At 61.2% G+C, this 44479-nt stretch carries 50 protein-coding genes, 1 tRNA gene and 1 pseudogene; 12 read left to right on the top strand and 40 right to left on the bottom strand.

What is annotated here, in order from left to right; genetic code table 11:
• The 9 genes and pseudogenes from BRA49_RS06210 to BRA49_RS06170 all read right to left on the bottom strand — a co-directional run.
• Positions 1–827, bottom strand: a pseudogene (locus BRA49_RS06210) (hypothetical protein); the annotation flags it as partial.
• 440 nt (positions 828–1267) lie between these two features.
• Complete coding sequence (locus tag BRA49_RS06205; protein WP_292384434.1) at positions 1268–2056, bottom strand: fasciclin domain-containing protein; 789 nt, start codon at positions 2054–2056, stop codon at positions 1268–1270.
• 86 nt (positions 2057–2142) lie between these two features.
• Positions 2143–3573 carry an aldehyde dehydrogenase family protein gene (locus BRA49_RS06200; protein ID WP_292384432.1) on the bottom strand — a complete coding sequence of 477 codons (1431 nt, stop codon included), beginning with the start codon at positions 3571–3573 and terminating at the stop codon, positions 2143–2145.
• A gap of 38 nt (positions 3574–3611) precedes the next feature.
• Positions 3612–4679 (bottom strand): MFS transporter, encoded by a 1068-nt coding sequence (locus BRA49_RS06195; protein WP_292384430.1) that lies wholly within the window; start codon positions 4677–4679, stop codon positions 3612–3614.
• 1 nt (position 4680) lies between these two features.
• Positions 4681–6573, bottom strand: a complete 1893-nt coding sequence (locus BRA49_RS06190; protein ID WP_292384429.1) for a beta-CASP ribonuclease aCPSF1 — start codon at positions 6571–6573, stop codon at positions 4681–4683.
• 20 nt (positions 6574–6593) lie between these two features.
• Positions 6594–7238 (bottom strand): archaeal proteasome endopeptidase complex subunit beta, encoded by a 645-nt coding sequence (gene psmB / locus BRA49_RS06185; protein ID WP_292384427.1) that lies wholly within the window; start codon positions 7236–7238, stop codon positions 6594–6596.
• Between the two features lie 144 nt (positions 7239–7382).
• A complete protein-coding gene (locus BRA49_RS06180; RefSeq protein WP_292384426.1) occupies positions 7383–8243 on the bottom strand; it encodes a CBS domain-containing protein in 861 nt (286 codons plus the stop codon).
• A gap of 14 nt (positions 8244–8257) precedes the next feature.
• On the bottom strand, positions 8258–8686 hold the full coding sequence (locus BRA49_RS06175; RefSeq protein WP_292384424.1) for a universal stress protein: 429 nt from the start codon (positions 8684–8686) through the stop codon (positions 8258–8260).
• Between the two features lie 36 nt (positions 8687–8722).
• Entirely contained in the window at positions 8723–9766 is a 1044-nt protein-coding gene (locus tag BRA49_RS06170) for an amidohydrolase family protein (RefSeq protein WP_292384423.1), read from the bottom strand.
• Positions 9767–9810: 44 nt separating this feature from the next.
• On the opposite strand from BRA49_RS06170, the gene BRA49_RS06165 reads away from it, so the two are divergent.
• Entirely contained in the window at positions 9811–9969 is a 159-nt protein-coding gene (locus BRA49_RS06165) for a preprotein translocase subunit Sec61beta (RefSeq protein ID WP_292384422.1), read from the top strand.
• On the opposite strand, the gene BRA49_RS06160 is transcribed toward BRA49_RS06165, so the two are convergent.
• Together BRA49_RS06160 and BRA49_RS06155 are read right to left on the bottom strand one after the other, a co-directional pair.
• The gene (locus BRA49_RS06160; RefSeq protein ID WP_292384420.1) at positions 9966–10724 is read right to left on the bottom strand and encodes a coenzyme F420-0:L-glutamate ligase; all 759 of its coding nucleotides are present in this window, start codon (positions 10722–10724) and stop codon (positions 9966–9968) included. The genes BRA49_RS06165 and BRA49_RS06160 overlap by 4 nt on opposite strands.
• A 226-nt stretch (positions 10725–10950) precedes the next feature.
• Complete coding sequence (locus tag BRA49_RS06155; protein ID WP_292384418.1) at positions 10951–12222, bottom strand: glycosyltransferase; 1272 nt, start codon at positions 12220–12222, stop codon at positions 10951–10953.
• Between the two features lie 94 nt (positions 12223–12316).
• Between BRA49_RS06155 and BRA49_RS06150 the strand changes: the two genes are divergently transcribed.
• The 3 genes from BRA49_RS06150 to BRA49_RS06140 all read left to right on the top strand — a co-directional run bounded on the left by BRA49_RS06150 (position 12317) and on the right by BRA49_RS06140 (position 15908).
• Positions 12317–13864, top strand: a complete 1548-nt coding sequence (locus tag BRA49_RS06150; protein ID WP_292384417.1) for an FAD-dependent oxidoreductase — start codon at positions 12317–12319, stop codon at positions 13862–13864.
• A gap of 120 nt (positions 13865–13984) precedes the next feature.
• Positions 13985–15532: an FAD-dependent oxidoreductase gene (locus BRA49_RS06145; RefSeq protein ID WP_292384416.1), complete on the top strand. Its 1548-nt coding sequence runs from the start codon at positions 13985–13987 to the stop codon at positions 15530–15532.
• A gap of 109 nt (positions 15533–15641) precedes the next feature.
• Entirely contained in the window at positions 15642–15908 is a 267-nt protein-coding gene (locus BRA49_RS06140; protein WP_292384415.1) for a DUF1922 domain-containing protein, read from the top strand.
• A 149-nt stretch (positions 15909–16057) separates the two neighbouring features.
• Here the strand turns inward: BRA49_RS06140 and BRA49_RS06135 are convergent, their stop codons facing one another.
• Genes BRA49_RS06135 through BRA49_RS06050 form a run of 18 tightly spaced genes read right to left on the bottom strand, consistent with a single transcriptional unit; the run spans position 16058 to position 26892 of the window.
• Complete coding sequence (locus BRA49_RS06135) at positions 16058–16828, bottom strand: formylmethanofuran dehydrogenase subunit C (protein ID WP_292384414.1); 771 nt, start codon at positions 16826–16828, stop codon at positions 16058–16060.
• Positions 16825–18525 carry a formylmethanofuran dehydrogenase subunit A gene (locus BRA49_RS06130; protein ID WP_292384411.1) on the bottom strand — a complete coding sequence of 567 codons (1701 nt, stop codon included), beginning with the start codon at positions 18523–18525 and terminating at the stop codon, positions 16825–16827. Before BRA49_RS06130 ends, BRA49_RS06135 begins: the two co-directional genes overlap by 4 nt.
• Positions 18522–19811, bottom strand: a complete 1290-nt coding sequence (locus BRA49_RS06125; protein ID WP_292384409.1) for a formylmethanofuran dehydrogenase subunit B — start codon at positions 19809–19811, stop codon at positions 18522–18524. The genes BRA49_RS06130 and BRA49_RS06125 overlap by 4 nt, the downstream gene beginning before the upstream one ends.
• On the bottom strand, positions 19801–20190 hold the full coding sequence (locus BRA49_RS06120; protein ID WP_292384408.1) for a molybdopterin dinucleotide binding domain-containing protein: 390 nt from the start codon (positions 20188–20190) through the stop codon (positions 19801–19803). Before BRA49_RS06120 ends, BRA49_RS06125 begins: the two co-directional genes overlap by 11 nt.
• Positions 20187–20795, bottom strand: a complete 609-nt coding sequence (locus BRA49_RS06115) for a 4Fe-4S binding protein (RefSeq protein WP_292384407.1) — start codon at positions 20793–20795, stop codon at positions 20187–20189. Before BRA49_RS06115 ends, BRA49_RS06120 begins: the two co-directional genes overlap by 4 nt.
• A gap of 3 nt (positions 20796–20798) precedes the next feature.
• Positions 20799–21884 carry a nickel-dependent hydrogenase large subunit gene (locus tag BRA49_RS06110; RefSeq protein WP_292384406.1) on the bottom strand — a complete coding sequence of 362 codons (1086 nt, stop codon included), beginning with the start codon at positions 21882–21884 and terminating at the stop codon, positions 20799–20801.
• A complete protein-coding gene (locus BRA49_RS06105) occupies positions 21881–22339 on the bottom strand; it encodes an NADH-quinone oxidoreductase subunit B family protein (protein WP_292384405.1) in 459 nt (152 codons plus the stop codon). The genes BRA49_RS06110 and BRA49_RS06105 overlap by 4 nt, the downstream gene beginning before the upstream one ends.
• Positions 22336–22725 (bottom strand): DUF1959 family protein, encoded by a 390-nt coding sequence (locus BRA49_RS06100; protein ID WP_292384404.1) that lies wholly within the window; start codon positions 22723–22725, stop codon positions 22336–22338. Before BRA49_RS06100 ends, BRA49_RS06105 begins: the two co-directional genes overlap by 4 nt.
• Positions 22722–22964, bottom strand: coding sequence for a hypothetical protein (locus BRA49_RS06095; protein WP_292384402.1), 243 nt, complete (start codon positions 22962–22964; stop codon positions 22722–22724). The genes BRA49_RS06100 and BRA49_RS06095 overlap by 4 nt, the downstream gene beginning before the upstream one ends.
• Positions 22961–23806 (bottom strand): respiratory chain complex I subunit 1 family protein, encoded by an 846-nt coding sequence (locus BRA49_RS06090; RefSeq protein WP_292384400.1) that lies wholly within the window; start codon positions 23804–23806, stop codon positions 22961–22963. Before BRA49_RS06090 ends, BRA49_RS06095 begins: the two co-directional genes overlap by 4 nt.
• A gap of 1 nt (position 23807) precedes the next feature.
• Complete coding sequence (locus tag BRA49_RS06085; RefSeq protein ID WP_292384399.1) at positions 23808–24011, bottom strand: hypothetical protein; 204 nt, start codon at positions 24009–24011, stop codon at positions 23808–23810.
• Positions 24012–24016: 5 nt separating this feature from the next.
• Complete coding sequence (locus tag BRA49_RS06080) at positions 24017–24670, bottom strand: hypothetical protein (protein WP_292384398.1); 654 nt, start codon at positions 24668–24670, stop codon at positions 24017–24019.
• A complete protein-coding gene (locus BRA49_RS06075) occupies positions 24663–25262 on the bottom strand; it encodes an EhaG family protein (RefSeq protein WP_292384396.1) in 600 nt (199 codons plus the stop codon). Before BRA49_RS06075 ends, BRA49_RS06080 begins: the two co-directional genes overlap by 8 nt.
• Positions 25259–25714, bottom strand: coding sequence for a DUF2106 family protein (locus BRA49_RS06070; protein ID WP_292384395.1), 456 nt, complete (start codon positions 25712–25714; stop codon positions 25259–25261). Before BRA49_RS06070 ends, BRA49_RS06075 begins: the two co-directional genes overlap by 4 nt.
• The gene (locus tag BRA49_RS06065) at positions 25708–25947 is read right to left on the bottom strand and encodes a DUF2107 family protein (protein ID WP_292384393.1); all 240 of its coding nucleotides are present in this window, start codon (positions 25945–25947) and stop codon (positions 25708–25710) included. The genes BRA49_RS06070 and BRA49_RS06065 overlap by 7 nt, the downstream gene beginning before the upstream one ends.
• A complete protein-coding gene (locus BRA49_RS06060) occupies positions 25944–26174 on the bottom strand; it encodes a DUF2108 domain-containing protein (protein WP_292384392.1) in 231 nt (76 codons plus the stop codon). Before BRA49_RS06060 ends, BRA49_RS06065 begins: the two co-directional genes overlap by 4 nt.
• Positions 26171–26410: a DUF2109 family protein gene (locus tag BRA49_RS06055; protein ID WP_292384390.1), complete on the bottom strand. Its 240-nt coding sequence runs from the start codon at positions 26408–26410 to the stop codon at positions 26171–26173. The genes BRA49_RS06060 and BRA49_RS06055 overlap by 4 nt, the downstream gene beginning before the upstream one ends.
• Entirely contained in the window at positions 26407–26892 is a 486-nt protein-coding gene (locus tag BRA49_RS06050) for a hypothetical protein (protein WP_292384388.1), read from the bottom strand. The genes BRA49_RS06055 and BRA49_RS06050 overlap by 4 nt, the downstream gene beginning before the upstream one ends.
• A gap of 435 nt (positions 26893–27327) precedes the next feature.
• Here BRA49_RS06050 and BRA49_RS06045 point away from each other — a divergent pair.
• Positions 27328–27412 (top strand) — tRNA-Leu (locus BRA49_RS06045).
• 182 nt (positions 27413–27594) lie between these two features.
• On the opposite strand, the gene BRA49_RS06040 is transcribed toward BRA49_RS06045, so the two are convergent.
• Both BRA49_RS06040 and BRA49_RS06035 read right to left on the bottom strand, forming a co-directional pair.
• Positions 27595–30387, bottom strand: a complete 2793-nt coding sequence (locus BRA49_RS06040; RefSeq protein WP_292384386.1) for a PAS domain S-box protein — start codon at positions 30385–30387, stop codon at positions 27595–27597.
• A 1250-nt stretch (positions 30388–31637) separates the two neighbouring features.
• A complete protein-coding gene (locus tag BRA49_RS06035; RefSeq protein ID WP_292384384.1) occupies positions 31638–32786 on the bottom strand; it encodes an ORC1-type DNA replication protein in 1149 nt (382 codons plus the stop codon).
• A gap of 240 nt (positions 32787–33026) precedes the next feature.
• On the opposite strand from BRA49_RS06035, the gene BRA49_RS06030 reads away from it, so the two are divergent.
• A complete protein-coding gene (locus tag BRA49_RS06030) occupies positions 33027–33341 on the top strand; it encodes a hypothetical protein (RefSeq protein WP_292384383.1) in 315 nt (104 codons plus the stop codon).
• A 19-nt stretch (positions 33342–33360) separates the two neighbouring features.
• On the opposite strand, the gene BRA49_RS06025 is transcribed toward BRA49_RS06030, so the two are convergent.
• Positions 33361–33606 carry a hypothetical protein gene (locus BRA49_RS06025; protein WP_292384381.1) on the bottom strand — a complete coding sequence of 82 codons (246 nt, stop codon included), beginning with the start codon at positions 33604–33606 and terminating at the stop codon, positions 33361–33363.
• Positions 33607–33789: 183 nt separating this feature from the next.
• Here BRA49_RS06025 and BRA49_RS06020 point away from each other — a divergent pair, with 183 nt between their 5' ends.
• Positions 33790–34296, top strand: coding sequence for a hypothetical protein (locus BRA49_RS06020; protein ID WP_292384379.1), 507 nt, complete (start codon positions 33790–33792; stop codon positions 34294–34296).
• Between the two features lie 217 nt (positions 34297–34513).
• Here BRA49_RS06020 and BRA49_RS06015 read toward each other — a convergent pair whose 3' ends face one another.
• Both BRA49_RS06015 and BRA49_RS06010 read right to left on the bottom strand, forming a co-directional pair.
• Positions 34514–35485 carry a DUF4268 domain-containing protein gene (locus BRA49_RS06015; protein ID WP_014867131.1) on the bottom strand — a complete coding sequence of 324 codons (972 nt, stop codon included), beginning with the start codon at positions 35483–35485 and terminating at the stop codon, positions 34514–34516.
• 179 nt (positions 35486–35664) lie between these two features.
• Entirely contained in the window at positions 35665–36525 is an 861-nt protein-coding gene (locus BRA49_RS06010) for a DUF6293 family protein (RefSeq protein WP_238320542.1), read from the bottom strand.
• 101 nt (positions 36526–36626) lie between these two features.
• Here BRA49_RS06010 and BRA49_RS06005 point away from each other — a divergent pair, with 101 nt between their 5' ends.
• From BRA49_RS06005 to BRA49_RS05990, 4 genes are all read left to right on the top strand, one after another.
• Positions 36627–37355, top strand: a complete 729-nt coding sequence (locus BRA49_RS06005; protein ID WP_292384372.1) for a hypothetical protein — start codon at positions 36627–36629, stop codon at positions 37353–37355.
• 1 nt (position 37356) lies between these two features.
• On the top strand, positions 37357–38667 hold the full coding sequence (locus tag BRA49_RS06000) for a tetratricopeptide repeat protein (RefSeq protein ID WP_292384371.1): 1311 nt from the start codon (positions 37357–37359) through the stop codon (positions 38665–38667).
• A gap of 18 nt (positions 38668–38685) precedes the next feature.
• Positions 38686–39099 (top strand): hypothetical protein, encoded by a 414-nt coding sequence (locus BRA49_RS05995; RefSeq protein ID WP_292384370.1) that lies wholly within the window; start codon positions 38686–38688, stop codon positions 39097–39099.
• A 547-nt stretch (positions 39100–39646) separates the two neighbouring features.
• Entirely contained in the window at positions 39647–40540 is an 894-nt protein-coding gene (locus tag BRA49_RS05990; protein WP_292384369.1) for an integrase, read from the top strand.
• A 93-nt stretch (positions 40541–40633) separates the two neighbouring features.
• Here the strand turns inward: BRA49_RS05990 and BRA49_RS05985 are convergent, their stop codons facing one another.
• The 6 genes from BRA49_RS05985 to BRA49_RS05960 form a co-directional block, all read right to left on the bottom strand.
• Positions 40634–41626: a hypothetical protein gene (locus BRA49_RS05985; RefSeq protein WP_292384368.1), complete on the bottom strand. Its 993-nt coding sequence runs from the start codon at positions 41624–41626 to the stop codon at positions 40634–40636.
• A 713-nt stretch (positions 41627–42339) separates the two neighbouring features.
• Positions 42340–43023, bottom strand: coding sequence for an ArdC family protein (locus BRA49_RS05980; protein ID WP_292384367.1), 684 nt, complete (start codon positions 43021–43023; stop codon positions 42340–42342).
• Between the two features lie 3 nt (positions 43024–43026).
• On the bottom strand, positions 43027–43182 hold the full coding sequence (locus BRA49_RS05975) for a hypothetical protein (protein WP_292384366.1): 156 nt from the start codon (positions 43180–43182) through the stop codon (positions 43027–43029).
• The gene (locus BRA49_RS05970) at positions 43179–43322 is read right to left on the bottom strand and encodes a hypothetical protein (protein WP_292384365.1); all 144 of its coding nucleotides are present in this window, start codon (positions 43320–43322) and stop codon (positions 43179–43181) included. Before BRA49_RS05970 ends, BRA49_RS05975 begins: the two co-directional genes overlap by 4 nt.
• Positions 43322–43648 carry a hypothetical protein gene (locus BRA49_RS05965; protein ID WP_292384364.1) on the bottom strand — a complete coding sequence of 109 codons (327 nt, stop codon included), beginning with the start codon at positions 43646–43648 and terminating at the stop codon, positions 43322–43324. The genes BRA49_RS05970 and BRA49_RS05965 overlap by 1 nt, the downstream gene beginning before the upstream one ends.
• Positions 43649–43912: a hypothetical protein gene (locus BRA49_RS05960; protein WP_292384363.1), complete on the bottom strand. Its 264-nt coding sequence runs from the start codon at positions 43910–43912 to the stop codon at positions 43649–43651.
• Positions 43913–44047: 135 nt separating this feature from the next.
• On the opposite strand from BRA49_RS05960, the gene BRA49_RS05955 reads away from it, so the two are divergent.
• Complete coding sequence (locus tag BRA49_RS05955; protein WP_209727393.1) at positions 44048–44203, top strand: DUF2080 family transposase-associated protein; 156 nt, start codon at positions 44048–44050, stop codon at positions 44201–44203.
• Positions 44204–44479 lie beyond the last annotated feature (276 nt).

Here is a 44479-nt window from a genome sequence, read left to right as displayed (position 1 = left end):
GTGACATTCCCGGTTGGGGTCGGGGTCACGTTCTCATCGGCGGTGACGTTCACCGTCATGAACGTGAGCGGGATGAGCGGCGTGTGGTCGTTGTTGACCAGCTGGACCGAGAGGTTGTGCTCGCCCGGCGTCACGTTCTCCCATGTGTGGGTGAGGTTCGTGGAGATGACGTAGCCGCCGACTTCAGGCACGGCTGGTTCGCTCTCATTCGTCGGCACCACGGCATCCAGGTAGTAGTGCAGGTGGCCCTCGCCCGGCGCGTTCGGCTGCCCGGTCGGCTCCACCAGCGTGAAGTTCGTGACGTTCACGCTTACCGTGACGTTTCCGGCAGCGACGCTGGCGCCCTCCATGGGTTCGACGATGGTGACGTTCGCTTCAGTGGGCGGCGTCACGTTGCCCGTCGGGGTCGGCGTCACGTTCCCCGTCGGGATCGGGGTGACATTCCCGGTCGGGGTCGGCGTCACGTTCCCGGTCGGGGTCGGAGTGACGTTCCCGGTGACGGTCACGTTCACTGTAAGCGTATACAGGGCGTCCTCCAGGGTGTGATCCGGAGGCCCATAGGAGAAGGTTAGATTGTCCCCGTCGGTCACGTTCGTCACCGCGGGTCCTGTCGTGCCCGCCTCATCGTTCATCCAGAACGTCCAGTTGTTCGGAGTCCCATTCACGATCTCGTTCTCAATCCCTGCAATCGATAGAATGCTGAGATTCCCCTCTTCCGGAGGCAGGTCTTCGGCAACCTGGTACTCAAACGCTCCAAGAATCGAGGCCTCATCAAGTGCTCCAAGCACGGTCGTTTGTGGTACCTCATACGATTCGGTACTGTTCACAGGCGTAATGTTCACAGACTCATCAGGGCTCAGTTCGACAGGCCCTCCTCCAATCAGGACTGCCGTAGTTGCGGCAGTGAGTGACAGGAGAAGAACGAGGCAGAAACCGAGCAGTAAATGTTGTTTCATACATATCCCCCCTTGCGGGCAAGAGAATATTCAACGTTATATAAAAATATTGTGATAATAATCCGGGGATCTCAAACAGGGCGAATAACGACCAGATCTCTCCACATCCATCATAGTGCGAGTAGATCCTCCTCAAGGGAAAGACCAGACCGGTCCCCCTCTCCGGCGGAAGAAACCGGTAAAACGCCCATGGCCCCCTCTCCAGGAAAAGACGAAAAGAGTGTTACGGTCCGGATCAGGCCCGATAGCCGTCCGGACGGTTCCGAGGGGCCGGTATCGGTGCTCACCGCCTCCGCCCCGGTTACATCACCTCACTGCACGCTGCCTATCAGCATGGTCTGGTTCGCCACGGCCTCTGTCCCGGCCGGTGTCGTGGTGGCCACCGTCTCGGTCGGCGTCGTAGCCTGCATCCCGGTCTGGTTCTCCGTCGTCAGGTTCACGCTTGCAGGCACCAGCACCTGGTCGATGACGTGGATTACACCGTTCGTCGTGTTGATGTCCGCCATGGTGACGGTCGCGTTCCCGACCATGACCTCACCGTCGACGACGGTGACGTTCAGGTCCTCGCCGGCGAGCGTCGTGAGCGTCGTCGCGTTCTCAGTCTCGTTCCCCATACCAAGAAGACCGCTGAAGATATCGAGGATGCCGCCCTCAGACTCGTTTCCGGCCTGATCCCCGGTCTGGTTCCCGGTCTGGTTCCCTGCCATACTCATCAGGTCCGCCGAGGTGTACTCCCCTTCGACGACATGGTACTGGAGAACCGTGGTCAGGTTGTCGGTCTCGTTGAAGAGTTGCCCCACGGTTTCGTTGCCGAGCGCGTTGAACGCATCATTGCTCGGAGCAAAGAGCGTGTAGGGTCCTCCGGAGTTGAGGGTGTCGAAGAGCTCGGCCGCACTGACCGCTTCAGCCAGTCTTGTCAGGTTCTGGTCCTGGCCGATGTAGGCGGCGATCGTCATATCCGCTGTCTGATTACCCATCTGCCCGGTATCACTCCCGGTTGTCGGCGTTGCATTCTCGTCTCCCACCACCGCCGCCGTCACAGCAAACGGCATCGTCAGAAGAACGAGGATGCATGCGCATAGAACTGTCCATTGTCTCATACTACCATTCCCCCCTGGGGAGAGGGGGGAGATACCCCACAGATTATAAAAGTTTTGTTATAGTTATCGAGTTGGGGTTTTTGGGCCTACAGCCGTACGAGGACCGCCTGCTCCTCCATGTACTCCTCCAGCGCCCGGCTGCCGTTCTCCCTGCCGAAACCGCTCTCCTTCGTCCCCCCAAACGGCACCTCCGGGGGGATCTTCAGGTGCTGGTTGACCCAGACGATCCCCGCCTCGAGTTCCTCCGTCGCCCGGGCGATCACATCCGCACTCCGGGTCCATACCGACGCCCCGAGGCCGTAACGACTGTTGTTTGCGAGATCGAGCGCCTCATCGATGCCCGAGACGGTCGCGACCGGCAGCACCGGGCCGAAGACCTCCTCTGCAAAGAGCGGGGAGTCGTGCGGCACACCGGCGACGAGCGTCGGCAGGAAGAAGAGGCCGCGGTCGTACTGCTCCCCAAAAGGAGCCCGCCCGCCCGCGACGATCTCTCCCTCGGCCCGTTCCCGGACGGCATCCACCAGGCCGACGACCCGGTCAAACCCCGCCCGGTTGTTCAGCGGCCCCATCCCGACGCCGCGGTCCATGCCGTTCCCGACCACGATCGCCTCGACCCGTGCCGTCAGGCGCCGGACGAACTCGTCCGCGATCGACTCGTCGACGTAAAGCCTTTTCACCGCCGTGCAGACCTGTCCGCAGTTGTAGAACCGTCCGCGGACGGCCCCCTCGACCGCCTTCCCGATATCGGCGTCGCCCGCGACGATCATGGGGTCGCTCCCCCCGAGTTCCAGCGTAAGCCGCTTTAAGGCCGGGGCAGCATCCAGGGCGACCTGCTTCCCGGTCTCGACCTCCCCGGTGAACGAGACCTTCCGGATGGACGGGTTCCTCGCGATCTCCCGGCCGACCGTCTCCCCCGGTCCGGTGACGACGTTTAAGACGCCGGGCGGAAGTCCTGCGCCCCCGAGGATCTCCGCGAGTTTCGTGCAGGTCAGCGGGGCGGTCCGGGCGGGCTTCAAGACCACCGTGTTCCCCGCCACGAGGGCCGGGCCGATCTTCCAGCCCATGATGATCGCCGGCATGTTCCAGGGGATGATCGCGCCGCAGATCCCGAGCGGGCGCCGCCGGACGATCATCCGCCCGTAGCCCTTAAGGTTCTGGAACTCTCCCCGCTCCCCCGCCGAGAGGGCATGGTAGTACTCGAGGATGTTGGCAAACCCGTTGATCTCGTCGACCGCTTCACGGATGGGCTTCCCCTGCTCGGTGGTCAGGAGCGCCGCGAGATCGGTGTTCCTGCGGCGCACCTCAACTGCCGCGAAGAAGAGAACTTTCGCCCGGTCCCTCTGGCTCTTCGCGGACCAGTCCGCAAACGCCTCCCCGGCGGCCTCTACAGCCAATCGAACGTCCTCTTCGCCGCCAAGCGGCGCCTCCTCGATCACTTCTCCCGTGGCGGGGTTCTCCACGGCAAAGACCTTCCCGGCGACCGAGTCGCGCCACTCGCCGTTGATCAGCATCTTCATGGATGATCCTATGGGCGAAGGTGGTAATATGCGCTCGGTCACCCGGTGTGCTCGCACCGGCACCTACCGATAGGAATGGCCACCGCCGCCGCCATCCCGGCAAGCAGGAGAAACGCGGCCAGGAATCCGAACATCCCGGCGGCAAACCCCGCAAGGGCGGAGAGGAACGTGAACCCGGCGTAGGATGCGGTGTTGAAGAGCCCGGTCATCACGCCCTGCTGGACCCTCGTCTCCGCTAGGAACGCAAGAATCGCGACGATGATCACCCCGGAAAGAGCCCCGATGGCGGGAAAGGCATAGGGGGTAAAATAGCCCGCCACGACCGCTCCCGCCATCAGGATCGAGGAGACCCGGATGGTCGGGACGGGACGGAAGTTGATCCGGGGGGCGACGAGCACGGCGACGACGCTCGCGATGTTGATCGTCGCGAGCTGCAGGGCGAGCACCGACGGGTCGTTCCCGGTGTACTCCGGGTAGACGGCCGCCACCGCTCCGGTCATCCCCACCAGGACGACTGCTGCGACAAAGAGCCAGAAGTAGTTCCGGACGATCCCGGGGAGGTTCGCTCTCGCAAAACCCACGCGCTCGCTCTCCCGGACTGTGAACCCCATCCCGACCACGGGGACGGCAAGCACCGTAAAGAGGGCGATCCCGGCAAGATGACTGTCGAGGGCGGCATCGAGCCAGCCCGTCGCGAGGAGCCCCACGACCAGACCGAGATTCAGGGACGCCATCACGTACCCGCTGAGCTGCCCGGCCGACGGTTGGGAGTTCGCCCACGCAAGCGCCGCCGAGAGGAAGAGCCCGGCACCGAGCCCTTCGGCCACCCGGAAGACGAGGAGCGGCAGGCCTGAAGGGAAGAGCAGGATGAGGACACCGCTCGCGAGAGTCAGGAGAAGCCCGGCACGGATGAGCGGCACGCTGCCTATCCGGTCGCTTGCCATCCCTGCCGGCAGCACCGCAACAAACGCGCCCAAAAAGTATGCGGCGTAGACCGTGCCCTGCATTGCCGTCCCTTCGGCAAAATCGGGAAGCACCGGGACGACAGCGTTTGATAACGCCATCACCACGAATATCCCGAGAAGGATGGGGAAGTTCCGCACCATTCTAGAGCATGCGATAGGTCTCGAGGTTCATGGGAGAATGCGTCTCGATGCGGTGCCGCTTGTAGATGGAACTTGCAAGGTCGAGGGTCTTGTTCTCGTCGCCGTGGATGGTGAAGATCTTCTCCGGGCGCGGCTGGAGGTGGGCGACGTAGTTCATCAGCTGCTTCCGGTCCGAATGACCGGAGAACCCATCGCTCGTCGCGATCTCGAGGTTGATCACGATCGTCTCGCGCCACCCGAGCGGGATCTCGCGCCACCCTTTCTGGATACGCCGCCCAAGCGTCCCCTCCGCCTGGTAGCCGACGAAGACGAGCGCGTTGCGTTCGTCGGGGCCGAGGGCCTTGAGATACTCCATCACCGGCCCGCCGTTCAACATACCGCTCGTGGTGATGATGACGCAGGGATCGCCCGTTATCACCTTCTCGCGGATGGCCGGCGAGTCCACCTGAACGAAGGCCTCGGAGAGGAAGGGGTTCAACCCCTCGCGGAAGATCTGGTTCCTGAGATCGCTGTTGAGATACTCCGGGTAGGTCGTGTGGATCGCCGTCGCTTCCTTGATCATGCCGTCGAGGTAGATCTTCACCGGCGGTATCTTCTGCTTCCGGATACCCTCCTCGAGGGCGAGCATGACCTCCTGCGACCGTCCTACGGCGAACGCGGGGATGATCACCTTGCCGCCGCGCTTGATCGTCGCCGAGACCGTCTCGTAGAGTTTATCCTCGGCGTCTTTCCGCTGGGGCTGGATATCGTTCGCCCCGCCGTAGGTGCTCTCCATAAAGAGCGCCTCAAGACGGGGGAAGGACGAGACCGCAGGGGAGAAGAGCCTCGTCTTCTGGTAGTTGAAGTCCCCGGTGAACGCAATGTTGTAGAGCCCCTCGCCGATATGGAAGTGCGCGATAGCCGACCCGAGAATATGCCCCGCGTTATGGAAGGTGAGTTTGACGTCGGGAGCGATATCGGTCACGCTGCCGTAGTTGAGGGTGATGGAGTGCTTCATGTAGGTCCGCACTTCGTTTGAGGTGTATGGGATCTTGTCCGTCTCCTTCCGGACGACGTCCAGGTAATCGAGCTGGAGCATCGTCGAGAGGTCCCTCGTCGGCGGAGTCGAGTAGACCGGCCCCTGGTAACCGTACTTGAAGAGGAGGGGGACGAGAGCGCAGTGGTCGAGGTGCGCGTGGGTGAGGACCACCGCGTCGAGCGAGTCGAGCGGATAGATCTCGGGGACGTAGAGGTAGGGCGTCCCGTTCGCAGTGCTGCCCGGCTTTTCCCCGCAATCCACCAGGATCTTGCTCTCCGGTGTCGAGACGAGGAACGCAGCACGACCGACCTCCCGGCAGCAGCCGAGCGTTGTAACCCGCAGCCACTGATCTTTGCTCGTGACCTCCCGGTGGATACGGCGACCGATCGTCCGCAGGAACGCCTTCCGTTCGTCCTTCACCGACCGGAGGTACGTGCGGATCTGCTTGACCGTCGTGCTCTCGATGGGCGGTGTCCGGACTACTTTCGGCGTCCAGCCGATCTGTTTGGTGATCTCCCGCAGCGTTATGCCGTTCTTCCCGATGACCACGCCGGGCTTCTCAGCCTCGATCAGGACCTCGCCCGTCTCCGGGTCGAAGAAGAACTCGGATATCCCCGCGCTCTCAGACACAACGGCCCGGATCTCCTGGGCCGCCCGTTCCGGGTCCTCAAGGATGTTCGGGCGCACGACGATGCGCTTACGCAGGTCACGCGCCAGTACTCGTATCAGGTCCGCCTGGTCGGCGAACTGCTTCGGATCGTCGGTATAGATGACAAGTTCGGGTCCTTCGAACTCGACATTTGAGATCGTAATTCCGCTGGGAACGATCTTCTCGATCTGCTCCTTAAACTCCCGCAGTTTCTCTTCAATAACCATTAAAATCGTCCTAAAAAATGTCAGGGTGTCGGTCGGGCCACAGATGGCCTCTGCAGCCCGCTCGCTATCTGTTCTTCGTATTTGTCCTTCGTTATTACGACCACCATGATATCCTCCCCGGATGCCGAGTCACGACGCATCGCCGACCGGACTGCACGGATGGCGAGATCTTTTGCCTCGTCCTCCTTCAGGTCCGGGCGGTACTGGTCTTCGAGCACACCGTAGGCGAAGGGAGACCCCGAGCCGGTGGCGACGATATCCTCCTCCTTGGTCGCCCCGCCCATGGCGTCGACGGAGTATACGCTCGGCCCCTCGTCGTCGAACCCGCCCATCAGGAGCTGGACGTAGTACGGATAGTAGCGGTTCTGGTTCAGGTAATTCGAGAGCAGGGTCGACGCGGCGCCCACAGACATCGTCTTGCCGCGGCGCATCTCAAAGAGGTTGCACTCGACCTGCAGGATCCGGACCAGCTGCTGCGCGTCACCAACGCCGCCGGCGGTGGTGAGACCGATCCTCGGCGTGATCTGGTAGATCTTCTTGGCACGCTTGCTCGCGATCATGTTCCCCATCGTCGCCCGCATCTCCGTCGCAAGAACCACGCCGCCGTCGAAGACCAGCCCTACCGTGGTTGTACCTGTCATAATCTGTTGGGAAATATCAACCATTGAAGCACCCCTAAAATCTCTAAAACGCTTTACCTCTCTCAAAAGCGGTTAAGCGTATAGTGATACTCTAAAACATAAATTTATCGTCGTACCGGATTCTGGTACGACATGATAGGCATCCATATATTTTGTGGATAGAGAACCTTAATTCTTTCGCAAGCCCTGCTGGTCGGGCAGCAGGACTTTGATCAGTTCCCGGTCAAAGAGCATGGCGACGAGTCGCTTGTTCCCGTTGACCACCGGGAGCTGGTCGACCCGGGCTCGCCGCATCTTCAAGGCGCACTCGCCGACCTCCGCGTTCAAGGGAACGGCGAGAACGTTCTTGACCATCGCGTTCTTTACGGGGATCGGAAGGAGCTGGATCCTGGAGATGCCGTAGCTGATGGTGTGCATGTCCCGAATGCTCTCCCAGGTCCACTCGTCGTCGTCGGTACCGTTCGAGAAGTCGCTGACCTCGACGCCGTCCTCGATGCGGGAATGCCTGATGAGGTCCCGCTCCGATATGATGCCGGTCAGCGTCCCGTCCTCCATCAGGATGGGGATGGCGTCATAGCCCGATATCTCGAGGACCCTCCCCACAAGTGAAAGGGGTGTGTCCTCCCAGAGGGCATAGGTCTTGCTGACGTAGGTATCCTTGATCGGCAGGGTGAGGCGCATCTGTGCGATGGCCCCGATGAGGTCGGCCACGCTGATGAGCCCGATCATCGACCCGCCCTCTACGACCGGGAGCCTCCTGATGTTATGCCGCACCATCAGCTGGGCCGCCTCCGCAATGGGAGCGTCCGGCCTGATGACGACCGGGTCCGGCGTCATCAGGAGCCCGAGCTGGGTCTCGTCCGCTTTCCGGAGGAGGTCCTTACGGGTGATGATGCCGACGAGCTCGCCGTCTTTGAGGACCGGGACGCCGCTGATACCCGTGCGCTTCAGGATCCGCAGGACGTCATCCCGGTTTCCGGGAATCTCGACGCAGACGACGTCGGTCACCATGAAGTCCCGGACGAGCATCCGCCCTGAAGAGGTTATGATCTCACCACCGTGGTCGTGATGGGGCTGTTTTGCACCACGTAGTCGGTCACGCTGCCGAGCAGGAGGCGGTCGACACCGCTCTTTCCGTAGGACCCGAGGACGATGAGATCAACTCCCAGTTCTTTGGCGAGGGCGACGATCTGGGATCCCGCGTGCCCCTGCCGGAGATGCGTCGTGATCGGGACGCCCGCCGCATCTGCTTTCTTACGAGCCCCTTCCAGAATTTCCTCGCCTTCCTTCTGCAAAACACTATATATTATTTCGAGTGTGTTGTCCATAGGAAGGGATGAAAAGAGCCCGGATTCAACGACATAAACGACATGAACTTTGGCCTTCCAGACGCTGGCCTCACCGATAGCCTCTTCCAAAGCCCGGTTGGCAGGTTCGGAGCCATCTATAGCAACAAGTATCGTACGGAACATACACACCACGCAGAACAGATACTTCTTATCTGGTATCTATTGCAGGGTTAAAACTGTTTGGCAGATAGATGAAGAATCCAGCCGTTTTACAATGGTTGCCCGGACATCTTTGCTGAAGGTGAGGTTGGATTTTGCAGGATTTATGACAAGAAAATGCGCTTCCTGCCCCTCCTCAAGGTATCCTGACCTCCCGGCGAGCCGGGCCCCGGCGATCGCGGCACGCAGGACCTCGTCGTGGGGCGCGCGGTAGATCGTTGCAGTAAATGCCATCTCCCGGGCAAGGTCGGGCTGAACGAACATCACGTTGTCCGTCCCGAGGAGGAACCGGCCGCCGAGTTCGAGGATCCGCGCTATCGGCGGATGGGCCGCCGAGGCCGCAACCCCGAGCAGCCAGTTCGACCTCGGGCAGACGACGATGGGAATTCCCCTATCGACGATCCGCCTGAGGTGTGCATCGGTCGCGTGGGTGCAGTGGACGAGCAGGTCGGGCTCGAACGCGAGCGCCTCGTCGATATCGTCAGGGTTCTTCTCCCCGGCGTGGAAGGCGACGAGCCTCCCCGCGGCTCGCGCCTCCCTGACGATCTCTTCGGCGTTCGCGACGTCGTGGACGCTGCTGATGCCCGCCCCGTCGCTGACCTTCTCGCCGCCTTCGCGGCCGAGGATGACGGGCCGGCAGCCGAGACCGGCCGCCGCCTCGCGAAGCGCCGCAACACCGTCGGCCCCCCCTTCCCGGAAGTCGGCAAACCCGGTCGTCCCGGTCGCGATCATCGCCATGATGCTCGACCGCATCCCCCGGACGAGGTCGGCCCGCGGGGTTGCCGCGAGGATCCGGTGCTTCAACCCGTTCGGCGGTTTGACGAGTTCGGCGAGGCTGCCCCGGGCGGGGAGGTCCATCGCGACTGTGTCGCCGAGATGGGTATGGGCGTTGAAGAAGGCGGGCACGATCCACCGGTCCGGCGTCCCAAAAGAGGGCTCTATCGCGGTGATGATACCCCCGGAGACCGTGATGGTGACGTCTTCTTCCCGGAGGTCTTCGCCGAGGAGTGTGCGGCCGGTGACGACGTATGATCTCTCCTGCATCCTGTGACCTTTGTTTTATATATTGCAAGGGAGAATATTTGAGTATGGCGAAAAAATCTGGCGGAAGACTGGTATCCTCTGCCGGCCTGGTCAACTACTACGACAGCGAAGATCACCGGGCCATCCACATCGACCCGAAGATCGTGATCGTTGTAACCATCGTGACCGGAGGGGCAGTCTTTATCCTCAACGCTCTCTTCTAATCCTTTTTGTCCCGCTTCAGGGCCACGAGACCAGCCCTGATGACGTCCTGCTCCGGCGTAAAGTAGACCTGGTCGTGCCCGTTCCAGGTCCGGCAGTTCCGGAAGACCACGGCGGGGACACCCTGGTGGCTCTCGCCCATGACGAAGTTGGCGAAGGCTGCGATCTCGTCGACCGCCGCTTCTTCGGTGATCGCGAGGACATGGCCGAAGAGATCGGTGTCGCCCCGGTAGTCGTCAATCGCCGTCATCCCCGCCCACCCGATGGCGGTGCCGGTCTGGCCGCGCCGAAACGACCTGCCGCAGGTATCGGTGATGAGCACCCGGACGTCCTTTCCGGTGATGCGGCAGATCGCGCTCCGGACCTCGGCGGCGGCCTCCATGGGGTCGGGCGGGAGAATGATGATCCGGCCGTCTTCGATATTGCTGTGGTCGACGCCGGCCCGCACGCCGATGTGGCCGGAAGGCAGTTCCGAGAGGATGAACGGGTATTCGAGCAGAATATCGGTGGACGAGTCCAGGACCGCCTGCACGAAGCGGGGATCTTCCTTTGTCTTTGCCGCGATCCGCACGGCGTCCGCGCCGGGGGTGATGGCAGCGAGATCAAGGGTGAAGCCCTTTGCCTTCGAGTAGACGGACGAGGCGACGGCGAGGATATCCCCGTCTTCGAACGCGACCCGATCGCAGATCAGGGCGGGCAGGTCGTCACCGTTCTGGATCAGGGGGAGGCCCTGAACACCGATTACCTGGATAGCCATGGAACTCACGGATCAGTGGTCGTCTCCGCATGCAGAAAAATGCTCGGATTTTCACGCAGAGGGCTCCGACGGATTGTGGGGATTACTCGTGATTTCGGGCGCGACGGACGGGGAGGCACGGGCATGAGCACCAAAGGTGGGATCTCCCCACGCAGTGGACCGTGCCCCCCTCCCCTGTCTCCTCACACCAGATGGCTCGCCTCAAAAGTCCCCCACCGCCCACCGCTCACCCGCACCACAACCCCACACCTTCCCTCAACCGGAACTCCGGCTCGAACGAGGCGATCAGGTCGAGGTACTGCTCGACGGTGCGGGTGAAGAGGAAGCACTCCCGCACCCGCTCGCGCGCCGCGCGCCCGAGCCGTTCTGCGAGGTCGGGGTCGCGGAGCAGCCGGACGATCCTCTCCGCCGCCTCGTCGACGGAGGAGACCAGGAACCCGTTCACCCCGTCCTGGATCTGGTAGCGGATCCCGCCGACGTCTCCGCCGATCACCACCGCACCCTTCCACATCGCCTCCGAGACCGTCAGTCCGAACCCTTCCCGGAGGGACTTCTGCATGACGACCGCCGCCCGCCGCTGGAGCGCGTTCACCAGCGCCCCGTCCTGGACGCTCAGCACGATGACCCGCTCGTTTCTGTGGGCGAGGAGCGACCGGTAGACCTCGGCGCCTTCGGGGTCGTCGGTCGCCACGTTCCCGACGAGGACCAGGGTGCACTCTTCCTTCCTCCTTGCCTTCTCGAATGCCCGGATGACCCCCACGGGGTCCTTCCAGTGGTCGAACCGGGAGACCTGCACCACCAGGGGGAGGTCGGTCGGGATGCCGTAGTGCGCGAGACGTTCGTCGACGGCGCTCTCGGGGAGGTCCCGGTTCACGATCGAGAAGGGGTCGATGCCGGGCGTGAAGAAGACCTGCGGTCTCGTGAGGTCCTGCCGGTACTCTCCGCAGGAGAGGACGACGGCGTCGTACCTCTCGATGAACGGGAGGAGGTAGTTCCAGACCTCCCGGTTCGGCGTGGTGAGGTCGAGGTGGCAGCGCCATACCCAGGGACATTTCTTCCGGTAATGGGTGATCAGCGGGAGCGGTTGCGGGTCGTGGACGAAGACCATGTCGTGGTCGATGTGGTTCCTCACGGCGTTCTCGTGGATGACGTTCTCGTAGATCTCCTTCTTCCGGTCGGTCAGGTTGATCTCGCCTCCCTGGAGGGCGTTATGAAACTTCTTCGTCACGCTGAAGTAGTCCGGCGGGCCGTGGACGACGCGCCACCCGGTCTCTATGCCGAGGCTGTTTGTCAGGAGGGTCAGGGATGACAGGATCTGGGATACCCCGCCGCCGTAGTAGGTGGAGTTCATGTGCAGGACGTGCATGTCGTGGAGCGGCCGTGCCTTCGCCTCGATGCGGCGTACAACCTCTTTTCCGACATACCGTTCGTAGTCCCCGATTGTGTGAATCACGCTCATCCCGATCGCTCCTGCATCGAAGCGTTTGCTCTTATGCATACCGGTGGGTCCCGGCAGATGACGGTCCCCCTGCCGATCCTGCATAACCGATATATAGGTGCCGCGGCACCCACCAGCGAAGAGAGGAAGAAGCATGGAAGAGGCACCGGAACGGGATGGTACTCTGCCGGGAAAGGCGGAGTCGTACTGGATGGCCACCTCGCCGGAGACGGGGTTTCCGCCGCTCGACGGGGACGGGCGCGTGGACGTCACGGTGATCGGGGGCGGGATCGCAGGCATCACCACGGCCTTCCTCCTGAAGAAGGCGGGGCTGACGGTCGCCCTCATCGACGCCTACCGGATCGCCACGGGCGCCACCGGCAATACGACGGCGAAGATCACGGCGCTCCACCGGCTCGTCTACGCCGACCTGATCGACCGGTTCGGGAGCGTGAAGGCCCGGCAGTATGCCGCTGCGAACCAGGCGGCGATCGAGACGATCGCGGCCCTCGTCCGGGAGTACAACATCCCGTGCAGTTTCGAGCGGAAACCCGCCTATACCTACGCGGAGTCGGCGGATTCCCGCGAACTCGTTATCGCCGAGGCGGATGCGGCAAAGAGCCTCGGTCTTTCGGCGGTCTTCACGGAGGAGGTCCCGCTCCCGGGCAGGATGCACGGGGCGGTGGTCCTCGAGGACCAGGCGCAGTTCCACCCGCGTAACTACCTCCTGCTCCTCGCCGGGCACCTCCCGGGGGAGGGAAGTTACGTCTTTGAGATGACGAGAGCCCTCGATATCGAGGAGCGGGAGAGCGGTGTTGCGGTGAAGACCGACCGGGGCTCGCTCTCCTCCGACCACGCGGTTCTCGCCACGCAGTACCCGATCTATGACCGGCCCGGCGCATATTTCGCCCGGATGCATCCGTCGAGGTCGTATGCGCTCGGGATCCGGATCGATGAGCCGTTCCCGAACGGGATCTTCATCAACGCCGCGGGACCCGTCCACTCCTGGCGGTCGCAGCCCGCCGGCGACGGCGACCTCGTCATCGTCACCGGGGCGGCGCACGACACCGGGGCGGTGACCGATACCCGGGCGCATTACCGCGCCCTCGAGGCCTACGCCCGGTCGGTCTACCCGGTCAGGGCCGTCGACTACCACTGGTCGGCACAGGACTACATCACCCTCGACCGTGTGCCCTATATCGGCCCGCTTGCCGAAGGCCACGACCGCATCTATGTCGCGACGGGATTCGGGAAGTGGGGGATGGCCACCGGCACCGCGGCAGCGATGATCCTCACCGATATGATCCAGGGCCGCACGAACCCCTGGACGGAGGTCTTCGACCCCTCCCGGTTCCGGGAGCAGCCGGAGTTTCCCGACCGGGTCCGGAAGAGACTCGCGGCCGCCGGGGAGACGATCGAGGTCGATGCCGCCCGGTTTGACCGGGAGGTCGCGGCGATACCACCCGGCGAGGGGAAGGTCGTCGAGGCGGGCGGGCAGAAGGTCGCGGTCGTCCGGGACGGGGGCGGCGGGATCCGCACGCTGGACCCGACCTGCATGCATATGGGCTGCACCGTCGCCTGGAACAACGCAGAGGAGACCTGGGACTGCCCCTGCCACGGTTCGCGTTACGCTGCCGGCGGGAGGGTGATCGGGAGCCCGACGGTGAGAGACCTGAAAGGGAAGAAGGTCGTGCGGAAGTGAGATCGGGAGCAGGCGTGGCACACCTATATATGTCCCCGGCATAATGGTGACCGCCCGCCGCCCCTTCCCGGCACCCGCCGGGAGGGAGGGAGGGCAGGCGGGCAAGCGGAGGCGTAACCTATGGAGCATGGACCGGGTCCGGTGTATGGCCTGCCGGGCAGACACGAGTCGTACTGGATGGAGACCACCCCCGAGACGTCGTATCCCCCCCTGCCAGGGAACCTGGAGACCGACGTGGCGGTCGTGGGCGGCGGTATCACCGGGATCACCACCGCCGTCCTGCTCAAGCAGGCAGGCTACACGGTCGCCGTGATCGAGGGGGGGAGGGTCTACCGGGGGGTGACCGGCCACACGACGGCGAAGGTGACGTCGCTCCACCGGCTCATATACCACAAGTTGATCTCCCGGTTCGGAGGCGGGCAGGCGAAGCAGTATGCCGACGCGAACCAGGCGGCGATCGAGACGATCGCATCGTTCGTCCGGGAGTACGACATCCCCTGCAATTTTGTCAGGAGACCGGCCTACACCTACGCGGAGTCGGAGGACTCCCGCGACCTCGTTATGGCCGAGGCGGACGCGGCACGGAGTCTCGGGATCCCGGCGACGTTTGTGGAGGAGATCGGGCTCCCCGGGCGGACCTACGGAGCGGTCCGGTTCGTCGACCAGGCGCAGTTCCACCCGCTGAAATACCTCCAGCGCCTCGCCTCCTTCATACCGGGCGACGGGAGTTACATCTTCGAGAAGACCCGGGCGCTTGAGGTGCAGGACGGCGGAGGCAGGTGCGCTGTCCGGACGGAGCACGGGGTCGTCACGTCCCGGGCGGCGGTCCTTGCAACCCACTACCCCTTCTACGACGGCCCCGGGTTCTACTACGCAAGGATGGAGCCCTCGCGCTCTTACGTCCTCGGCATCCGGACCGGCGAGCCGTTCCCGGACGGCATCTTCATCAACGCCGAAGGCCCCGCCCACTCCTGGCGTTCACAGCCCGCCGAAGGGGGCGAACTGGTGCTCGTCGGCGGCATGGAGCACCGGACCGGCGAGAACGTGGACACCAGGGAGCACTACCGGGCCCTCGAGGCCTACGCCCGGTCGGTCTACCCGGCCATCTCCGTCGACTACCGCTGGTCGGCGCAGGACTACATCACCATCGACGGCGTCCCCTACATCGGCCCGCTCGCCGCCGGCCACGAGAACGTCTACATCGCGACGGGTTTCCGGAAGTGGGGGATGACCAACGGCACCGCGGCCGCGATGATCCTCACCGAGATGATCCAGGATCGCACGAGCCCCTGGGCAGAGGTCTACGCCCCTGATCGGTTCAAGCCCGCGGCATCTGTCCGGCGATTCCTCGTCCACAACATCGGGGTGGCCGAGAAGTACATCGGCGGGGCGATATCCCGGCCGGCCGGGGACCTCCGGGACGTCCGGCCCGGGGAAGGGAAGATCCTGATGATCGAGGGGGAAAAAGCCGGGGTCTTCCGGGACCGGGAGGAGCGGGTCCACGCGGTCAACCCCACCTGCACGCACCTGGGATGCGTCGTCGCATGGAACAGCGCCGAAGAGACCTGGGACTGCCCCTGCCACGGCTCCCGCTACGACGCAGACGGGAGGGTGATCCACGGGCCGGCGGTGAAAGACCTCGCACCGCGGGGGGCTCAAGAGAGGTGAGGGAGATGGAGAGAATGGGGGCACGCCCCTCCCACCGCCCCACCCCGAATCATAAAAGGAGACCGGATGGATAACTATAAATCCACCCGCCGGCACATTCCCTTTAAGAATGTACCTCGTCATCCGCTGTCCGGGCTGCAAGACCTTCACCTACGTGGACCGCTACCAGCGCTGGAGGCTCTGTCCGATGTGCGGCGAAGCGATCAACGTCGGACGTGCGCCGGTCTACCTGGATGTCGATGATTTTCTGGACGCAGAACGGGTGGTCGAGCAGCTGGAGTCGTACCTGGACCGGACCCGGAAAAAAGACCTGACGGAGCAGGACCTCCAGCGGCTGCGGGCCCGGTACACCGAGTGGGTGAAGGACCGGGTCTGATCACCAGAGGCGCCCGCAGCCGGGACAGAGCATGCTCACTCTCCTTCCGCAGTGCGGGCAGAACAGGCCCGTACGCTCTTTGCTGGATAGCGGTCTCCCGCACCTCTTACAATGAATCGGGGCCTCGAACCCGCACTCGTGTCTGACCATCAATCCAGATATACGTAGTCTCTCACAAAAAGATTTCCTTTTCCGCGGTTCGCAACATCCCCGACAAACCGGATTAGCGTGCGCCCCTCGTGCTGGACCGTTCCGATCTTCCGAAACGTGGGAAGCATCCCCTGCGCGGTGCCGAAGACGTAACAGGAGCCCCCTTTCATGTTCGCTGCCGGGCGGCTGCAGTCCCCGTGCACCGTGAGCGTTCCCCCGTGCATCTCCGCCCCGGGCATATCCCCGGCACTGCCGTGGATGATCACCGTGCCGCCGGCGATGTGTTCCGCCACGAAATCCCCGGCGCGGCCGAAGACCTCCACGGTGCCGCCGGTCATCCCCTTCCTGCCGCCCCGGTATCCCGACGCGCAGTAGTCTGCGGCATCGCCCCGGCAGATGATGGTTCCGCCCCCCATCTCCCTCCCGAGCCAGCCGTCGGCGTTGCCGCGGACCTCGATCTCCCCGCCGGTCATGAAGTTGCCGCAGTGCATCCCGATATTGCCGAGGACCGTGATCTTCCCGGCCTCCATGTACTCCCCGACCCGTTTTAAGCGGAACGTGTCATCGCCCGAGAGGACGACCTCGACGTTTTCTGAGCGATCGGCATGGCCCTCCACGGTGACCGTGAAGACCTCGTCGAGCCTGAGTTCCCGGTTCCCCCGCCAGACGACGAGATCGGTGCCGGCAAGGAAATTCTTCGGGACGATCGACTCCGCCTCGATCGGGATGAACGACCTCGCGGTAGGTTTCATCGCAAGCGTGACCTTCATATCTCCGCCTCCGTCTCGATGCACCGGTTCCGGTTCAGGTACTCCTCCTGCACCGGGTAATTTCTCATCCTGACCGTGTAATAGCGGTCGAACTTCTCGATGAAGTCCGGGTCTTTGCCCATATCGTAAGCCTCGGAGACCTTCGGCTTGACCCAGAACGTGGCGTTGCTCCCATCGATCAGGCACTCGCCCCTCCGGGCGACGACCCTGCCCCGCTTGATCGTGTACTCGGTCTGACCGAACGCCTCGATCACCTTCTGATGATCCACCGACGGGTCGACCTCGTCAATCCGGATCGGGTAGACGGCAACATCCGCATACGCGCCCGGCCCGAGATGGCCTTTCCCGATCTCCTGGATCCCGAGCGCCTTCGCCTGGCCGGCCCGGGTCATCACCGCGATCTCGTACCAGTCCAGTTCCCGCTCGATCGCCGGGAGGGGCACCCTTGCCGCGGTATCCGGGTGGACCGTCGCGAACTCGGCGTCGCGGTATTTCTTGCTCATCAGGAGGGCGATGATCTCGGGGTAGCGGACGAACGGCGCACCGTTCGGGTTATCCGTCGTGAGCAGGCACTGCCAGGGGCTCTCCGTGAGGAGGGCGAGTTCGAGCCCGATCGCCCACATGATCGAGTTGACCAGGTTCTTGCGCCGGTAGATGACCGGGATGATCCCGGAACCGGTCTCGAGCTCCACGTCGTGGTTGCTCCACTTCTCGTGGTGGAGGCGGTAGAGGTTGAACTCCATCGGCCCGTCGGCGGTCATCGTCGTCGTCCGGCCGAACATCACCTGCCCCATGTCCATGACGATCTGCGGGCGCATGTTGACGAAATTTGCTATCGGCTCGCTCTTCGAGCAGAAATCCGGCCACCCGGACCCGCCGTAGGCGTGGAACTGGACGTGGGTGGCATAGAGCGTCTGCCTCTTTTTGTTCAGGTCCGGGACGAGGCCCATCGACCCAAGCGTGCAGGTGTAGTTCCCCGGCGTGCCCAGGTTGTTCGCGTGGAGGTGGACGGAGTGCGGGAGATGGAGGAGCTCGTTCGCCTCGATCACCTTCCGGATGATCTCCGCGGGCGTCACCTCGAAGTAGGGCACCGGGTCCCTGATGCAGGAGACGTTCTTGCCCCACTGCCAGGCCTCGGTGCCGCCTGGGTTCGTGAGTTTGACGCCGAACCCCTTCACCGCCCGGAGCGTCCAGGCGATGATGGCTGCAACCCTCTTCGTGTCGCCGTCGCGGATCGCCTCCATGATTCCCCAGTTCCCGTCGAAGAGGGTGTTTGCCATCGTATCCTGGAGCGGCGTGTAGATGAACTCCTCGTGGGTGTGGCGTGCCTCGAGCGGTGCCATCGCGCCCTCGAGCAGGGTGGTGTAGCCCATCACGCTGTAACGGTAACTGTTGCCGTAGGTGGTCGGGACGCTGTAGCCGGACGTGGCGTGCAGCGGCCCCCGCCGGGGCGTCCTCCCCGCCCGCATATCCTCGGGGCTCATGTACCGCCCGAAGTTCACCTTCGTCCCGCAGATATGGGTGTGCGAGTCGACCCCGCCCGGCATCGTGAGCATGCCGTGGACGTCGATCACCTCCGCCGCACCGCTCACCTCCTCAACGATCCTGCCGTCACGGATGGCGATGTCCATCGTCTCGGCGTTGATGGACCGGAGGGGGTCGATGACGCAGGCGTTCTTCACCAGGAGTTCGGTCATTGCCCTTTTCCCTCCTGCATCAGCGTATACATCTTCAAAAGGACCTCCCGGTCGGACGGATAACCGGAAGAGAGGACCTGCCTTGTCCGGATGGGCACCCCGTCCATCCGGTAGGCCGTCCCCACGGCGTCGATGCCGGTCACCGCCACCGGGATCTGGACGTTGCAGAACGCGGTCGTGGCGTTCGGGTAGGGGTCGAGCTGGACCACCGGGATCTCCGCGAGGTGCTCCAGGCACTTTCGCGGGAAGTGGGCGGCCGGGTCGCTCCCGACGATCAGCGCCGCGTCGCACTCTTTCCGGGCCAAGATATCCACGGCCGTCGTCTCACCCGGGTTGTAGAAGGCGATCCCCCGGGAGAAGTCGATCCCGAAGGGGTAGCCGGTCATCCAAGTGTTCACTTCGTTGGACCCGTAGACGTTGTAGTGGCCCCGCATCGCCGAGATGGTGAACTTCGTGTGCCGGCTCAGTTCCGAGACGAGTTCGATGGCGTTCCTGATGTTCTTGTACTTTCCGCGGGTCATCGTGAGCCCGAGCCCGAAGTAGACCGCCCCGAACTTCGCTCCTTTACAGAGGTTCGCCACCCGGACAAGCTGCTCGCGGGTGACGCCCGCGACCGTCCGGGGGATCGTCTCCGTCTTGCCCCGGACGATCGCCCGGAGCGCCGAGAGGACCGCATAGTCCCCGCCGGGCTTGATCTGCACGAACTCGTCAGCGATGTTCGCCGTCTCGGTCTTCCTGACGTCGACGACGATCACCTTCCGGTCGCGGAAGGCGTTGTCGAGGAAGAACCCTTCCGCGTAGCGGGTGTAGCGGGAGAGGTGACGGGGGTGGGCGTCGATCGGGTTCGATCCCCAGTAGATGACAAGGTCCGCCCGGTTCTTCACCACCCCGAGGGTGCAGCCCGGGTGCCCGACCTCCTGGATGGCCAGGATCGACGGTCCGTGGCAGACCGAGGAGGTGTTGTCGATGACGCCCCGGACGAGTTCGGCCATATGCACCCCCACACACTGGGCCTCCCCGTGGGTCCCGCTCCACCCATACAGGAGCGGGCGCTCGGCAGAGAGGAGCATACCGGCGGCGTAGCGGGCCGCCTCATCGTAGGTGATATCCTTCCATGCGTCTCCATCGCGCAGGATCGGGTTCTTCAGCCTCTTCTCGCCCATGAACTTCTTCGTGCCGAGTTCGCAGGCGTTCGTCACAGCGACCACCCGGTCCCCGTCCACCTCCACCTCGATATCGTCGCAGAGGCATCCGCAGAACGGGCAGACCGCGTCCTTAACGATCATAGGCAAGCCCTCCCAGGTCTTCCATCAGTCCGTGAACGGTCTTCGGCTCTTCATCCGTCGGTTCGATCTCCACCTCGTGCGACTTGAAGTCAGGCATCCCGGTGGAGTGGGTGCCGGCAGCGACGATGTGGTTTGCGTAGGGCCCGTAGGGGACAAAGACGGTGCCCGTCTCCACCTCCTCGGATGCGGAGACCCGCATGACGACCTCGCCGCAGGGCCCGGTCACCCGGATACACTCGCCGTCGTCAAGCCCAAGTTCCATCATATCGAACTCGTGCATGAAGCAGGTGGAGGTCTCGGCCGCGTATTCGGCGGAGGTCTTGTTCTCGACCGTCACCCCCTGGTTCACCGTCCGGCCCGTGATCATGAGATACGTCATGCCTCCGCCTCCTCGCCCTGCACCCCTTCCACCATCCGGGCGACCCGGATGGCCCGGTTCGGGCAGTTGATCTCGCAGGTCTTGCACCCCGTGCACTTCTCCTCGTGGAGTATCGTCACCCGGCCGCCCTCGATCCGCATGATCACCTCGTCGCTTGAGGAGGTTCCCGTCGCCCCGAGTTGCGGGTCGATCTCCCGGTTGACCGGGCAGGAGACGCAGCAGTTTCCGCAGCGCATGCAGAGGCTGTCGTCGACCTGGAGGTGGTACCACGACCAGAACGCCGTCCCGTCGCGCCGGGTGACGTCGAGGATCCGCCCGCTCGACAGAACGCCTTCGGGGCATGCCTCGACGCAGAGGCCGCACCGGATGCAGTGGCCGGGGTAGATCTCCGGCCCCCATTGGTCCTTCTTGCGGAGAACCGCGATGGCGCCGGGCGCGGGGCAGATCATCATGCAGGAAAGGCACCGCGTGCACTCCTTCTCCGTCCGGGCCGGGTAGCCCTTGAAGTACGAGGGGGTCTCAAGCGGTGCGGTCCTGGCGAAGAAGAATGTTTTCAGCCATTCCGGCCGGAGAAACTCACGCACGTAGTAGATGATCGATCGCATATCCTACCTCTCGTTGCACGCGACGCAGGGGTCGCTGCTGATGAACGTCGCCGTCACGTCCGCGATCGACGTGGCGTCGGGGATCATCGCGTGGACGCAGGCCTCGATGTTCATGATCGAGGGCGTCCTGATGGCGATATCGACCACCCTGCCGTAGTCGTCGGTCTTGATCGAGTAGGTCAGTTCCCCGCGGGGAGCCTCGCCGGCATACGAGGTCTCGCCCGCTTTGCAGAAGCCGCCGCCCCGGACGGGGCCGTCGGGGAGGGTTTCTATGCATTTCCGGATCAGGTCGATGCTCTGGAAGACCTCCTGGAACCTGACCATCACGCGGGCGAAGTTGTCGCCCTCGGTCCGGGTGACCTGGGTAAACCCGAGCTCCCGGTAGGTCGGGTGGCGAAGGCGCAGGTCGCAGACGACACCGCTCGCCCGGGCCGTTGGGCCGACGGTATGGGACCGGATCGCCTCCTCATGGTTCATGACCCCGATCCCCTTGCTCCGGAGCGCAATCAGGGGGCCGGTCTCGAAGATCCTGGTATGCCGCTGCATCTCCTCCTCCACCTTTGAGAGATCCGCAAGCATCGCCGCGGCGTCCTCGGGAAGGAGGTCGAACCGGACCCCGCCGGGGATCATGTAGGCGGTGTTGATCCTCGAGCCCGTGAGCCGTTCCAGGTTATCGAGGACGGTCTCCCGGGTGTTTAAGAGGTACATCGCGAGCGTCTCGTGCTCGATCGTGTAGCAGTAGGAGAAGTTCGCGAGGATGTGGCTTGCAATCCGGTCGAGTTCGTTTGCGACGACCCGGAGGTACGCCGCCCGCGGCGGCACGGCGATATCGCTGATCTCTTCCATCGCCTCGATGAAGACCATGTTGTGGATGACCGAGCAGATGCCGCAGACGCGTTCCGCAAGGAACATCACCTCCTGCCAGGGCCGGCCCCGCATGATCCGCTCGATCCCTTTCTTCATGTACCCGAGCTCGACCTCGGTCCTGAGCACCCGCTCGCCCGCCGTCTCGCACTTGAGGCGGACAGGCTCCTTCCAGCAGGGGTGCACAGGGCCGAGGGGGATGGATACGTCGACGGTCTTCTTCATTTCTGATTCTCCTCGTAGTCTTTGAATATCAGCGGCGCGACCGAGAGGATCGCAGAGAGGATCTCGGTCGGGCGGGGCGGGCAGCCCGGGACGCTTGCCGCGATGGGGATGTAGTTCTCGACGGGCGGCGTGGTCAGGGTGCCCCTCCTGTTATAGACGCACCCCGATATCGGGCAGTTCCCGATCGCGACGGCCACCTTCGGCTCCGGGATCTTCTCCCAGATATCGCGGAGTTTGTCCACCCACTGCGGGGTGACGGAGCCGATGACCAGGAGGACGTCGGCTTCCCGGGGATTGTTGTGGACGTAGATGCCGTACTGCTCGATGTCGTAGCGCGGCGCAAGGCAGGCGAGCACCTCGATGTCGCAGCCGTTGCACGACCCGACGTCGACGTAACTGACGTGGATCGACCGTGACCGGACGGCGTTCTTGATCTTCTGGAGGATATTCCTCACGAGAGGACCGCCTCCCGGACCCGTTCTTTTCCTCGTTCGAGCGCCTCGCCGGTGGCTGAACCTTCCTGTATCATTGCTTTTGTCTCGTTGTATATGGTCTGCATCACTTCCGTATCCACGAGCGGCACGAACCGGGTGAAGAGTTCGTAGCCGAGTTCTTCCGCGACCGGGTCGCCGTTATCGGCGTGCTCCTGCCCCATCTCCCACCGGGACTCGAGGTTCTCAAGCAGGGACATGTCGAACCGCCGGAGCATCGTCCGCCGGAGTTTCGCCTCGGTTATACCGAGGTGCCGGGCAATCGCCCGGACGGTCTCGTCGTGTCGTGTGCTCGCGAGAATGGTGTACTTCATCTGCCGGAGGTCTTTTTCGTAGAGGTAGCCGGTCATAGGTATCCTCCGGCCTTTGCGAGGGCATAACCGACGAAGAGCAAGATCACGAGCCAGACCACGGTCATCTCCATCTTCTTGAGCCGCTCCTCGTTTTCGGCGTAGTGGACGAGCGAGAGGGCGACAAGGATCCCGGAGAAGATCACTGCCTCGTAAAAGACCGTCCGGTTCGCCACCCACTGCACGGCCGCGATGACGATGTAGATGACCGCCCCTAAGAGCACCATCCTGCGGATCATGGCATCACCCACCAGAGAACCCCGGCATAGCCGACCATCAGCAGGGTGACGATCCCCTGGACGGTGACGCTGTCGAACGGCGAGAGCATGGGGGTCACCGCACAGACGAACGAGAGTGATACGAGGACGACCGTCATGATGACGAGGGCCAGAGAGAACGGCACGGCCCCGATGAAGATCGCGACGAAGGCGAAGAGGAGGACGAACGTCTTAAGCCCGTCGATGACGGAGATCCCGGCCCGCCAGACACCGAAGTGCTCGGTCTTGTAGCCGCTCACGAGTTCTTTGGACTCGACGATCGAGAAGGGGCCGTAGGGCAGTTTCGAGAGGATGACGATGTACATGGCTATCGCGGCGGGCGGTGCGATCAGGAGGAGCGGCCCGTGGATCGCCTGGTAGGCGATGATGTCACGGAGGAGGAGCGAGTCCGTGAAGAAGTAGATCGCCGCAATCGTGACGAAGAGCGGGATCTCGGAGGCCGCGGATATGACCGACCGGACGCCGCCGAACTTCCCGTAGGGCGACCCCGACGAGAGCCCGAACCCGTGCTCGACGATCTTGTGCAGCATGTAGATCGCAAAGAGGATCAGGATGCTCTCGCCCGCAAGGACGACGAAGAGCGCGGCGCTCCATATGCCGATGCCGATGAGCACGACCCCGACGTAGAGCAGGCTGCTCGCCGTCTTCGGGACCCAGGTGCTCTTGAACGAGAACTTCAGGGCGTGGAGGATCTCCTGCCAGACCGGGGGGCCCGGTCGCATCTGTACCCGTGCGATGACTTTCCGGTGGAGCCCCAGCAGGAGGAGGCCGAATGCTGCTGCAAATACCAGGTACTCGATCATATCAGTATCCTATGAAGGGGATGTCCTCTTCTCCGCCCGGCGCCCGCCACCAGAGCGCGAGGAAGAGCACCAGTACGGGAAAGGCGATCACGATGGCCGTCTCGGCCGCCCAGAGCGGTATGAGGGATGCCGCGAGCAGCCCCCATGCGACGACGATGACAAGGGCCGATGCCGCGAGTCCGTAGGTAATTGTCGTTTTCTTCATGGCAATCAGATGGTTATGACAATCTCCACGACGCGGAGGAAGATCAACAGCGACGAGAGGGAGCACATGATGACGTAGGGGGCGCCGGGCGCCCGGAACATCTCGGCCTTCGCCGCGTAGAACGGCGCCATCCCCTCTCCGATGACGCCGAGGGCGAGGAAGGCTTTCGCCACCAGCGGGACCGCAAAGCCGCCGCCCGCAAGGACCGATATCGCGAGCGTGCCGGTGGTCGCAGCGACCAGGGCCGCGCCCCCGAAGAGCGGCAGGGTGGCGACCATGGCGACGATGCCGTACTCGTATGCTGCGTTGAGGACGTGGCGGCTTTTGACCGCCGCGACGATGCCGATGTTTGCTATCCCGACGAGGGAGACGAAGAGCGTGAAGTTGAAGATGTCCCCGCTCCCCATCGCCCCCATCGTTGCAAGGCCGCAGGCGATCGCCATGAACCGCCGGAACCGCATCTCGGAGATAGTCGTCTCCTTCGCGTAGTAGGCGTCGCCCCCGAACGCTATGTCGATCTGCCGTTCAGGCCTGCTTGCGATGGCGAGGCCCGTAAAGATCAGCGCGAGCAGGAAGAGCGTGATCGTGTAGGGGGTGTAGTAATGGAGGATATCCCCGAACTCCAGCACAAAGAGAGGGTCACCGCCGATATCAGGCATTCGGACCACCCCGCATGGTGCCGATGAGCGACATCTTGGCCATGACCTTGACGAGGATCGCGGAGCCCGAGAGCATGACCGCGAAGAACCAGTACTGCGGGAGGATCATGAAGATGAAGAACGCGATGATCCAGAGCGCCCACGAGTAGCCGCTCGCCGTCTCGATCAGCTCGAACCGCTCGTTATGGCCGCGGCAGAGGAAGTAGAAGAGCACGCCGAGGCCGGCGACGACCCCGCCGGAGAACCCGGAGAGGACGATGCCGTAGACGACGAGGAGCGCGGCAAGGATGCCGGGCGCGCTCTCCATCACCTCGATCTGCAGGCCGGCGTCGGGCGGCCGCGTGTAGCCTTCCTTGATCCGGTAGATCTCCGAGAGCGCGATCAACTCGGACGTGCCGACGACAAGGCCCGGGAGGATGAGGGCCTCCGCGAGGTCGGTGCCGATCAGCGCGATGAACGCGAGGCTGACGACCTCGATGAGGTCCGTGAGGAGGAGGCGGTGGAGGCCGTCGGTCTCCCGCATCATGGCGAAGAACGCGACTCCCATCGCTGCGAACGCCACGAGGAGGCCGAGCGAGTAGTCCTGGATCATTCTTCCTCCCTCCGGTAGAGGTACGACGCGATCGCAAACGCGGTAAAGAGGATGCTCGTCTCGACGACGGTGTCGGCCCCCCGGGTGTTGTAGAGGATCTCGTCGATGATCCCGCCCGGGTGGGCGACGATCGTCGTGCCGATGTAGAGCGTGTTCTCCGCGAGGTAGAGCGAGAGCGGCGTTAAGTAGGTGGTGACGTAGCCCGCGTAGGGCGAGTTCTCCGGGTACTGGCAGATGACCTCCGTGGTGCCGAACGGCACGCCTCCCCGGTCGTAGGGGTAGAGCGCGCTTGAGGGGTCGAGCTGCGTCTTCGGGTAGAGCTGGTTCTCTTCAAATGCGAGCGGCAGGGAGAGGATGCCCACGAGGGAGACGATGATGCACGCGCCGGCGAAGAGCGCGGCGAGGTTCTTGAAGTTGGAGAGGACCCGTGAGATCCGCGTGATGATCAGCACGATGCATCCCTCCACTCCATCAGGCGGACGATGACGAACGTGCTGATCGCGGTGACGGCAACGAACGTCATGAGCGCCAGGGCTTCATCGTAGGCGAGCATGATGAGCAGGAGGCCCCACGCCGGTATCTCGAGGTTGATCAGCCGGGCGACGTAGGTCTTCGGTCGCACGAAGGCGACCGAGAGGACGCCGAGGGCGAGGATGACGAAACCGAGGATGAACGCGGTATTCACGTCTCGGCCCTCCGGACAGCCATCAGAACAAATATCGTCGATATCGGGGCGATGAGGGAGGCCACGATCGCGACGTCCAGGTAGCCGCGGTCCACGATGAACGGCAGGGCGCCGGAGACCAGGATCCCGAGCGCGATCAGCTTCGCGTAGGGGTCCTTGAGGAGCGCGGCGGAAAGAGCGCCCGCGAGCGCGATGAGCCCGAAGACGACCTGCAACTCGAAAATCACCGCTTCATTCCCCCGGCGTAGGTGCTTGCGATGGCGTTTGCCTCCAGCGTCGAGCCGACGAAGTAGGCTGCCGCCGCAATGAGGGTGATCGGGTGATCGAGCAGCAGGACGAGGCTGCCTGCGACGGCGAAGTTCAGGACGTTCGCGTACGGGAACCTTCGGCCGGTGTTCCGCTCGAGGATGGCTCGTGCGGCGGCAAAGACCGCGATCGCGGCGACGACGTAGAGCGCGATCACTCCCGGATCCTCCAGAGCCGTCCAAGGAGCCGACTCGCGTGGGTATGGGAGAGCCCCTGGATGGTGAGGATGGCAATCACCATCCCCGCGATGAAGTCCGAGGCGGCAAACCCGACCTGGGTGAAGCCGTAGACGACGAACGTGGCGAGGACCGCGCCGGTGGTCCCGGCGTAACCGGGGTCGTGGCAGATGCGGTTGCCGATGTAGACCATCAGGGCCGCCGCGAGCCCGCCGGGGATGCCGGCGACGTAGACGCCGCAGGCGGCAAGGAGCGTCCCGGCCGAGGCGTCGGGGGAGCAGACGATGTTCCCCATCATGGTGCCGCCGGAGAGATCGCCGCCGCCGGCCTCGATGTCCTGCGCGATGGCCGTGGCTCCGCTGACGCCCCCCGCCTCCGGCAATCCGAAGAAGATGTCGACGGTTACGAAGAGTATCCAGCTGATAATGGCCGCTGCCAGGATATGGAGGATCTCGCCCAGCATTTCAGTTCAACTACAGGAAAATACGGTTGATCAATTCAATAAAGGTTTTGTTGTTACCATTCAGGGCACGATTTTGCCCAAATACACCGGAGGCGCATCTCCGGTATGATGGCCCCGGGGTTACTATTGTATGCAATGTAATGGGCCATTATATACAATATATCTTTCCGGGGATCCTTTCGGGGCTGGATCCGGCCGCCACTGTCGTATTCAAGGTCCGGGGCAGAGTTTTCCAGAGCGGACACGGGGTGGATGATGCCGCGAGGGGCTGCCGGGAACTTCCTCACCGGTCGCGGTACGCACCGGGGAACAAGTATAATGCTCACGGCGCCGACATATATGGCACGCGGGGGTTGCCGAGCCAGGTCAAAGGCGCTGGATTTAGGGTCTTATACTAAAAAAGGTTCCTATATCTGACTTACATTCCACCCACGCGCGAGGGTTGCCGAGCCAGGTCAAAGGCGACGGATTTAGGGTCCGTTCTCGAAGGAGTTCAAGGGTTCGAATCCCTTCCCTCGCATCACCCTTTTAAGCAGACCTTTCGCAGGCAAGTTTTGTCCTAGCGATAGCCCATAGCCGGGGACCCTCTTGCCGACAGAGCTAGGCCGAGATCTATGAGACCTGTCCACAGCCGTGACCTAGCAGCAGGAGCGCGGAGTTATTCGCCCGGCCTGGACTTGGTAAAGAGGGCGATGAAGTATCTCACCCATATTGTGGATCTTTTTTAAGCGTCAACCGGAAGGCCGCCCCTTTCTCCGGCCGCCCTGCCACCCGGTCTTCGACCCAGACCCTGCCGCCGTAGCGCGTAACAAGCGTCCGGACGATGAAGAGGCCCAGCCCCTGGCCGCTCCCCCGGGCCATGCCCCGCTCGAACCGGGTGAAGAGTTTTCCTTTCACTGCATCCGGCACCCCGGGGCCGGTGTCCTCGACCGAGACAAGTACCTCACCGTCCCGCTCCTCGACCCGGACGGTGACTACGACTTCGGGACCGCCGTGTTTGACGGCGTTGCCGATAAGGTTCGCAAAGACGGTCGGCAGAAGGCCATCCGCCAGCACGCTGACCTCGGGGTCGACGTACCGGATGGCCGCGCCGGGGAAGGTCGCGATCTCTTCCCTGATGACCGCGTCGAGATCCACCGGCACGAGCCCCGTCTCCTCCTGAGCCCGCCGGAGAGTGGCGACATTCTGAAGGATCTCGCTGCTCCGGTGGATACTGGCGTGCAGTTTCTCCGTGTAATTCTTCAGATTGCCTTCCGCCATCTCGACCAGGAGGTCGGCGTACATGCTCGAGACATTGTTCGCGTTCCGGACATCATGGGTCATGATGTCGAGGTACATATTCGCCGTGTCGCGGGCCGCCTCCAATTCCTCGCTCTTCCGGATGAGATCGTCGGTGTGGCGTCGGAGAGCGTCCTCAACCCGTTTGCGGTCAATGAGATCCGCGGCCTGGCGCGCCAGCAGATCGACTGACCGCAGTTCGTTTGCTGTGGGGTCGTGCGGCTGGCACCAGTGCGTCGAGAGCATCCTGAGCAGGGTGCCGGAACGCGAGTAGAGCGGTGTGGTCTGCACGGCGCGGATGCCGGTTCGGAGGTACATCTCTCCATCGGCGCTGCCAGCCAGGAACTCGCAGTCCAGGACATCCGGGACGATCATGCGCTGCCCGGTGAAGAGGGCTTTACCGCAAGAACTCTCAGAGTCCGGGCGCACCCACTCCCAGAACTGTGCGGCCTCTTCGGTGAATCCACGGTGGCCGAGGAGCCGGAGTTCCCCCGCGGTTCCGCGTTCCGCGTACAGCATCTGGATGCTCGCGAAGTCGGCGTGCAAGATCGTCACCGCGGTATCGAGAATCTGTTCGTAAAGTGCCTCAACCCTGTCGGCCTGGATCAGTTGCGTGCTGACCTGCTGGAGGCGCCGGGCGGCGTCCAGCTCCGCCGCGAGAGATTGTTCGCTCTGCCGTAACGCTTCTTCCGCCCGCTTACGGTCGGTGATATCGAGGTTCACGCCGACCCAGCAGGTAGTGGCGCCCCCGGCATCGCGGACGGGCAGGCCTTTGGAGAGGATCGTATGGACCTTCCCGTAGCAGTCGATGATCCGGTGCTCGTGCTCCCAGGGGGTTCCGGTGGCGCAGCACCCCAGCCACCTGGCCATCATGGGCTCCACATCTTCGGGCACCAGACGCTTTGTCCAGCCGAATTGCTGCTGCTCCTCCTGGGTCATGTTCAGCAGATCGAGGAACGACTGGCTACAGTAGCGCACGCCGCCGTCGGGAGCGCAGAGCCAGACACCGTAGGGCACGGTCTCCCCCATGAGGCGGAACCGGCGCTCGCTCTCCCGGAGCGCCTCCTCTATTTGTTTCCGTTTGGTGATGTCACGTGCGTTCACCACATAACCCCGAACCGCCGGCTCGTTTAAGAGGTTGACGCCGGTCAGATCGAGATACAGCCAGTCTCCCGATCTATGACGAACCCGGACTTCAAGAGAGATCCGTTCTCCCGGCCTGGCGAGAGCATCGGAGAGGCTATCCAGCACCAACGTCAGATCATCGGGATGGACCAGTTCAGTGACCCTTCGTCCGATGAGTTCTTCGGGCGCATACCCTCCGATCAGTCTCACCGAGGGGCTTGCATACGAGATAAACCCCTCTGCGTCGAGAACAAGGACGATATCCGAGGCGTTCTCGGTGAGCAACCGGAACCGCTCCTCGCTCTCCTGGAGCGCCGCCTCCGCACGTTTGCGGTCGGTGATGTCCCTAGAGATGGAGAGGATAGCCGTTCTCCCCCGGTACGGGATGACCCGGGCCGAGGCCTCGATAGGAATGTGCCTCCCGTCGCGGGTCACGTGGGCGGTCTCGAAGACCATGTGGCCGATCTCCATGACCATCCCGATCCGGTCGGACACGAGAGCGGCAAACTCCGGCGGGACGATCTCCGTGAGATTCATGGCCAGCAGTTCTTCCCGCGAGTAGCCGAGGCGCTCGACTGTCGCCCGGTTCACGTCGAGGAGTCTCCCGTCGAGATCGTGAATGAGGAGAGCGTCGCCCGCGCTCTCAAAGAGAATGTGATATTTCTCCTCGCTCTCCCGGAGGGGTTCTTCTGCCTGCTTCCGCCCAGTAATGTCCTGGAACCGGACAACTCGCATGCCCCGGAACGGCTCTTCCTCTACGGCGGTGCCTGAAACAAGGAAACGGCGCTCCCGGCCGTCAGGCGGCAGGATCGTGCAGGCGAATTCGATACTGGTGTCCTGCGCCGAGAGTGACGCTGCTATGCGGTCCGTGCAGGCCTCGTCCATAATGCACGGCGCGAGGTGTTGGCGCACAAACCGACCCACATTGCTGCCGTGGATGGTATTCCGGTCGATGCCGAGAAGGCGCTCGAGCGAGCGGTTGATCCACGCCACCCGGCATTTCCGATCGACGAGGATCACTCCCTCGATGAGCGCATCGAGAATGACTGATGCTGAGAGTAGTCCTGACGAAGAGAAGTGGGGTGGATTCATTGCGTCGGTACTCCTGCAGATTCAAAATACATTTTTATTAAGAATAGCGCATAAAATTATTCGCTAGATGAAGAGATGAGGATAAGGGTCCGATCCGTCTGAAACCACCGTGGTTTGGTTCCGGGGTCCGGTTGGGCATTAAAGAGTCATTTGTTCATGGGAATAAAAGGGTTTGCTTTGTATCACCGTCACCGCCCGCGAGGGGATTGTTGGCCTGATCGAGCGGGTCAGGATTTTGCGTTCTCCTCTTTTCCTTCGTCGTCAGGAGTGTCCCACTCCCGGCCCCCCCCAAGGAGGGAACCAGTCCATGGCGATAGCCTGCAACCGGGGACCATTTTACCGATAGAGCCCGGTTTCGATCACAAGACCAACCAACAGCCGTCACGAAACGAGAACCCGCCAAGTGAGGGAGGGTGTCCAGGGGCACCAGACACCAAAAAGCAGGGCGATGGCCCGACACGAACGTCGCAAGCAAGAACCGGCTCCACCATTCCTCCAGCCCGTGACCCCTCGTTCATGACGGCTCGCGGGGACCCTCCACCGGCAGACCTCACTCCCTCCGGTCAGCGAGGGTCGCGCCTCCGGCGCTGCACTTCGTGCCCCCTCGCCGCCCTCCGCTCGTGGCGTCTGCCTAGTCTTCTCTTCCGGTATGGGACCTCTGACGACCATGACCGGCTCGGAACTCGCCGGTCATCGTCTGCTAGGAAGTGCTCGTCACGTCGTGCTGCGCACCACGCTCCTCGCACGGAGGGGTGGCGCAAGGCCATCCCTCAAACAGACCCCACCGCCCGGCGCTCCGCGCCTCCTCGCTCACACCTTCGGTGTTCATGCTCCGGCCCTATGGCCCGTCGCAATTCGCACCTGACGGTGCTCGAACTCCGTTCCTGATGGAACGTCGTTTCGCCCCCTCAGGGGCGGGCAGTGCAGGGCGATAGGCCGTGGATGGGGAGAACCAACTGACCGGACCGGATCGAACCATCTGAAAAACTCGTAATAGAGGGGGGGCCCCACAGGGCCACCGCCTCCCGCGCGGAGCACGGTGCGATAACACGGTGCGGAGCGCGCACCCTGCAGGCGGCGGCCGGCGAGTTCCGAGCCGGTCGCGGCCGTCAGAGTGCCCGGACAGGAAGAAGAGATCAGGCAGACGCCACGACCGCGAGGGAGTGTGGTCTGCCGGTCAAGGCCCCCACCGGCAGTCTCCATACCCCAAAAAAGTTGGATCTTTAGCATCGTGAACAGATGCTGCCCACTCACTCCTCAGCGATACCCCGCTTCCCGCAGATCTGCACCACCTTCTCCGGCTCATACCGCAGCGCAACCTCGCTCGTCCTCCCGCCGGCCTGCACCCGGATCAGATCGACCAATCGCAGCGAGTCAAGCTTTCGGAGTTGCCGGGAGAAGACCGTGTAGCCGACCTTCGGCGTCTCCTCTACCCGGCCGTAGATCGCGCCGGAGACCAGCGGGCCAGATTGTTCCTGCGACAACTCCGCGATCCTCTGGAGCAGCAGCCGCTCGTCCGTTGAGAGCGCCCGGATCGTGCAGGCGAGGTGGATGTGCTTCGCCTGCTCATAGGCCTTCGCGATATCCTCCTCGATGACCTCGGTGCGGGCGGCGCACTCTGCATTCAGCACCGCCCGCTTCACCAGGTCAAGCCCCACCCGGACATCGCCCGACTCCATCGTCTGCTCGACGATGCGGTCGAGCATCTGTACTGAGAACACGCCGGGGTAGAGCCCGATCCGGATCCGGTCCTGGAGGATGCCCCGGATCTCGTCGGCGTCGTAGGGCGGGAAGTAGATGTCGGAGGGGCGAAACGGCGAGAGGACCCACTTGCTCAGGTCGGCGGCAAGGTCGAGGTTCATGTCGCTCACCGTCGCAAAGACCGCCGCCCGGGCGCCCGGATAGTCCTGGTGCAGCCGGAGCAGGGAGTTGACGACATCCCCGAGCGTGTTGTTGTAGTGGAGCAGGTTCGCGTCGTCCAGGCAGACGATCAGGCTCTTCTCCTGCCGTTGCAGGGCGCCGCCGATCGCGTCCATCACCGACCTGATCGAGATCCCGGTCCGTGCCGGAGCGTGGCCGACGATCGCTGCGTAGACCCGGGAGAAGACCATGTACTTCGTCCGGTCGTTCTGGCAGTTCACGTAGACCGGCACGATCTTCTTCGTGGTCTGTTCGAGCTCGGTAAAGATCCGGAGCACGCTGGTCGTCTTCCCGGTCCCGGGCAGACCCCTGCAGATGGCGTTCAACGCCCGCCCGCCTTCGAGTGCGGGGCGGATCTGGTAGGCAAGGTCTTTGAGCTGGCTTTCGCGGTAGTTGAAGAACTCTGGAGCGTAGTCGATCTCGAAGACATCAATGCTCCGGAAGAGTGTCTGGTCAGACATGAGGAGTCGCGTTCGCATACAAGGATCGTCGGGAGGCGGTTATTTAAGCGGGAGCCGTGCGCATGGTGAAAGTGAAATTGGGGTTGTGCCGGGAGGACTTCTGCACCCATATCGCCGCTGCTGTGTCCGATAGAGGCACTGTGCGCGAGGATTCAGTGTGACCGATCACCCCGCCGGCCCGGCCACCGCACCTTCATGAGGAGGTCGAGGTCCGAATAGACCAAAAAATTATACCCTTCATCCACCCAGAGAGAAACTATGAAAGTGTCCTGCTGGTCCAACGGTACCCCGAACGGGCATACCGGCGCAGGGTACGGCATCCGGATCTCATACGATGATCGCGACCGCTACTTCCAGAGGAGCTGGGGCTCAGTGGAGGTCGTGCTCGATAATGGCGAGGTTGTCGACGTGTCACTGTCTGAAAAATTCTGGGCAACCTGTCCTGAACTCAAGAGTGCAGTGATTGGGAGATGGATGCTGGATCTGGGGGTCATCCCTTGGGCAAAGGGTAAGCCGCCGGAGTTTGACTTGGAACCCATCGGAGACCGGAGATTCCGGCTGGCCTGGGGTTGAAAGAGGATTTTCTGCCCCCTCACCCCCCACCGAGCACCTTCACCAGCACCGCCACCACCCCGCCGACGACCCCGCCGGCGCCGGCGCTCACCGTCGAGAGCCGCCGCTCCTCGCCCACTTTCTCGGCTCGCCAGCCCTCCAGCGCCCGGAACCGGGCCTCAAACGCCTCGTCCTGCGCCTCCATTTTCTGCAGCGCCCGGCAGATCCACTTTACATCCCGGTTCGTCTCGTAAACGAGCTCCCTGGTAGTCTTTTCCCCGGTCATCCTGGTAACCCTCCCGGAGGACTATGTGCCACCGGACCCCAAAAGATTGACCGTAAAGGATATAGGTAGGAGTCCGGGCCAAATTCACGGTCTAAGATAAAGTCAGGCTAATATTACTGGAAGGCATATCCTATGCTTGTCTGTCATATTCCCGGGAAGCCTGGCAGGCATGGAGAACCAACCATGGCAGACTTCGTGCAGAAGACCGTCAACAAGACGGCGGTCCGGGATCTCGCTGTCCCGATCGCCGATGTAACGTCGTTCGACAACCTCATCGAGACCGTCATCGATGACAATCCCTTCGGGTGCGTCGGGTATACCGGCTCCGACGGCCAGCCCGTCGCTGCGGTCGTCCGGAACCGCGAGCACTACACCGCGAAGGTGGACTTCATCGACGGCGAGGGGAAGAGGGTCGGGAACGTCTCCCTGCAGTCCCCCTCGATCACCGCCTTCAACGCGAACGCCGCGGAGGCTCTTGCGAACGCGACCCTCGCGGCCGCGATGGGCGGGGACGCCGAGCGCAACTTTGCCGGCGAGACCTACTACGCCCAGCTCAAGTGCCACGACCCGTCCGGTGACGACTACTACGTCACCTTCACCCGGAAGACCATCCGGATCTCGTCCTACCAGGACGACGCCATCCGGACTGCCGTCGAGACCTGGGCGGACGCCGTGCCCGCCCTGGCGTGAGAGGGGGAGAATCCCCCTTTCCTGCCAGAGAAAAGTTCATTTTGTCAAACTTACTTCCAACTCTATCACTGTTACTGGCCACAGGATTAACGCCTTATTTTCAGCCAAATTTTGGAAAATATTAGGTTTTATCCGAGATCTTGTGAACCTACGAGATGTCGAAACGCCGTGAGTCTACACTAAACGAGGGAGGGCGCCTTGAACCAAAAATCGGTCGTTAGTCTCCACCTTCATTTACGTTCAGACTTTTAATTATCGGGGAGAAGAACTCACGAAACATCTTAAGATTATTTTCTATCCACTCGAATTGTTCGTGCCATTCAGAAGTGTCTGCAGGATCCGTCATCGGTCGAACCAACCGGATGAGGTGATCAATCCGCTCTGGCCGATAGATCCACTCAATATGGGGATTCAGTTTCTCTGCCGCAACCTGCTCAAAGTTTTCCTTTATTTGCTGGAAATATTCATTTTTGTGCTGACCTCCAACCCAAATCTCGACATCAATCCATTTTTCACGCTGATGAATTTTTGCGGCCAGTGTAAAGCCGCTTTTTCCAATCCCATATGCTATCCAATTCTGCGGATACGGTTTCCGGGGTTTCAGCTTTGAGCAGACGCTTTCGAGATACTCGTTAAAGCCACTCCAATACTCTAACTGGATTCCTTGCGAATCCGTCAATTCCGAAGGTTGTCTTGATGCATGAATCGACTTCGTCCATTCATTGGGTTTGGATACGACATTGAATCGAGGTGCGGGTGAGGAATCTCCAATTCTCCATAATTCAACCTCAATGCCAAAAAAATTGAGCGACTCTTCTGAGATTTGATTGAGCCAATCGAGTGCAGCACGATGCTCATCGGTAAACCTTCTGGCGATCCAGACGATGGTCTTCGCCTCAAGTCCAGCACTATACGTAATTATCTGGCCAAGGTGCGAGTGATCTGTCTTCTCAAGCTGGTTTTCAATGAGCACGTATGTATTGGTGGCCGGATCTCTTGCAAGAATGTCAGCTTTGTAAGGACCCACCCCCTGCTCAGTACTGACGGGTTCCAGTTCCATCCCAAGAGCATCACCCAAGATCTCAAGGTTTTCAGTCTGGGCAAGCCAGGGCGTAAAATCCCGCGCCTCATCTAACCAACCAGCGCGGAGATCAACCTCTTCTAGTCTCCCAAAATGATTTCTAACCATTCATCTCGCTCCGTTTAGAAGGGGTATTTGAATTAACTCGGGAACAACAATAGTAAGTCTAAACCTTTCCTAAAATTTATAATTGCCCGCCTGTGCCTATTGCTCAATCACCGCTTCCAAATCCCCCATCAGTTCACTACACCTGATATAGAGGGAGTTGTAAGCCATCTACTTCCAGTTTATGTGGCGTCACCCTCAAGCAGACCGCTCACACAGGCAATGTACCTCCCGGCATCGGTGATGTGAACAGAAAAGCGCCTGCCGCTCCAGATGCGCGTGATGTAGCCTGCAGCCTCCAGTTTGTACAGGTATTTTCGGTTCGTCCTGTTGAGAAGTTCCCGGTTCTTCGAGCCCGAGCTGTATTCGCCAGACTTGTTTCTCTTTTCGGGCGGCAATTCGTCATATCCTTCAAATCCTTGCTTGTGGAAAAAGCCGAAGAGGTCCTCGCTGGTCATCCCCTCCCCCCGCCGGTAGAGCTCGCACAGCAGCAGCTGGCACTCGGCGTCCGGCATCATGATGGAGAAGTTATACAGCGGTTCGACCTGCCCGGTCTCCACGATACTCAGACCGTGGTCCGCCTCGAGTGCGGCATCGTCACCCGTTGCATAGCGGTCCGCATGCACATAGTACGCCCTAACCCCATGCACCATCGCCGCCATGGTGACGGCCACCGACGTCATCCTGCCGCAGGCCGACATGTTGATGAGGACATCGTTCCCCTGCCGCTTCTCTCTCACAATCAGGGAGGAGACGACCCGGAGCACATCAAGGATGTCAAACATATTGCAGTAGGCGACCTCAGGGCGGACACCTGCCGCCAGCAGCCCCTCACAGACCCTCTTCGTATAGTGGCGCTGCTTCTCCAGCATCTGCTCATCCAGGTCGGCGTTGTCCGGGACCACGATGACGTACGCACGCTCGGCCCGGTATGTATTAAACGGCTTTACGGCCCGGTCGATCTCGTGGCCGAGCGGGATCAGGTGAACCCGCTCGTTCAGGCCATCGGCCCTGGCAGGCCGGATCGGATCAGAAGTTTTCACAATATTCACAATAGTCACGTGAATTTTTTAATTGTTTCCCTGTGCGTATACAACAATGGGACAGGGCGACGGGGGAGCCCTGCTCACACGAGGAACCAGAAATGAACAACCAGAATCTCAAAACATCGGTAAAAGACTGTATCGACGACCTGATCGAGACCTGCGACTTCCCGGATCTCTACCGCACGTATGCGTGGAAGCGGGATCTCTGGCAGAACGGATTCCCTGACATCTGCCGGCTTGAGCGTGAGGTTGGCGACGCTGCAAGAGCCGGGACGCTCTCTGAGGAACACCTGAAAGCGATCGCGCGGTGGGGCGGGTTGCCGAACATCGAGCGGATCCGGGCGCCTGCTCCGATCCGGATCGCCCTCTTTGAGGATGGAAAGGTTGCCCGATGGGCGCGGGAGAGCCCGGAGAACGCTATCCGTGTACTTGGCGGCCAGATCCGGGGGTTTGGCCCCACTTATACCAGCAAGCTCCTGCGGTTCGCAGCGCCGGAACTTTTTGGAGCGATCGACACCCGGATTGTCCGGGTCTTCGGTGCGGGGGACACCGCCCACCTGCACCTCCTCGACCTGACCGCAACACCCGTCGATGGGCGCTGGGCGATCCTCTCCGGCCAACAGGGCTGGCCGGAAGAATACGGCACATGGACCGCCATCCTGACCTACGCAGCAGCAGAGCTCAATGCAGCAGGCCAACCATGCCCGCATCCGGAGGCGCTCACCAATGCGGGTCTTCGCGAGCGCGGGATCTGGCTGAACGCCGATGTGGAGATGGCATTCTTTAATTATGCCTCGGAGAAAATCCAGAACATAAGGAGGGATTGACATGGATACCCCTGAAGAACGCTCACAGGAAGCAAACAAACTGAGAAAGAACGGAAGGTACGAGGATGCCCTGGAGATCTATCGTGAACTCTGGGACAGCCAGCATCACAATGGATATACTGCTGCAGGCCTGCTGCACTGTCTCAGGAAACTGCGCCCCATCAGCGAGGCGATGACCTTCGCCGACGATATCGCCGCGCGTTACCCCGATCACAACTGGGTAAACCTGGAGGTCGCATGGACATATGTCGGCTATGTCGAAGAGATGGCAGATAACGGGGCATCTGTCCCGGTGCTCCACGCCTGCGGAGAGAAGGCCCTCTCCAGAAACCCACCCCCACAGGCGGTGAGCCATATCGCCTTCGCCATCATGAAACCGGCAAAGGGTTCCAAAGACTGGAATCTGCTGGCAACATGGACGTCCCGGGTCGATCCCTCGCTGCTCAGCCCGGCGGGGATGAAACTCCCCGATGGAAAAGAAGGTTGGAGTTACCTTGCCCGCTGGTATCACTACCGGAACTTGGGGCTCATTGGCACCGGGCGCGCGCAAGAAGCCCTTCCCCTCTGCCGTGAAGCGATCGAGAAGTTCCCCAACCAGTACAAATTCTTTGCATCCGACCTCGCCAAAGCGTATGCAGGCATCGGTGAATACGAAAAGGCGGCAGAAACGTTTGACGAGCTCTGCCGGAACGTCCGGCCGGACTACTACGACCTCTTTGAGTATGGAAAAGTTGTCCACCAGCTCGGCCGCCCGGAAGAGGCGCTGGCACTGATGGCCCGGGCCGCGAAGGCAGGGCAGCGCCCGGAGTTCATGGTCGGCTACTTCATGGAGATGGGTGACATCTTCAAGCAGGTCGGTCGCCTGGACGCGGCCCGGGACCACTATACGCTGGTCACAGCCCTGCGGATGCGGATGTCGTGGTCCATCCCTCCTGAATTGCAGCAGCGCCTCGATGAGAACGCCATCTCTTCAATCGAGGATTCTGTCGAGGAACTCACCTATCGGTGCAGCCGCCACTGGAGCAGCTGCGAAACCGAGCAGAGTCCCCTGACGGTGCAGCATGAGCGGGAAAAGCCGCTTGCAGAGGGGGTAGTTGGCAGGATCTTTCTCGGGCATCCGGAGCGCGAGTACTTCTTCATCAACCCGCCGGACGCTGACGGATACATCGGGTTCAAGAACGAGCTCACCTGGGCACCGGAGGACCTGAGCCAGGTTGTATTCGACGTTGTTCCATCGTTTAACCGGAAGAAGAATGAGTGGGCTGCAAAGGCGGTGAACGTCCGGCCGATGGACGATACTGCAGCGAGATAAGGCATAAGAGACAGGAGCGTGCCAGATGTGCAGATAACCATCATCGCCGGGTTCGAGGCGGGCGATATCGATACCTATGAGATCGCACCGGCGGTCCTCGAGATAGTGGTCGATCCGGAGAGAGGGCATGCCGTGAACGACCTCCTCCTTGACCACTTGATCAGGGGGAACTTCCGGTACACTGCAGAGCCGATACTCGACCGGTTCCGGATTGCAATCGGCCAGTATAGCGACCTTGACCGCATTGAGGAGGCGCTCGCGGAGATCGCAGCACTGGAATACGATGAGGCTTCATACAACGCCATCGATGTCTATGCCGTACGGGATCTTGTCAGGGAACTGCGGCAGCAGCGGGAGGAGACGATCGCGAGAAAGGAGACTGACACGATCGAGGATGAGATCGCGACAGGGGTCTACGGCGGCGAGTATTGAGATCCCTTCTTTTCAAAGTGAGCGATTGTTTGTAGGAGGGTCAGTGTTGGCACTCTTTTCGTAAACAGCCGCCACGAAGCGAGGCCTCGCTGAGCGAGTGAGGGCGTCTGCGGTTCCGTACACCGGGAAGAACTAGGGTGATGTTCCGAAGCGAGCACCGCGAGTGAGGAATCTCGCCCGATCGCACAGTTTGTGCATCCAAGAACCTAAGTATTCAAACTCAGTCAGTTTGGGAGCAAAAAGGGTATTTATGGCGGAAACTCGATTTATCACGCATGGCTCGCGAGATAAGCATAAGGGGGCGAGAGGTACTGGGGAAAAGCAGCAACGTAAACGAATCAGAAAACCGTTGCAAATTACCCTATCCGACGAAGCTCTCAGCATCCTGAAAAGTACGGGTTACCCAGCTTCCCGTGTAATTGAAAAACTCATCTTAAACACATATTCGGAAACGCATCCGATTTGCCTGCAATTAGGGATATCAAGATGTGCTTGCTGTAATGCAAACGGGAGAACCCCGCCGTGCGGAGGCAACTCATCCCCACAATTGAAAACAGATCGCAATCTCTCCGCAGTTTCACGGACCCAAACGAAGAAAGAACTCCTGCCGGAAGCGCCGCTCCCGCAAGAGACGCTCAACGCCGTATGGGAGCAGCACAAAGGCCCCTGGATGGCATGGCTGAATAACCGCGTAATGGGCAAGAAGTTGTCGGACAGGAGCGCCAAGGACTATTTCACAGGAGTACGGACGCTTTTCGAAACGAACCGTATCGGCAAACCCTCAGCGTGCGATGCGATCGCATTTGGGGACAAACAATCGAGAGGGCTGCGAAATTTCTTCAATTACCTGGAGGATGAGGAGATCACGTATCTTGCAGGCTACTCGTTAGAGAATTGGAGACGGAAAGTACGGATCACGGCATCGGGAAAGGATAGGGTATTCCCCGAGACCGAAGATATCATCGAGGCGTATATGCATCTTCCCGATGAGGTAGTCACCGAATTCAAGCTTCTGGTCTATACCGGGTGCCGGTTCTCCCACGGTTATGAGGTGCTGAAGAATATCCATCATCTGAAGATAGAGAGAGCCGGGAACATTGCATACATCAACACGGAGCCGCTAACGAAGCATACGAAGCAGACGTTCGCCATTTTTTTCCCTGCCAGTTTCATCGAAGAGTTACAGGACTTCAACCCGGATTCGATGCAGCATCCATCAACCATAGTGAGGAAGATCCAGCACGAGAAAGTGTCCGTCAAAACCATTCGGAAATGGCATTTCAACGTCTTGAGGAAGAAGGCCCGGATAGATTCTGCGATCGCGAACTTCATGCATGGCAGAGGGCAATCGAATGTCGGCGATGATGTCTACCTCGAACAGATTGGGTTTGCAATAGAAGAGTATCCGAAAGTATTGCCGTTCGTCCCAGATTTCAATTAGACGAGAAATAAATGAAGAGAATATTTGCGGCGGCTCGTAGGGTGTATAGTGGTTTAGGTTGAGCTCAATCACTGTGAGACTACACCTCGATAATCAATCCAGTATCTCATTCATTAATTTTTGTGTAATCTTTCCCTCAAGGATTTCCCGACGTTTCCTAAAAGAAAGAAATTCCTCCTCTTTATTGATGCAATCCGCTTCTCCTCCATCGGCACGCTCTTTTAAAAAACAGAGGTTTTCAACAGCATTTCTCAATTTTCGATTAATTAGTTGGGGAAATATCTCCTGCATGATATTGATATTGCCTAGACAAAGGTTTCCGAATTCTTGCATATCGATTTCTGCCTTAATTTTATTAATTATTTCATCAACTCTCTGCTCATCCTCAAAAAATGAATTATAGGCCTTAAACAACTTACTCCGCATCGGACTCCCCAATGCATATATTTCCAGTTCATCGATCTTACTATCAGAATTAGCATATGAAACCGGGAAATTTAAGACCATATTATTGCGTGAATCTCTTATCATACTCCGAAAACTTATTCTTCCATCTTTGTCCCCAGCCAGTAACTTGAGGGTTTCAACGAAATGCATTCTAGGGTCTACCTTTCGATCAATCCATCTCTTTACTTCATATCCATCATCTCTAGCACGAGTTGAATTGTTGTCGGGAAGGCTTGAATAGAACTTTTCAAAGCTCAACTCTTCATCCATCATCGCAGATATCCTTTTAGAAAAAAGGGCGATTTTGGTCGCAATCCTCTCATCATGTCTCTGGAGATAATACTGAAACACCCCTAGAAGAATTCCAAATGATGCAACAATTTCAAAGAAATAAGCACCAGGTGAGTAGTTCAACGATCCAGTAAGGTTTTCTATTAGATAATAAAGCCCGAATACTCCCAACCAGATCAAGAATACCGGAAATGTTTCATAGATCGTATTTATCACAAATTGTTTGAAAACAATTGGAATTGCCTTTAACGGGAAATCCGTCAGGAATTGATACAGCTTTTTAACTTTGGTGACAGCACCCCAATTCATAGGAGCACTGGATACTTCCTTCTCTCTATTCCTATCCACGACAAGGAATAACCACTGAATTTTCAAGACACATATTGAGACTCCTCCTGCAATTAAAAAGGGGATGATAGACGCGTTAAAGAGAAATTTCCAAAAGAATATTCCGACAAAAAGATTGGCGAGGCAGAAACTGATGCCTTCAAACCATCGTAATATTTTCAAAATAAAATTCATGTAACCAATCACTGGTGGGTTTAATATAGGCCTATAAAAACCCACCGTAACACATATCACAAGATATTACCGCTTATCCCAAATTTTGAGGAGACAGCAAGGACAAGACAAGCAAAAAATCCAGAATGATAAATTAAAGCATAAAGACAGCCACGAGCATGCCCGGCGCCAGCCGGTGATGCGAGTGGCGGGCAGAGAGCAGCCGTCACGCTGCGAGGCCGTGCCGAGCGAGGGAGGGCGCCCGCGGTCCAGTACACCGCAAAGCACCAGGGCGATGTTCTGCCGCGACCGCAGGGAGCAAAGAATCTCGCCCGGCCGCTCCCGCCCTCGAAAAAGAAGAGGCCTCCTCACCACACCCGGTGAGGAAGTCCGCCGCCCGCTGCGCATCCGCGGCCGCCCGGATTACGTCGGCCGCCGAACCATCGCGGATATGCCGGAGCCAGCCGGCGATGTAGGCCGCCTGATTCTCAGCCACCGGCACGTCGGTGCCGGTCATGGCGCAGAGGAATCGTGACCGTCCGCCAGGAGGGGCACGAGCCTCAACGCGGAGCGGTGGGGCTGGCGGCGCCCATCTCCGCCGTCAACTCCTCCCGGCTGTACCGCTCGCTCCCGAACCGGATCGGCTCCGTGATCCCCGGCCGATTCAGCCGGGAGGCGTGGCCGGTCCAGTGGGTCAACTCGTGGAAGAAGGCCGCGTAGTAGGCCTCCGGGGAGGCGAACCGGTCCGGTGCCGGCATGGCGATCCGGTCGCCGGCCGGGTAGTAGGCCGGCTCGCCCGGACCGACCCGAGGCCGGTTGCGGGCGATGAGGTCCTCGCAGGTGGCGACCGGCCGGACCTCGCCCGCCTGCTCGACCTCGATACCCTCGCACTGCGAGAGGTTGAAGACCTTGTAGTAGCGGACCAGCGGCCGGTCGCGCTGGAGCGCCACCGTCACCTGCTCGCCGTTCTCGTTGACGACCTTCTCCGTGTCGAAGCAGGACCAGAAGACCACCATCCCGCTCGCCTTCTCCCCGCGCCGGACGTGACCGCCCGCCCGCCGGATCTGGTTGTAGGTGCCCCACCAGGTGTGGCCGGAGAGGAGGAGGCGGTTGATCCCCCGGTAGGGTTTGCGGGTGGCGATGTTCATCGGGGAGAGGCTCTCCCAGGTCTGCCGCCAGGGGACGGTGCCGGCCTCGAGGGAGGAGAGGATCCGGTCCCGGACCACCTCATACACCGATACCATGCTTCAGGCCTCCCACTCGTAGCCGCACGCCGGACAGACGTAGGCAGCGATCACCGGGTAGGAGCAGGGCGCTCCCCAGAAGGTCTCCCGCTCCCGGTGCGTCCGGCAGTGCTCTTCCCCGACGACGGCGCCGCACCTGTCGCAGGTGGTCGTCATCATTCGTCTCCCCTCCGGCGGGGAACCAGCACGGCCCGCGGGCCGGTCTCGTAGGGCGACACGAGGGCGACGAGGTCCGGGGCGCCCTGCTCTTCCTGCTCATCGTCGCCGTGCCGAAAAACAGGGAGGGTAAAGGACGGCATCAGAAGAACCTCCCGTTGCCGTAGCGCTCGTCCTCCTCCGCGGCCTGCCGGACGCAGAACGCAAGGCCGTACTCCGCGACCTGGCTCCGGTAGTGCTCCCGGATCCGCTCGGCCTTCTGCCGGCACTCCTCGGCCGCCAGCCTTGCGAGCCGGTCCCGGAACCCGTCCAGTTCTGCAGCCTGCTCGTCGTACTCTGCCATCTTCAGCAGGGCGCGGTAGGGGATCGCGTCGGTAAAAGAGAGGGGGCGCCCGGAAGGGTTAAGGGGCTGCCCGCCGATCATGTCTGTGCAGGGGCTCGTGGTGGCGCTAGCGTCGGACCAGGACATTTACGCCACCTCGAACACTGCCGCTTTTCCGATACTCCCGTTGACGACCTGCAGGAGCTGTGACTTGATCACCGTGCAGAGCGCTCCCTCGGTCAGGTGCAGGTTTACCGCTTTTCCCGTCGCGCTCGGCATCGCGTAGCCGTGCTGCCGGCCGTCCTCGCCGACCAGGCAGTTGTTGTCGAAGTGGAACGCTCCGACCGTGTCGATCTCCACCCGGAGCCGGCCGTCGTAGAGGGCCAGCCTGCCGATTTTCTTGAATGTCATCTCTCGATTCCTCCAGTGAGCGTCTCTCGGCTCACTATTATAGTATAGGCGGGCTGAGTATTTAAATGTATGTGTAATACACATACATAACACATACAATAGAATTTATCCGTATGGGCATCGTATGTGATAGTAATGAGTAGCGAAGTTTTCGAGATCCGGATCAATGCCTATGGGATGGCTGACAAAAAGGTGACAAAGCACGGGAACAGCGCTCACGTCTACCTGCCGGCCGAATGGGTGGGGAAGAAGGTGAAGGTTCTTCTCCTTGAACCGGTCGAGGAAGAGTAAGGGGCGGCCGGGTCCCGCCGGACGGGCGAGCGCCCTCGCTTGGGTGCGCTTCAGAACATCGCCCGCTTATCTTTTGATGCCCGGCATCCAGGATGCCCTCGCCCCGCTCGGCGTGGCCTCGCGGTGCAACGGCTGCCCCCACGTTTGCTCCATAATGGAGGGGAACACAGATCCCCATGAACAGGCCGGAGGGATACTTGCCTATCCCTCCGGCCGGGCCCTATCGCCACGGACTGCCCGCCCCCCGAGGGGGTGTCAACGTCGGAATAAGACTCC

The organism is Methanoculleus sp. UBA430 (assembly GCF_002506585.1).
Taxonomy (GTDB): domain Archaea; phylum Halobacteriota; class Methanomicrobia; order Methanomicrobiales; family Methanoculleaceae; genus Methanoculleus.
This window is presented reverse-complemented; position numbering and strand designations above follow the sequence as displayed.

Coding starts and splice junctions, on each gene's coding strand:
- BRA49_RS06205 (WP_292384434.1), bottom strand. CDS start 2,056: ATGAGACAATGGACAGTTCTATGCGCATGCATCCTCGTTCTTCTGACG.
- BRA49_RS06200 (WP_292384432.1), bottom strand. CDS start 3,573: ATGAAGATGCTGATCAACGGCGAGTGGCGCGACTCGGTCGCCGGGAAG.
- BRA49_RS06195 (WP_292384430.1), bottom strand. CDS start 4,679: ATGGTGCGGAACTTCCCCATCCTTCTCGGGATATTCGTGGTGATGGCG.
- BRA49_RS06190 (WP_292384429.1), bottom strand. CDS start 6,573: ATGGTTATTGAAGAGAAACTGCGGGAGTTTAAGGAGCAGATCGAGAAG.
- psmB (WP_292384427.1), bottom strand. CDS start 7,238: ATGGTTGATATTTCCCAACAGATTATGACAGGTACAACCACGGTAGGG.
- BRA49_RS06180 (WP_292384426.1), bottom strand. CDS start 8,243: ATGCTCGTCCGGGACTTCATGGTGACCGACGTCGTCTGCGTCGAGATT.
- BRA49_RS06175 (WP_292384424.1), bottom strand. CDS start 8,686: ATGTTCCGTACGATACTTGTTGCTATAGATGGCTCCGAACCTGCCAAC.
- BRA49_RS06170 (WP_292384423.1), bottom strand. CDS start 9,766: ATGCAGGAGAGATCATACGTCGTCACCGGCCGCACACTCCTCGGCGAA.
- BRA49_RS06165 (WP_292384422.1), top strand. CDS start 9,811: ATGGCGAAAAAATCTGGCGGAAGACTGGTATCCTCTGCCGGCCTGGTC.
- BRA49_RS06160 (WP_292384420.1), bottom strand. CDS start 10,724: ATGGCTATCCAGGTAATCGGTGTTCAGGGCCTCCCCCTGATCCAGAAC.
- BRA49_RS06155 (WP_292384418.1), bottom strand. CDS start 12,222: ATGCATAAGAGCAAACGCTTCGATGCAGGAGCGATCGGGATGAGCGTG.
- BRA49_RS06150 (WP_292384417.1), top strand. CDS start 12,317: ATGGAAGAGGCACCGGAACGGGATGGTACTCTGCCGGGAAAGGCGGAG.
- BRA49_RS06145 (WP_292384416.1), top strand. CDS start 13,985: ATGGAGCATGGACCGGGTCCGGTGTATGGCCTGCCGGGCAGACACGAG.
- BRA49_RS06140 (WP_292384415.1), top strand. CDS start 15,642: ATGTACCTCGTCATCCGCTGTCCGGGCTGCAAGACCTTCACCTACGTG.
- BRA49_RS06135 (WP_292384414.1), bottom strand. CDS start 16,828: ATGAAGGTCACGCTTGCGATGAAACCTACCGCGAGGTCGTTCATCCCG.
- BRA49_RS06130 (WP_292384411.1), bottom strand. CDS start 18,525: ATGACCGAACTCCTGGTGAAGAACGCCTGCGTCATCGACCCCCTCCGG.
- BRA49_RS06125 (WP_292384409.1), bottom strand. CDS start 19,811: ATGATCGTTAAGGACGCGGTCTGCCCGTTCTGCGGATGCCTCTGCGAC.
- BRA49_RS06120 (WP_292384408.1), bottom strand. CDS start 20,190: ATGACGTATCTCATGATCACGGGCCGGACGGTGAACCAGGGGGTGACG.
- BRA49_RS06115 (WP_292384407.1), bottom strand. CDS start 20,795: ATGCGATCGATCATCTACTACGTGCGTGAGTTTCTCCGGCCGGAATGG.
- BRA49_RS06110 (WP_292384406.1), bottom strand. CDS start 21,884: ATGAAGAAGACCGTCGACGTATCCATCCCCCTCGGCCCTGTGCACCCC.
- BRA49_RS06100 (WP_292384404.1), bottom strand. CDS start 22,725: ATGACCGGCTACCTCTACGAAAAAGACCTCCGGCAGATGAAGTACACC.
- BRA49_RS06095 (WP_292384402.1), bottom strand. CDS start 22,964: ATGATCCGCAGGATGGTGCTCTTAGGGGCGGTCATCTACATCGTCATC.
- BRA49_RS06090 (WP_292384400.1), bottom strand. CDS start 23,806: ATGATCGAGTACCTGGTATTTGCAGCAGCATTCGGCCTCCTCCTGCTG.
- BRA49_RS06085 (WP_292384399.1), bottom strand. CDS start 24,011: ATGAAGAAAACGACAATTACCTACGGACTCGCGGCATCGGCCCTTGTC.
- BRA49_RS06080 (WP_292384398.1), bottom strand. CDS start 24,670: ATGCCTGATATCGGCGGTGACCCTCTCTTTGTGCTGGAGTTCGGGGAT.
- BRA49_RS06075 (WP_292384396.1), bottom strand. CDS start 25,262: ATGATCCAGGACTACTCGCTCGGCCTCCTCGTGGCGTTCGCAGCGATG.
- BRA49_RS06050 (WP_292384388.1), bottom strand. CDS start 26,892: ATGCTGGGCGAGATCCTCCATATCCTGGCAGCGGCCATTATCAGCTGG.
- BRA49_RS06040 (WP_292384386.1), bottom strand. CDS start 30,387: ATGAATCCACCCCACTTCTCTTCGTCAGGACTACTCTCAGCATCAGTC.
- BRA49_RS06035 (WP_292384384.1), bottom strand. CDS start 32,786: ATGCGAACGCGACTCCTCATGTCTGACCAGACACTCTTCCGGAGCATT.
- BRA49_RS06030 (WP_292384383.1), top strand. CDS start 33,027: ATGAAAGTGTCCTGCTGGTCCAACGGTACCCCGAACGGGCATACCGGC.
- BRA49_RS06025 (WP_292384381.1), bottom strand. CDS start 33,606: ATGACCGGGGAAAAGACTACCAGGGAGCTCGTTTACGAGACGAACCGG.
- BRA49_RS06020 (WP_292384379.1), top strand. CDS start 33,790: ATGGCAGACTTCGTGCAGAAGACCGTCAACAAGACGGCGGTCCGGGAT.
- BRA49_RS06015 (WP_014867131.1), bottom strand. CDS start 35,485: ATGGTTAGAAATCATTTTGGGAGACTAGAAGAGGTTGATCTCCGCGCT.
- BRA49_RS06005 (WP_292384372.1), top strand. CDS start 36,627: ATGAACAACCAGAATCTCAAAACATCGGTAAAAGACTGTATCGACGAC.
- BRA49_RS06000 (WP_292384371.1), top strand. CDS start 37,357: ATGGATACCCCTGAAGAACGCTCACAGGAAGCAAACAAACTGAGAAAG.
- BRA49_RS05980 (WP_292384367.1), bottom strand. CDS start 43,023: ATGGTATCGGTGTATGAGGTGGTCCGGGACCGGATCCTCTCCTCCCTC.
- BRA49_RS05975 (WP_292384366.1), bottom strand. CDS start 43,182: ATGATGACGACCACCTGCGACAGGTGCGGCGCCGTCGTCGGGGAAGAG.
- BRA49_RS05970 (WP_292384365.1), bottom strand. CDS start 43,322: ATGCCGTCCTTTACCCTCCCTGTTTTTCGGCACGGCGACGATGAGCAG.
- BRA49_RS05965 (WP_292384364.1), bottom strand. CDS start 43,648: ATGTCCTGGTCCGACGCTAGCGCCACCACGAGCCCCTGCACAGACATG.
- BRA49_RS05960 (WP_292384363.1), bottom strand. CDS start 43,912: ATGACATTCAAGAAAATCGGCAGGCTGGCCCTCTACGACGGCCGGCTC.
- BRA49_RS05955 (WP_209727393.1), top strand. CDS start 44,048: ATGAGTAGCGAAGTTTTCGAGATCCGGATCAATGCCTATGGGATGGCT.